Origin of the sequence: Mongoliitalea lutea (assembly GCF_014652135.1) — a bacterium.
In the GTDB taxonomy this organism is placed as follows: Bacteria; Bacteroidota; Bacteroidia; order Cytophagales; family Cyclobacteriaceae; genus Mongoliitalea; species Mongoliitalea lutea.
Map to the genome: position 1 here is coordinate 57,672 of NZ_BMYF01000020.1, position 41,196 is coordinate 98,867.

32 protein-coding genes and 1 pseudogene (1 of these 33 cut by a window edge) are annotated in these 41,196 nt (G+C 38.9%); 13 read left to right on the forward strand and 20 right to left on the reverse strand.

Features of this window, described 5'->3' with window-relative positions; genetic code table 11:
• Together IE080_RS15225 and IE080_RS15230 are read right to left on the reverse strand one after the other, a co-directional pair.
• On the reverse strand, positions 1-3,360 hold the 5' portion of the coding sequence (locus IE080_RS15225) for a hypothetical protein (RefSeq protein WP_189584509.1). Its footprint begins 351 nt before the window's first position; the window shows 3,360 of its 3,711 coding nt (coding positions 1-3,360); it begins with the start codon at positions 3,358-3,360; the stop codon falls past the left edge of the window.
• Between the two features lie 3 nt (positions 3,361-3,363).
• Positions 3,364-3,999 carry a Cap15 family cyclic dinucleotide receptor domain-containing protein gene (locus IE080_RS15230; protein WP_189584512.1) on the reverse strand — a complete coding sequence of 212 codons (636 nt, stop codon included), beginning with the start codon at positions 3,997-3,999 and terminating at the stop codon, positions 3,364-3,366.
• Positions 4,000-4,231: 232 nt separating this feature from the next.
• Here IE080_RS15230 and recG point away from each other — a divergent pair, with 232 nt between their 5' ends.
• Together recG and IE080_RS15240 are read left to right on the forward strand one after the other, a co-directional pair.
• Positions 4,232-6,325, forward strand: coding sequence for an ATP-dependent DNA helicase RecG (gene recG, locus IE080_RS15235; RefSeq protein WP_189584515.1), 2,094 nt, complete (start codon positions 4,232-4,234; stop codon positions 6,323-6,325).
• Between the two features lie 219 nt (positions 6,326-6,544).
• Complete coding sequence (locus IE080_RS15240) at positions 6,545-7,468, forward strand: sterol desaturase family protein (protein ID WP_189584518.1); 924 nt, start codon at positions 6,545-6,547, stop codon at positions 7,466-7,468.
• Positions 7,469-7,470: 2 nt separating this feature from the next.
• On the opposite strand, the gene mtgA is transcribed toward IE080_RS15240, so the two are convergent.
• Both mtgA and IE080_RS15250 read right to left on the reverse strand, forming a co-directional pair.
• Positions 7,471-8,166: a monofunctional biosynthetic peptidoglycan transglycosylase gene (gene mtgA / locus IE080_RS15245; protein ID WP_189584520.1), complete on the reverse strand. Its 696-nt coding sequence runs from the start codon at positions 8,164-8,166 to the stop codon at positions 7,471-7,473.
• Positions 8,166-8,987 (reverse strand): class I SAM-dependent methyltransferase, encoded by an 822-nt coding sequence (locus IE080_RS15250; RefSeq protein WP_189584522.1) that lies wholly within the window; start codon positions 8,985-8,987, stop codon positions 8,166-8,168. The genes mtgA and IE080_RS15250 overlap by 1 nt, the downstream gene beginning before the upstream one ends.
• A 96-nt stretch (positions 8,988-9,083) precedes the next feature.
• Here IE080_RS15250 and IE080_RS15255 point away from each other — a divergent pair, with 96 nt between their 5' ends.
• The 3 genes from IE080_RS15255 to IE080_RS15265 are packed head-to-tail and all read left to right on the forward strand — an operon-like array spanning position 9,084 to position 10,615.
• The gene (locus IE080_RS15255) at positions 9,084-9,551 is read left to right on the forward strand and encodes a MaoC family dehydratase (RefSeq protein ID WP_189584524.1); all 468 of its coding nucleotides are present in this window, start codon (positions 9,084-9,086) and stop codon (positions 9,549-9,551) included.
• Between the two features lie 3 nt (positions 9,552-9,554).
• Positions 9,555-10,022: a pyrophosphohydrolase domain-containing protein gene (locus tag IE080_RS15260; protein ID WP_189584526.1), complete on the forward strand. Its 468-nt coding sequence runs from the start codon at positions 9,555-9,557 to the stop codon at positions 10,020-10,022.
• An 8-nt stretch (positions 10,023-10,030) separates the two neighbouring features.
• Positions 10,031-10,615 (forward strand): DJ-1/PfpI family protein, encoded by a 585-nt coding sequence (locus tag IE080_RS15265; protein WP_189584528.1) that lies wholly within the window; start codon positions 10,031-10,033, stop codon positions 10,613-10,615.
• Positions 10,616-10,624: 9 nt separating this feature from the next.
• Here the strand turns inward: IE080_RS15265 and IE080_RS15270 are convergent, their stop codons facing one another.
• Genes IE080_RS15270 through IE080_RS15280 form a run of 3 tightly spaced genes read right to left on the reverse strand, consistent with a single transcriptional unit; the run spans position 10,625 to position 14,178 of the window.
• On the reverse strand, positions 10,625-11,779 hold the full coding sequence (locus IE080_RS15270; protein ID WP_189584530.1) for a lycopene cyclase family protein: 1,155 nt from the start codon (positions 11,777-11,779) through the stop codon (positions 10,625-10,627).
• A 12-nt stretch (positions 11,780-11,791) separates the two neighbouring features.
• Complete coding sequence (locus IE080_RS15275) at positions 11,792-12,484, reverse strand: response regulator transcription factor (protein ID WP_189584532.1); 693 nt, start codon at positions 12,482-12,484, stop codon at positions 11,792-11,794.
• On the reverse strand, positions 12,481-14,178 hold the full coding sequence (locus tag IE080_RS15280) for a sensor histidine kinase (protein WP_189584535.1): 1,698 nt from the start codon (positions 14,176-14,178) through the stop codon (positions 12,481-12,483). Before IE080_RS15280 ends, IE080_RS15275 begins: the two co-directional genes overlap by 4 nt.
• 154 nt (positions 14,179-14,332) lie before the next feature.
• On the opposite strand from IE080_RS15280, the gene lysA reads away from it, so the two are divergent.
• The 5 genes from lysA (at position 14,333) to IE080_RS15305 (ending at position 21,735) form a co-directional block, all read left to right on the forward strand.
• Positions 14,333-15,565 carry a diaminopimelate decarboxylase gene (lysA, locus tag IE080_RS15285; protein ID WP_189584538.1) on the forward strand — a complete coding sequence of 411 codons (1,233 nt, stop codon included), beginning with the start codon at positions 14,333-14,335 and terminating at the stop codon, positions 15,563-15,565.
• A gap of 258 nt (positions 15,566-15,823) precedes the next feature.
• Positions 15,824-16,882 carry a PorP/SprF family type IX secretion system membrane protein gene (locus tag IE080_RS15290; RefSeq protein ID WP_189584541.1) on the forward strand — a complete coding sequence of 353 codons (1,059 nt, stop codon included), beginning with the start codon at positions 15,824-15,826 and terminating at the stop codon, positions 16,880-16,882.
• A 325-nt stretch (positions 16,883-17,207) separates the two neighbouring features.
• Positions 17,208-19,064 (forward strand): T9SS type B sorting domain-containing protein, encoded by a 1,857-nt coding sequence (locus IE080_RS15295; RefSeq protein ID WP_189584544.1) that lies wholly within the window; start codon positions 17,208-17,210, stop codon positions 19,062-19,064.
• A 4-nt stretch (positions 19,065-19,068) separates the two neighbouring features.
• Positions 19,069-20,097, forward strand: a complete 1,029-nt coding sequence (locus IE080_RS15300; RefSeq protein ID WP_189584547.1) for a PorP/SprF family type IX secretion system membrane protein — start codon at positions 19,069-19,071, stop codon at positions 20,095-20,097.
• 108 nt (positions 20,098-20,205) lie between these two features.
• Positions 20,206-21,735: a cryptochrome/photolyase family protein gene (locus IE080_RS15305; protein WP_189584550.1), complete on the forward strand. Its 1,530-nt coding sequence runs from the start codon at positions 20,206-20,208 to the stop codon at positions 21,733-21,735.
• Between the two features lie 27 nt (positions 21,736-21,762).
• On the opposite strand, the gene IE080_RS15310 is transcribed toward IE080_RS15305, so the two are convergent.
• Complete coding sequence (locus IE080_RS15310) at positions 21,763-22,860, reverse strand: DmpA family aminopeptidase (RefSeq protein ID WP_229800674.1); 1,098 nt, start codon at positions 22,858-22,860, stop codon at positions 21,763-21,765.
• Between the two features lie 51 nt (positions 22,861-22,911).
• Complete coding sequence (locus IE080_RS15315; RefSeq protein ID WP_229800675.1) at positions 22,912-24,345, reverse strand: aldehyde dehydrogenase family protein; 1,434 nt, start codon at positions 24,343-24,345, stop codon at positions 22,912-22,914.
• Positions 24,346-24,772: 427 nt separating this feature from the next.
• Here IE080_RS15315 and IE080_RS15320 point away from each other — a divergent pair, with 427 nt between their 5' ends.
• Positions 24,773-25,747, forward strand: coding sequence for a PorP/SprF family type IX secretion system membrane protein (locus IE080_RS15320; RefSeq protein WP_189584556.1), 975 nt, complete (start codon positions 24,773-24,775; stop codon positions 25,745-25,747).
• 2 nt (positions 25,748-25,749) lie between these two features.
• Positions 25,750-28,125 carry an OmpA family protein gene (locus tag IE080_RS15325; protein ID WP_229800676.1) on the forward strand — a complete coding sequence of 792 codons (2,376 nt, stop codon included), beginning with the start codon at positions 25,750-25,752 and terminating at the stop codon, positions 28,123-28,125.
• Positions 28,126-28,263: 138 nt separating this feature from the next.
• Here the strand turns inward: IE080_RS15325 and IE080_RS19650 are convergent, their stop codons facing one another.
• The 11 genes and pseudogenes from IE080_RS19650 to IE080_RS19690 form a co-directional block, all read right to left on the reverse strand.
• Positions 28,264-28,398, reverse strand: coding sequence for a hypothetical protein (locus tag IE080_RS19650; protein WP_262893062.1), 135 nt, complete (start codon positions 28,396-28,398; stop codon positions 28,264-28,266).
• A gap of 69 nt (positions 28,399-28,467) precedes the next feature.
• Complete coding sequence (locus tag IE080_RS15330) at positions 28,468-28,884, reverse strand: S41 family peptidase (protein WP_189584558.1); 417 nt, start codon at positions 28,882-28,884, stop codon at positions 28,468-28,470.
• 181 nt (positions 28,885-29,065) lie between these two features.
• Positions 29,066-30,220, reverse strand: a complete 1,155-nt coding sequence (locus IE080_RS15335; protein ID WP_189584561.1) for a hypothetical protein — start codon at positions 30,218-30,220, stop codon at positions 29,066-29,068.
• A gap of 619 nt (positions 30,221-30,839) precedes the next feature.
• Positions 30,840-31,499 (reverse strand): hypothetical protein, encoded by a 660-nt coding sequence (locus IE080_RS15340; RefSeq protein WP_189584564.1) that lies wholly within the window; start codon positions 31,497-31,499, stop codon positions 30,840-30,842.
• Positions 31,499-32,416 (reverse strand): DUF5655 domain-containing protein, encoded by a 918-nt coding sequence (locus tag IE080_RS15345; RefSeq protein WP_189584567.1) that lies wholly within the window; start codon positions 32,414-32,416, stop codon positions 31,499-31,501. The genes IE080_RS15340 and IE080_RS15345 overlap by 1 nt, the downstream gene beginning before the upstream one ends.
• A 731-nt stretch (positions 32,417-33,147) precedes the next feature.
• Positions 33,148-34,779 carry a type I restriction-modification system subunit M gene (locus IE080_RS15350; protein WP_189584569.1) on the reverse strand — a complete coding sequence of 544 codons (1,632 nt, stop codon included), beginning with the start codon at positions 34,777-34,779 and terminating at the stop codon, positions 33,148-33,150.
• On the reverse strand, positions 34,780-35,592 hold the full coding sequence (locus tag IE080_RS15355) for a KilA-N domain-containing protein (protein WP_189584572.1): 813 nt from the start codon (positions 35,590-35,592) through the stop codon (positions 34,780-34,782). It abuts the gene before it with no gap.
• A 155-nt stretch (positions 35,593-35,747) separates the two neighbouring features.
• Entirely contained in the window at positions 35,748-37,121 is a 1,374-nt protein-coding gene (locus IE080_RS15360; RefSeq protein WP_189584575.1) for a restriction endonuclease subunit S, read from the reverse strand.
• 125 nt (positions 37,122-37,246) lie between these two features.
• A pseudogene (locus tag IE080_RS15365) lies at positions 37,247-37,606 on the reverse strand (GxxExxY protein); the annotation flags it as partial.
• A 34-nt stretch (positions 37,607-37,640) separates the two neighbouring features.
• Positions 37,641-40,634, reverse strand: a complete 2,994-nt coding sequence (locus IE080_RS15370; protein WP_229800678.1) for a type I restriction endonuclease subunit R — start codon at positions 40,632-40,634, stop codon at positions 37,641-37,643.
• Positions 40,635-40,736: 102 nt separating this feature from the next.
• Positions 40,737-40,835: a hypothetical protein gene (locus IE080_RS19690; protein WP_308428177.1), complete on the reverse strand. Its 99-nt coding sequence runs from the start codon at positions 40,833-40,835 to the stop codon at positions 40,737-40,739.
• Positions 40,836-40,876: 41 nt separating this feature from the next.
• Between IE080_RS19690 and IE080_RS15380 the strand changes: the two genes are divergently transcribed.
• A complete protein-coding gene (locus IE080_RS15380) occupies positions 40,877-41,089 on the forward strand; it encodes a hypothetical protein (RefSeq protein WP_189584600.1) in 213 nt (70 codons plus the stop codon).
• Positions 41,090-41,196 lie beyond the last annotated feature (107 nt).

Here is a 41,196-nt window from a genome sequence, read left to right on the forward strand (position 1 = left end):
ATCAGATTGTTGCTCAATGCTAAACCGATGCTTCCAAATAAAATATTCTTCCATTGCCATGATGCAAAAAGTAAAGCGTCCTTGTTGGGTTATCAAGTGATTGTGGAGCAGGCTGAAATGTGAAAGTGTGATTGCTCTATTTCGTTTGTAAGCATTTTCCATATCTCTAAGCTGCATAACTTTTTCCTCATTTGTCTTAACTTTTGATAAATAAACTGGTAAGTTTTTTAGCAAGCTATATTGTCTAAGCGACTTGTCAAAATATTGGATTTGAGCAAATTTCTCTAAATCTTTGAACGGAACAATTACTTGGTAACTACCTATTTTTTCATTACCATGTCTATCCAACCATTTAGCATTTTTTACTGGTATTGAAACGTCTTGAACCAAAAGTGTAGCCAAATTATTATAGGATTTTGCTCGCAATGCTTTATCATCCGTAAAATATCTCAAAGCCACCTCATAGAGCAGACAATCCTCCAAATGGTTTTTCCATAGTTTTTTCCTTAAAACAAAGACAAGTTTTTGTTGTTTTTTTTCTAATTTTTTGAAATTCTGATTATCAACTTCTATCCCATAAAATGTATTAAAGAGATATCTTGAATTTCTAGTAAGAGGTCTGATTATTTTACCGTTTTTCTTTAAAACTACTCCTCTATTTTCAGCAAACGCTATAAAATGTGACAAATTGATGTGAATATTCCCTACCTCCATCATTTTCGAATAATTCGCCAAACTGTAGCTGTTTGTTTTAGTATATTCCGTATTGCTCTTCAACCATCTCTCATAAAGTCCTATGGTTTCGTTGAACACATCATTGATACTTGCGTATTTGTTCGAATGGTCAGTAGCAAATATCTTATTCAATTCGGGATTTTGTAAAACACCTTTAGATTCCAATAAAATTCCAAGTTGCTTTTTATATTGAGGCACTTCGTCCATGGCAAACAACCACTTAGAAAAATCATTGTATTCGTCTCTAGTAATGTTCAAACTTTTATGGTGTCCTATTTCATGGGATCTGTTTTTTTGACTGGGCTTTTCAAGAATAGCCTTGGCTTGTTTGTTCGTCTCATATTGTTCTCTGAAAAACATGAGTTGCCAAGCTTTAAAAATAAATTTGAGTTTGAACTGTTTCCCTTTGTTCTTTTTTAAAAATAGGTCTTTTCTATTCTCTTTTGTAGCTTGTTCCAATTGAGCATCGAAAATAGCTTGAGCATTTTTGGCATCCTCCAATATTTTTTCAAGACTGGTTAGTTCTTCGAGCGTTCTTTTTTCGGGTGGGCAATGTTGGTGGATTAAGCGCCTAGGAAGTATTTTCTTAAATGCTTTTTTCTCAATAGCCGAAATACTACCGCCTTGACTGAGTTGTATTTTTGCATTATCCAACTTTATTTCTTTTTCCTGCTGAAAAGCAAGAAGCAGCTCCTTACCCTTGTTTTCTGCGTTTTCTAAAGTTAAAGCATGTTCAAGTAAATAGTTGAGCAAATCACGCTGGATACAGAAAGCGCTACCACGCTCATAATCAAGCCCATTTATTTTCACAAAAATGGCATTATTTTGTACAACAAAAGGTGTATCCCAATCTGGGTATTTTTTCAAATGCTGTTTATAAGTTGTAAAGTGCACCAACTTACCATTATGGTAAAGCAATTTTTCAAATTCCTTATTACTGAGTTCTTCTTCTTTTCGCTTTAATGCATCTAATTCCTGTTCAGTATAATAGTTTTCGTACATTTTAAATTCCGCATCCTCCCCAAAATAATTGACCTCGGCTAAATAACGAGCAGCAAAATCCATAAAGCGGTCATTATTTCGACCGTTAGAAATGAAAAGCAAATTGTTTTCCAGACGTTCTTTTAGTTTTATTGTGCTTTTATGAGTAATGGAACTGAGATTTTCTTTTTCCTTCTCAAAATCCTGAACTTTACTTTTTATCTGATTTTTAGATCTTTGTAACTTACTTTTCTTATTGTATTCTTTCTTCTTTTCAATTTGTATGTTTATATCATCCAGTTGCCTTTTGTTGGATAAATATTCAGGGGATTTTTCAATGACTAATTTGAAGTCATCTTCAAATTCATTTGAAGCTAATTTAAAATTTGGGTTAAAATAGTTCTTGGCATATTTAACAAAGTCTTCCGAAATCGTAATTTTCTGTTTATCGTAATCACTCTTACCCAGTTTATGACTAAAATGATTTTCAATATCCAATATATATGTGTTTTCTATTTCTCTTTCGAGAATAAAAGTTCTTAAATCATGAATGTAATATATGTCTGTCATTAAATCCTGATTCCAATTGACAGGGAACTTAGAAAGATATTGAACCATATCTCTAAATTTCACTAAACCATTATTTTCACTATCAATATCTTGGCTTTTGAATTTTTTGGCAAAGAATCTGAATACTTCTAATTTTGGGGAATCTTCTTTACCATTTTTCTTATACCCCTTAAGTTTCGGAATTAAATAATTGGCCTCGTTCGCATATAAAAACATAGACATCAAAAACAAACATCCTTCGAAAGACAAATACTCACCAGCGCGAATGTCCAAAACCTTATGCGTATGGTTATTCGCTGAATCATCGCCTCCAGGATTCAGATGCCATTCTATATCGTCCTCAACATTGTTATAAAGTATCCAATTTATCCAATCCTCTTTTGTGGTCAAATGGGTTTCCAAATATTTTTTACAGGCTCTCTTATAGTCTTTATTACCTTTCCATTTTTCCTCCTTTTGGGTAAATAACGTCTGATAAAAACTTTCTTTCAAAAATTTAATAATCTCATTATCCAGCTGCTCTAAAATGGATTTCAAGAGCTCATCTTTTTGTTCATTTGATAAAAAATCAACATTCTTTAGAGCTTTGATTTTGCCGTACTTCTTTGAAAAAATTCCATTAATTAATGCCAATTCAAAACTTTCTTCAAGAAAATCAATTATATTTTTTTCAATATTCTCTTTTCTAATCAATTCAAATTCATGTATAAAGTGGGCATTAATGTTCCTTATTTGATCAAGTAAAATATAGAGTTTGTTACCTGTGACTTTCATATTACAATCAACAAATCCAAATCGAAAAGCCGACGATTGTAGTTTTAAAAATTTAGTTGGAATGGTGCTTTTTTCATCTTCTTCCAACTGATAATCAAAAATGCGTTTAACATCAATGTTTTTAAACGCATGACCAACAGCAAAATAATGAAGATTAGGCTGCTGCTCTTGCCCCTCTACAAACTTTGCTCTGAAATTATTAATGGACTTTTCGCCTACTGCCGAAAAAATTCCCTTGTTGCCAAAGATGGAAGAAAAGTTCTCTTCTACCTTTTTTTGGTTGCTGTAATCTTCGCTCATCACCTATACTTTTTTCAAAGATAATTTCCCATGACTCGATCTTTCTGAGTTGTCATTAAAATAGTTCCCTATCAATGTTTTATCCTTTGGGTTCAAATATAACATTGCAACACCATCATGTTTGTTAAGGCCGTATTTTTCGTGTTCTTCATGAAAATAGTTACCCGTATTATTATAGCGAAAAGAAATAAGATATTCGTTATTTTCTTTGGCTTCTATATCATGTGATAAACTTTCAAAACTTGAGCTTTCAACTTCCTTTGATTCAAGCTCAAATACTTTCCCTTTAACATAAAATCCGTTCAGATTCTGACTTACTTCTAAGCATATGGTTTTTTTAATGAATGGTTTTTTAGGATCATAATCTTCTCGGAAGCTACTTTGTAGCTCTCCTTCATATCGACCAGAAATAAAAGGAATATTTAAGAGACCATAGAATGGCTTCCAACTACATTTCTTATTCCAGATGTAAAACAGAAAACTTATTAATCCTGATGCTGTAGAAATGTACACAATAACTTCTTTTAAACTATCAGTTTGAAAAAAGTTAACCTTTATTGCAATGATAATTGCAATTATTGCACAAACTATGGCAAAAAGGATTCTAGGTGGATAATATTTCAATGTAAAAATTCTCATTTTGCTATGGATTATTTTCTTTAATTTAAATTGAATTACATACTCTTAAACTCTTGACACTTCAGATTATAATTTAGAAAGTTTTTTAGAGTAAAAACTATAATTCATAAGATGAAATTGAAATAGAAAACGACATATACAATTTACTATGAAAGACTAGATATTCCAATCCTTCACTCACTAATTTCAGGGCTTTTTTTTATTTTGCCACTTCAATCCACTCTAACGCTCCTTGTCCAGTTTTTTCGATACCAAAATAGAATACCTCAAGGGTGTAGGCCCGCAAAAAGGCGCCTTAATCAATAAGGAGCTGAACCTGTTTACCTATGGGGAATTTTTGCAGCATTACCCTTTTCGATACGAGGACCGCACGCAGTTTTACAAAATCAAAGATGTACACGAAGACTTGGAAAACGTCCAAGTCATCGCTCAAATCCGTCACGTGGAAACTATTGGAGATGGACGTAAAAAACGATTGGTGGCTTACGTGTACGATGATACGGGGGAATTGGAACTTACCTGGTTTAAAGGCATTCAGTGGGTGGTTCGGAAACTCGTCAAAGGAATTCCCTTGGTATTTTTTGGAAAGCCCAACCGCTACGGAAGAAAAATCAGCATTGCTCATCCTGAAATCGAGCCATTGACCCAGACGGCAGAGGAACGGAGCTTTTTTCAACCAGTGTATTCCACTACTGAAAAACTGAAAGCAAAATTCCTAGACTCCAAAGGTATCTCCAAAATCATGGAGGGACTGATTCCATTGGCCTATCCACAGATCCATGAGAGCTTGCCTCAAAGTGTATTGGAACGCTTCAATCTGATGGCAAAAAATGATGCTATCCGACAAATTCACTTTCCTACAAGCGTAGATTTGCTCAAAAGGGCACGCTTCCGTTTAAAATTTGAGGAGTTTTTCTTCGTACAATTACGATTGCTTCATCTGAAACTTTCCCGAACAGAAAAATCCCAAGGTCAAATTCTCAACCAAACTGACCTGTTGACAAAATTTTACAAGGAGCATTTACCTTTTGAGTTGACGGAAGCACAGAAGCGGGTAGTGCGGGAATCCTTTGCAGACATGAAGTCAGGCAAACAGATGAACCGATTAATCCAAGGAGATGTGGGTTCAGGCAAAACCATGGTGGCATTTATCTGCATTTTGATTGCTATTAGTTCGGGGGCACAAGCCTGCCTGATGGCTCCTACTGAAATCCTGGCCAATCAACACTATGAAGGATTGAAAGACTATGCGGAGACCATGGGGCTGAACATTGCCTTATTAACAGGTTCCACCAAAAAATCTGCCCGCAAAGTCATCCACGAAATGCTGCTATCGGGTGACCTCCACATCATCATCGGTACCCATGCACTTCTAGAAGATATTGTGCAATTCAAAAACTTAGGATTGGCCATTGTGGACGAGCAGCACCGATTTGGGGTAGCGCAACGGGCGAAATTGTGGGCCAAAAATGAGCGGTATATTCCTCATGTATTGGTGATGACTGCCACACCTATCCCACGGACGCTTGCCATGACGCTCTATGGAGATTTGGATATTTCTGTAATTGATGAGTTACCCGCAGGGCGCAAACCAATTCAAACGGTGCACCGATACGATAAAGATCGCTTGAAAGTATTTGGCTTTATCCGAAAGCAAGTTCTCGAAGGCAGGCAAGTATATATTGTGTATCCCTTGATCGAGGAGTCCGAAACCATGGATTTGAAAAATCTCATGGATGGCTATGAAAGCATTTGCCGGGCATTTCCGGAATTTCCCGTGTCTATAGTTCATGGAGATATGAAACCTGCGGATAAGGACTTTGAAATGCAACGGTTCATCAAGGCAGAAACCAAAATTATGGTGGCAACTACCGTTATTGAAGTGGGTGTAAATGTGCCGAATGCATCGGTGATGGTGATTGAAAATGCAGAGCGTTTTGGACTATCACAATTGCATCAATTGAGAGGGCGGGTCGGAAGAGGGGCGGAGCAATCCTATTGTATCCTGATGAGTAAATACGAACTCAGCAAGGACAGTCGCATCCGATTGGAAACCATGGTTCGTACAAATGATGGTTTTGAAATCGCAGATGTAGATTTAAAACTCCGAGGACCGGGAGACTTGATGGGTACGCAACAAAGTGGGGTAGCAGATTTGCTAATTGCTGACCTCAGCAAGGACGCCCCCATATTGACAATGGCAAGAGATGCTGCCAGCATACTGATTACCGAAGATCCAAATTTAACTCAACCGCAGCATGCGATGGTACTCCGACAAGTCCGTGCTCAGAAAAAGCATGCGGTCAATTGGAGCCGTATAAGCTAATCTTTTCTTCAGCTACATAAAGCTCACTCACTATATTTCCGCATCAAGAAAGTGGTTATTTTCCAAGCAATTGCAACGCTTTCTGAAATATTTCCAATATACTTTCATCAAATGAACCATTGATAAACTTTACAAGGTGCATCCATCAAAAAACATTTGCTTATTGGTCTAATTATGAGTAATTTATAGAATATTCACAGTCACCTGTACTTTAAGTTTATGTCCAAAGAAAAACTCACAGTTGAGCAAATTTTAAGTTTAGATCTTCCAAATATCATCTTGTACGCTGCACCCATCTTGATTGGCCTCGTTGCATTAGAATGGTTCTTGTCCTACAAACAGAAAAAAGACTATTACGACAGTAAAGATACCATCGCTGCAACTTTTATTGGTTTGGTCAATGTAGGCATGAGTGCTGGAATCAAAGTTTTAACCTTTGGGATTATCTTGTTTTTTTACAATTTGGTCCCTTGGGCGATTCCACATACCTGGTGGGCCTATGTACTTTGTTTCATTTGGATAGATTTTTGGAGATATTGGGCGCACAGAATAGCACACGAGAATCGATTTTGGTGGGCCACCCATGTCACCCATCACAATTCAGAGAAATACAACTGGTCTGTTGCGTTTCGACTCAGTTGGACTCAGCATATCAAAATAGTGTTTTTCATACCTGTAGTGTTGGTAGGCTTTGACCCCATCATTTTCTTTATCTGTCATCAAATAGCAGTATTGTATCAATTTTGGATACACACGGAATACATCCAAAAATTGCCAGCAGTAATCGAATATGTATTTACTACTCCTTCGCATCATCGGGTCCATCATGGGAGCAATAAAAAGTATTTGGACAAGAATTATGGATCCACATTTATGATTTGGGACCGAATGTTTGGAACGTTTATACCTGAAGCGGAAAGACCTACTTATGGTTTGACTACCAACGTCCATTCTTACAATCCAATTACCTTAAATTTTCATGAATGGAGCGATATCATCAAAGATGTAAGAAATGCCAAATCTTTCAAAGAGGCATATACCTTGGTCATGGCAAAACCCAGTGAATTGGCATCTATAAAAGAGCGATTCGATAAGATCAATAAGTTGGCAACGAAAAGTTTTAAAAAAGCAAAAGCTATCTAAAACTAACTCCCCATTCCCACAGGATTTAGATTATTCATTTGCCTCATAATCCACTCTTTTCTTCCTATGATATAAGGGGTAGGTCTAGCAGGGGTCCAACGACGGGGATTGGGTAACACCGCTGCTATCAGGGCTGCTTCACTTTTACTCAGCTTTTCTGCGGGCTTTTTGAAATTTGCCTGAGCTGCTGCTTCAATGCCATAAATCCCCTCGCCCATTTCAATTACATTGAGATACACTTCCATGATGCGCTCCTTGCCCCAAATAACCTCAATCAGGAAGGTAAAGTAGGCCTCAAGCCCTTTTCTCACTAGATTTCTTCCAGGCCATAAAAACACATTCTTCGCAGTCTGTTGGGAAATAGTGCTGGCACCTTTTATACGCTTCCCCTTTTTATTGTTTTCCCAAGCTTTCTCCATGGCTTCAAAATCAAAACCCTTATGATCCATAAACTTTTGATCTTCGGCTGCAACCACCGCTTGAGGCACATGTTTGGAGATTTTTTCCAAAGAAACCCAGTCCTTATATAAACGCATCTCTTTTGCCGGATCCTTCGCTTGCTCGTACAGGCGAATCAGCATCAATGGCGTGATGGGAACCATTATGAACTTATAAATGATCACCAGTCCTATAGTAAGACCGAAAAACCACAAGGTGATTTTCAGCAAGAGACGAAAAATGAATTTGAGAATTTTCATCACACCGTAGCAGAAGCTTGTATAAAACTGTAATAAAAGACTGAATCTTCGCTTGCTTTCAATTGCTCTAAACCCTCCTGCATTGCCAAGACATCTTCAGCTTTAAGCACACCTGCATCAATCAATAAAGGTGCTCCACTGCTCATCAGGTTTTTCCAATACTCAAAAACCCGATCTTTCTGTATTGGGTCTCTACGATCCAAGTGAAATCCATCTGCTCGCAACTGAATGTTTTTGTAGCCTGCTTGATCCAAAAGATTTCCTAGCTGTGCCCCTACATGTGGATTACCACCAAGAGAAATTTGAAACTCATTATATACTTTCCAATAGTGCATCACAGCAGGGATCAAAGGATAAGTATAAAAACTGGCATTGAAAACTTCAGTAATAGATACTAGAGCTCCTGCTTTGAGGAAAGGCTTCATAGAAGTCAACACCTTCAAAGGCTCTTCCACATGTTCCAATACCCAACAGATAAATGCTCCATCATATTGCTGGGGTAAATCCAAGTCTTGGGCATCCTGCTGAATGAACCTCACCTTATCTGACCCCACACCCAAACGCTGCATATTCCATTCAGCTTTTTGGATTTGTTTGGCCTCATACTCTACTCCTGTGATCTGCAAATGAGGGAATCTTCTGAACAAAACCTCTGTCTGTGCCCCTACGCCACTGCCGATTTCCAATATATGAGTGACCGAAGAAAAATCCAATGCATCATAAATTGGTTTTTCAATCACCAAAGCCTGCTCCCGTAGCCGCTCCTGCTCTACTTCCTGATACCCATGAATATAGCGTTTCTCCGCTGATGTGTGTTCCATACACCTACTATTTATGCAAAGAAAGTCACTTTATTCGATGGATTTAAAATTTTGGATTTTTTTCTACCTTTAAGCTTTCATCAAAACCGTAAACATATGAGTCAGCTCACCATAGGCAGCTTCGAAGACTTCGAAAAATATATTGGCCAAGAATTGGGTGTATCCGAATACCACGCCATTAGTCAGCAGCAAATCAATCTTTTTGCAGATGCAACCTTAGATCATCAGTGGATCCATACGGACCCCGAAAGAGCCAAAACAGAGGGATCATTTGGCAATACTATTGCGCATGGATACCTCACGCTTTCGCTCGTACCTTACCTTTGGGAGCAGATCGTACAGGTAGAAAACCTCAAAATGATGGTAAACTATGGCATCGAAAACCTTCGATTTGCACAGGCTGTATTGGTCAATGATCGGGTAAGACTGAATGCCAACTTGAAAAATGTAGCAAATCTTCGCGGGACAATCAAAGCAGAAGTCAATGTTAAATTGGAAATTGAAGGTCAGAAAAAACCTTCATTTACAGGTACCTTGGTTTTTCTTTACCACTTCAATAGCTAAGCCATGGAAGATCCAAAAAGTTTAACCTCCGTAGCGGCCTTCCATCAGACATTCAAGCACCCCATTCTTCCAAGCCCACAAGTTCCTGATGAAAATCGCTGCGAGCTCAGAGTGTCCTTGCTTGCGGAGGAACTCAAAGAGCTTCAAGAAGGAATAGCAAACAAGGATATTGTTGAAATTGCGGATGCTTTATGCGACTTACAATATGTACTTTCGGGAGCAATCTTAGAGTTTGGCTTAGCAGAAAAATTCAAGACACTCTTCGATGAAGTGCAGCGCTCCAACATGAGCAAAGCCTGTAAATCCGTTGAGGAAGCAGAGGCTACAGTAGCTCATTATCAGCAAATGGGAACGGATTGTTTTTACGAACAAGCAGGGGATTTGTATTTGGTGTACAGAACAGGGGATAGAAAAACCCTCAAATCAGTACAATACTCACCTGCTGACTTGGAACGCATCATCAACTCCTAAAACAAGCTATGCAAGCCAAACTACAACTGGGATTACTCGCATTTCCAGACATGGAAGTGCTGGATTTTGCGGGCCCTTTTGAGGTATTCTCCGTTGCCAATCAGCTATCAGACTACAGCCTACTCGATATCCGTGTGATTGGATTGGATAAAAACCTCGTCACTGCTAAAAACGGGTTAAAAATAATGCCTGATTGTAGCTTGGATGCTATTGCTAAGCTCGATATTTTGATCATTCCCGGCGGGGATGGGAGTAAAGCACTGCTGACTCATGAAGCTGGCATGACATGGATTGATTCAATTATTCCACAAGCCCAAATCGTAGCTACTGTTTGTTCAGGTGCACGTATTCTTGCTCAATTAGGTTACCTCCGCAACCAAACATTCACCACCCATGCATCTGTATTTGAAGATGTACTATCCATAGAGCCTACAGCTCAGGCTTTAAAGGATGCACGCTTTGTAGATCATGGAAAAATCATGACTGCGGCAGGAGTTGCAGGAGGGATAGATTTGTCACTGCATATGGTAGAAAAACTGTTTGGAACTACGTTGAAGGAGGAAACGGAACGATATATGGAATATCCAAGTTAACGCTACCCATCAATCCCATAATACCTTCATACCTGACACAATAAAGGGCACTTGAGGGACTGCATTTCTAATGGCAAACTCTTCCCAAAAGCCGCTTTCGTTGGCCAAAAAGGCGAGAATCCTCTCAGGATCTACTTTTTTGAAGAGATGAGAAAAAATCTGTTCTCCACTGAGCCGCTTACTCATCAAGACTTCCAATAAGGTCATATCATACCAAAGGAACATATGATCCCTCCAATTCATGGCTACTAACGGTGATTTACCATGGGCCAATTGTTCGGCCATTTGGGAAACATGTTTTTGGACAAATTGAAAAGTGTAGCCTGTACTTGGCTTGGTATGACCTCCCGCGGTCCCAATATTGATGATTCGTTTTTGAGTCCCAATACTGGCCTGGAACTTTGCCTTGGACATTGGAATTACCCCAAATTCTTGATGCGTGATCTCATAATGATGGATACCCAACTTATCTTCAATGTATGACTCCAAGGCTTGGACATACTCACGTTCCTCAAGAACTCTTGGAGAAAAAAGCGTGTACTCAACCAAAGCCTCGGTGGAACTCGTGGGCAGCATATACATAAAGGTAGCTCCATGATGTTGGGAAAGCGTAAAATCCATCAGCGTAGCCACTTTTTCATTGAACACAGGAGTATCCGTCTTGATAAACCATCCCATAAAATGCTGTAGCAAGGTGTTCTCCTCGTTCATGGGAGGATTAAACAAGGAGGTGGAATTAAATACATACTCCCCCTGATAAGTTGTCTTATCCGTGCGTACACTTGCCCCGTTAATTTCCTCTTGGATGGATTGAATCTGCTCTTCCACAAAAACCACATTGGCGTATTTTTGGGCAAGACTGAGGACTTTTGCATAAAAATCTCCTGATTGGATCATTTTATACTTGTACTCTTTCATGCGGAATTCTTTGGAAACTTGAGGGGAAAAGAACTGCAAGGTGTCCCAAGCATGGCAAACCAGAGATTCAAAAGGTCCTGCATCTTTTTCCCAAAAGCACCAAGTACGATCGTTGAGATTCTTCTTTGCACTGTCGATTACCAAGATGTTTTTTTGCTTCAAAGAATCCTTGGTGAGTAAAGCATGCAATAAACTCAATCCCGCCAATCCGGATCCTGCGATGATGTAATCGTATTTCAGTGTCATTCAGTAGAAGAATTATTCGGTGACTACCATTTTAAAACCCTCCCCATGAATGGTAATGATCTGTACTTTTGGATCCTCTTTTAAAATCTTTCGGATCTTGCTCAGGTATACATCCATGCTGCGGGCATTAAAATAAGAGTCATCACCCCAAATTTGTTTCAATGCATGGCTTCTATTGACAATTTTATTCATCTCCGAGGCCAATAATCGGATCAACTCATTCTCTTTGGAGGTAAGTTTGTGCTTACCCGTAGGGCTGTTGATATACTGTTCATCGTAGTGAAGTTCAAAATCTCCGAACTGGTACACCTTAAGCGCCTCTGTTTCCTCAGATTTTTTGGTTCTGCGCAAAATCGCTGCAATCCGTAGTAAGAGTTCTTCCATGCTGAAGGGCTTGGTGATATAATCATCTGCACCGATTTTAAGCCCTTCAATGATATCTTCCTTCAGGTTTTTGGCTGTCAGATAAATAATCGGAAGATCCGGCTGGACGATTTTGATTTCTTTTCCAAGCGTAAATCCGTCTTTTTTAGGCATCATGATGTCCAAAATAGCCAAATCATATTTATCCTTTTTAAACTTGGACCAACCTTCCTCTCCATCTCTGCAAAGGGTTGTTTCGTATCCCTTCATCGTGAGGTATTCCTGCAAGATATCGCCCAAATTTGGGTCATCTTCCACTACTAATAATCTTGATTTGCTCATGCTTGTTTGGGTAGTTTAATAGTAAATGTACTTCCTTTTCCTAAATCACTGCTAACAGTCACCTGACCTTGATGGGCCTCCACCATGGTTTTTACATAGGCAAGACCTAGGCCAAAACCTTTGACATCGTGAATATTTCCTGTTGGAACACGGTAAAATTTTTCAAAAATCTTTTTTACAGCCTCTTTACTCATACCTACCCCATTATCTTTTACACTTACACACAGCATGTTTCCTTCCTCCCACAATTTAATTAAAATGGTGGGGTTGGTAGGTGTGTACTTGAGAGCATTGTCGAGCAGGTTGTTGATGATATGGGCAATATGAAAAGCATCCCCCTTCATCAGGGAGTCTGCAGCAGAATTTTCCAAGGTGATTTTCCCTCCCTTATTTTCCACCTGCAAAGAAAACTGGGATTTGATTTTTTTAACAATCTCCAACAGGTCTATCTCCTCTAGTTTTAGTTTCAACTCCTCTTTATCGAGAGTAGCAGCCTGCAGTACTTTTTCTACCTGTGTTCCTAAGCGCTTGTTTTCGTCTTTGATAATATTCAGGTAACGTTTTCTAAAGGAATCCTGACTCGCAAACGCAGGGTCTTGAAGAGCCTCCACAGCCAAACTCACCGTAGCGATAGGAGTTTTAAACTCATGCGTCATGTTGTTGATGAAATCATTTTTGATTTCTGACAACTTTTTCTGCATGATAATGACACGGATTGCATACACAAAACAGAAAATTACAATCCCCAAGAATAACAAGGAGCTAATTAAAGGTATCCAAATCTGCTGCAAGATATAGCGACGTTTTTCAGGGAAATTGACAATCAAAAAATTATCCTTTCCTAAGATATCTGCCGGGAACAACTTGGCTTGAATCCCATTGGTCACCAATCCCACGGTATCCAGAATTTTCGTTAATGGAATCAAATCTTTGGCATCTTCCACAATAGCCAATTCAAACCGCTGTTCAATCCCACGTTCATTCAATTGATTTCTGAAAAGCTGACGTACCTGAGCAGTATCTAGCCTGCTAAGAATTTTTTTTTGACCTTCCAATAATTCTGCCCAAGCCTGGTTCATGGCTTCAATCTTCATGTTGGCTCGGCGAATTTTTTCCAAGGCATCCGCAATATTGTATTCGGTCACTACTTCTTGCCCCCGTCTTCTGGAAAAGGCTGTTTCTGTTTGATCTAGATATTGCAGCTGACGTTCTTTTTCTTGAAGCAAAATCTCCATTTCATCCGGCGTAAACATAGACGAAGCAATTTCAGGGGTCAAATAGAGGAAGAATTGTTCCAAGTCACTCAATACGTTAATTTCTAAACCTCGTGATTGGATGATTCTCCGGAATCGCTGACTGACATTGGGAATATTCAATTGCATCATTGAATCCCTGACCGATGGACGCCTAGGTTGCATAGGACGGGTTCGGATTTGGATATCAATGGGCTCGATTTTTTGGAATAAAAACTCCTGTAAATTAGGGTCTTTGGCTAGGTAACTTAAAAAAATCTCGCTCGTCTCCCCTTTCTCTAATTGATTGACTGTACTGAACAATGATTGATACACATTTTGCTCAAAGCGCTCTTCATTGATCTTGAATGCATTTCTCACCCAATAGTATTGAAAACCTATCAGCCCAATACTGGCTAAGGTCATCATCACGATGATTACATTCATTTGAAACTTTGACATACAACAAATTTAAAGGGATTCGTTTGGTAATGAATTTACTTAACAAAATTTAACCCAAGCATGATTCCCGAGCACTTGAATGGCAATCAATTTACCATATCCTTCCCATTTTTTCAGCGGATAACTGTATCTTTGAAGCTCAAATTACCATTCCATGCAAATCAAAGATAATTTCTATCATATTCAAGGCATTCCGTTGACTTCTCTGGTGGAAGAGTTTGGCTCTCCTCTATATGTGTATGATGCAGATAAAATCGTCAGTCAGGTTAATTTATTGAAGCAAGCCTTCGCTACTGTAGACCTTCGCATCAAATATGCAACGAAAGCCCTTTCCAATATCAATATTCTGAAATTATTGAGAAAAGCAGGTACAGGGGCAGATGCTGTATCCATAGAAGAGGTTTTGCTTTGCCTGCATGCGGGATTTGAACCCAAAGAAATTATGTACACCCCCAACAGTGTGGGCTTCGAAGAAATTCAGCAGGCAGTGGACTTGGGGGTCATGATCAATATTGACAGTATTCCCATGCTGGAACACTTTGGTACGTATTATGGCAACCAAGTTCCTGTATGCATTCGCTTGAATCCACATATTCTAGCAGGAGGCAATGCCAAAATATCCGTAGGTCATATCGACAGCAAATTTGGTATCTCCATTTTGCAGCTGAAGCATATTTTGAAAGTAGTAGAAGCCTATGACCTAAATGTTGCGGGACTACATGTACACACAGGTTCGGATATTCTAGATGCGGAGGTATTCTTAAAAGGAGCGGAAATCCTGTTTGATGCCGCACGTGAGTTTAAAGACCTTCAATTCCTGGACTTTGGAGGAGGCTTCAAGGTTGCTTACAAGCCGGGTGATATTGCTACTGATATTTTAGATGTCGGCACGAAAGTGTCCAAAGCCTTTCAAGAGTTCTGTGAAACTTATGGAAGACAATTGGAAATTTGGTTTGAACCGGGGAAATTCTTGGTATCGGAGTCAGGTGTATTGTTGACAAAAGTCAATTTGATCAAATCTACCCCAGCCTCTACATTTATCGGTGTAGACACAGGACTGAATCACTTAATCAGGCCGATGATGTACGATGCTTATCACAGTGTTGTCAACATCTCCCGATTGGAAGGACCTGAGCGCGTATACACGATCGTAGGCTATATTTGTGAAACAGATACCATTGCGGCAGACCGTAAATTGAAAGAAGTGCAAGAAGGAGACATCATCGCTATCAAAAATGCGGGTGCTTATGGATTCTCTATGGCTTCCAATTATAATTCCCGACTGAAACCAGCGGAAGTTTTGATCATCGACGGCAAAGCCAAATTAATCCGGGCCCGCGAGACCTTTGATGATATCTTAAGGCATCAGATAGATCTAGGTATTTAATTAGCAAAGTTTGAAACTAACCACTTTAAGATTGGCATAAATTATGTTTTCTATTAATTAACAAAAATTTAAGTCGGGAAACATGGCTAGAATTCAAAAACCCCTTATATTCACGACATAATGTATATCTTGATACCTAAGTATCTGGATATTATAGACTCATAAAAGTAACCCTCGCCCTGGTAACTATTTATTGGACCAAATTATACAGCAGATAATGGTGTGAAATAAATTCATATCATTGAGGTAGAGGATTGTATGTTAAGCAAATACCTAAATAAAGTTTTAATTATATTCTTTGGATTGTTGTACTCGATGAGCCTTAAAGGCCAAGACGTACAGTTTTCACAATTCTATGCCGCTCCTCTTTTTTTAAATCCAGCACTGACTGGTTCAACAGAATTAACAAGGATTGGTGTAAATTATCGGAATCAATGGCCCGGTCTTAATCATTCATTCAATTCTTATTCTGCTTATATTGATCATTTTTCTTATGATTTAAATAGTGGGATTGGGTTAATTGTCAATGGAAATCAGGAAAGTCTCGCTCAGCTTTCTACCAATGAGATCGGTGTATTGTACAGCTATAAATTGAAAATTTCAAGTGAGATAGATTGGAGACTTGGTGGGCAAGCGAGCTTTGTAAGTAGAAATGCTTACTTTGGTGGCTTACTTTTTGGTTCTATGATTGACATAGGCTCTGGTTTTACTGGAACTGATCCAACTGATGCACTTTCTGCAGCTGGTATTTTTGCAACGGATTTTCAGCACCGATACATGAGTTACAGTTTTGGAACACTTTTTACCAGTCGCAACATGTGGTTTGGAGCATCGGCTCATCATGTTAATGAGCCTAATGTCTCTTTTGTAGATGATGGAATTAGCAAATTACCGATGCGACTTTCATTACATGGAGGTGTGAGACTCAATATTGGTTATGGTAACACACGTGATCCTTACACTAATTCTTATACAGAGAGATCTATTGGTTTCGCCTTTAATTACAAGCAACAAGACCCTTTCAATCAACTGGATATAGGTACGCAGTTATTTCTCGACCCATTGGTAATTGGCGTTTGGTATAGAGGACTCCCCACCAAATATGCTTTGCCAAATAATGAAGCTGTCATTGCTGTAATAGGCGTAGCTCTGGGAAATGGTGTGGATATTGGCTATAGTTTTGATTTCACAGTATCACAGCTTAATTTAAGAAATAGTGGTGGTGCGCACGAATTTTCTATGAGATATACATTTCTCTGGGGAGATCCTAAAAGTAGAAATCAGCGAGCACGCAGAATACCTTGCTTTCAGTATTAATTTTTTTTAAAAGGCATTTTTTTTAAAAATTATTACAAATACAATAAAAAGCCTAAGCACTTCAATAAATTGCAGTATGTGAATTTTTAAAGAAAAATTGAACATTTAGGTGATATTTTTTCGAAAAAATTAAACCTTCTTTCACTAGTAAATGTCATAAAACTTTTATAATTTTTAGTAAACAACAAACAAATAGCAATTTCATTTTGTTATTTACAAAAAACAAAATATAATATTCTAAAAAACAACATTCGAAATTTTAACCTTGAAATACATAATTAGTGTTATTAACTAAGTGATTGAACTAGGCTAAAACCAACAAAACATGAAGGCGCTCATCTTAAAATTTTCTCTAGTTTTGGGGTTGGTGATCTGCCTACTTTGTTTGAGCAAAAATTGTATAGCTCAAAACCACAACTCTAACGGAAACCCAATCAAAGAATTTGTTTTAGGACAAAGACTAGAAAGTCATCCTTCAAATTCTAAAATTCATGTGTCCATTTCTGGCAAATTGGCTCTTTGCTCTCATCAAGAAAGAGGTCATATACTTTTGGATGTAAAAGGTGGGACTCCTCCTTATAGATTTTTATGGAATAATAACGAAACAGTTCAAAACAGGTACAATTTATTTGCTGGAACCTATACTGTCACAATTACAGATAATGAGGGCAATTTTGTAAGAGAAAGAATCATCATTCAACCTCCCTTTCCATTTATTGTTGATTTGATAGAGAGAAACGACGCAAACTGTGCTAATGGCACTGTTGGCTCAGCAAAAATCAATGTAAGATTTGGGAGGGGTGAACCATATCGAGTAAAGTGGAGTCATGGCTTAGAAAATAGTATGGAAGCTAAAAACCTTCATCCAGGCTCATATCAAGTAAGTATTTATGATATATATAATTGTGAAGTCACAATTTCATTTGCTATTAATGGTGATGATGAAGGAATAAATGTAAGGGAAAAAGTAGAACAGCCTTCATGTGATAATGGTCAAATGGGTGCTATCAGCCTAGATGTAAGCGGTGGAAAAGCTCCTTACACATTTTTATGGTCCAACGGCAGTACAGCAAGAGAATTAAAACAGCTTGAACCAGGAAGTTATGTGGTCTTAGTAAGAGATGCTGCAGGATGTAGATACGAAAAGGAATTTGAAATCAACGGTGGAGAAATACTTGCCATTGAACCTATGAGTATTCTGGATAATCTTTGCGCCCAATCTCAAGACGGCGCAATCGAGGTGACTATCTCTGGAGGAAAAGCTCCTTATCAGGTTCTCTGGAGTAATGGAAAAAATACCCCTTCTATTCAAAATTTAGAAGCAGGCACTTATACTATTGAAACTACGGATGCGGAAGGTTGCACAGTCAGCAGGTCATTTGAAATTAAAGCTCCTCCAACCTTAGAAGCAAGAATAGCATCCACTGTGGAGATGAACTGTGAAACAGGAAATGCTTTAGGTCATGCTTGGGTGGTGATTGAAGGTGGAGTTACACCTTATACCATTCACTGGTTCAATGATAACTCCTCAAATCAAGAAATTTCATTCACCCAGACAGAGGATTTACAAGTACAGATTACCGATGCCAATGGATGTATTGTAAATGCTCGGACTAAGGTAGAACTTCCATACTATGGTGAATTGGGAAGGGTAGACTTCGAATATAGAAAACTAGAAATTAGTTCAAAAGATGAAGTGTTTGTTTCAGAACCACTTCAGTTTATCAGCCTTATCTCAAATGACTTCATTACTTGGGAGTGGGAGTTTGGTGATGGTACAAAGAGTACTGAAAAAGATCCGATCCATATCTTCACGCAAGCTGGAAAATATCAAGTTACATTGAGAGCCTACGATATCTATGGGTGTGTAGCAGAACAAGTTCACGCCGTTTTAGTAGTTAAAGCCAAAGAATGGATTACCATTCCAAGCGCTTTCACTCCCAATGGAGATGGTTTGAATGATTTTTTCATGCCGAAAGCAGAAGGCTTTGCAAACTTTGAAATGAGCATTTTCAATAACTGGGGAGAGGAGCTCTTCGCTTCTTCTAGGATAGAATCCGGTTGGGATGGTACCCACAGGGGTAGATTGTTGCCAAGAGGCAATTATATGTACAGAATATCGATGACCATGCTTAGCGGCGAAGTCATCCATAAATCAGGTTCTTTCACTCTTATCCGTTAAGGCCATGAAAAAGATATTCGTAATTATTGCCCTCATGATGCTAGGAATTTCTGTGAAAGGCCAAGATATACAGTTCTCCCAGTTTTATGCAGCACCGATTTTCTTAAACCCTGCTTTTGCAGGAAGTTCTGAAATGACACGGTTTGGAGTCAACTACAGAAATCAATTCCCTGGAATGGACCATTCATTGAATGCCTATTCTACATACTTAGATCATTATTCTTTCAGCTTAAATAGTGGCTTCGGCATTATCGCTAATGGCGTAACCGAGACCATGTCCAACTTAAGAACCAGCGAAATTGGTGCAGTATATAGCTATAGGTTGCAATTGGGATTTAATAGCTTCCTTCGCTTCGGAGGTCAGGCAAGCTTTGTGAGCAGAGATGCTGATTTCAGTAGTGTTATCTTCGGAAGCATGATCGACCCATTGACAGGGGAAGCCGGTTTGCCATCTGGAGAAAACTTAGGGTTGGATGTCAACCATCGCTATTTAGACTATCACTTTGGGATGTTGTACACCAATGAAATGGCATGGTTGGGAGTTTCTGCCCATCACATCACACAACCAAACATCTCTTTTGTGGATGATCAGATTGCAAAGTGGCCAATCAAATACTCCGTACATGGAGGAATCAGCTTCGATTTGGGAAGTGGAATGAGCAGAAATTACATGAATAATGTAGAAAATAAAAAATTATTGGTACTTGCCTTTAACTACAAGCACCAAGATCCATTTAACCAATTAGACTTGGGAACCCAGTTAGTACTTCAGCCACTTACCTTAGGGGTATGGTACCGAGGTCTCCCAACACCTGGCCTTAATCGACCCAACACAGAGTCCCTTATCGGTGTAGTAGGCATCTCTCTTGGCAATGGCCTTGACATCGGATACAGCTACGATTACACCTTAACCAAACTAGGCATAGCCAATACCAGCGGAGCGCATGAAGTTTCCATGAGATTCTCCTTCTTAGCAGGAAGTACCCAAAACGCAGCAGGCAGAAAATCTAGTATGCCTTGCTTCCGATACTAGAGTTTAGTCCCTATGAATACAAAAGCCTCTAGAGCCACAGGTTAGAGAGGCTTTTTCTTTTTTCAAACATTCTGCAAACTTTTTGATTTTACTAACAAAGAAATTCCAATGGCCCAAACACTTCGACTAATCCTAGGAGATCAGCTCAATAGTCAACATTCTTGGTTTCAACAAGTACAACCCCATGTAACCTATGTAATCATGGAAATGCGGCAGGAAACGGATTATGTCAAGCACCATATTCAAAAGATCATCGGTTTCTTTGTAGCTATGAGAGCTTTTGCAGAGCAGCTGAGAAATCAGGGACATAACGTTATCTACTATGAACTCGATCATGAGGATAACAACCAATCGCTGGAGTTGAACCTACAACAGCTGATTGCTAAACATGGCATTGAACGCTTCGAATATCAGCTTCCCGATGAGTATCGCTTGGATGAGCAATTGAAAAATTTCTGCGAACAGTTGAGCATTCCTTCTCAAGCATACGATACCGAACACTTTTTGACTACCCGTACTTTTTTAAATGAGTTTTTTCATGGGAAGAAAACCTACTTAATGGAATCTTTCTATCGGGAGATGCGGAAAAAATACGCTATCCTCATGGATGGGAAAGAACCTTTGACTGGCAAATGGAACTATGACCATGACAACCGAAATAAACTGAAAGATCCCCTATTGATCCAAGAACCAAAAACCCATACCCGTGATGTACGTGAAATCCTGTCCCTCTTGGAAGGCTCGAGAACTTCTTGGATAGGGACTGTCAATCCTCAAAAATTTGATTGGCCCTGTACACGGGAGGAAGGATTGGAGGTATTAGAATATTTCTGCAAGCAACTGTTACCACATTTTGGTCAGTATCAGGACGCTATGTACACCGGGCATGCCTTCTTATTCCATAGCAGATTAAGTTTTGCCATGAATTCAAAGCTGATTAGCCCATTAGAAGTCGTCAGTGCCGTAGAAAAATACTGGTATGCCCATCAGGATAAAGTTGACATTGCCCAAGTAGAAGGTTTTATCCGTCAGATCATCGGTTGGAGGGAGTATATGCGAGGCATCTACTGGGCTAAAATGCCTGAATATGCTGAACTCAATTTCTTTGGACATGACAGAAAGCTTCCCGAGTGGTTTTGGACAGGTAAAACTTCCATGAACTGTCTCAAGCATGCCATCGGGCAATCCTTGGAACATGCCTATGCCCATCATATTCAACGATTGATGGTGACTGGGAATTTTATGCTCTTAGCAGGAATAGACCCCGATGATGTAGACGCCTGGTACTTGGGCATCTATATAGATGCCATCGAGTGGGTAGAGATTACCAATACCCGAGGCATGAGTCAGTTTGCAGATGGAGGTATTGTCGGTACAAAGCCCTATGTATCTTCTGCCAATTATATCGATAAGATGAGCAATTATTGCGATTCCTGTAAGTACGACAAAAAGAAAAAGACAGGAGTAAATGCCTGTCCATTCAATAGTCTCTATTGGGATTTTTACCACCGTAATGAGGATAAGCTGGCCAAAAACCCAAGAATAGGCATGATGTACCGCACTTGGAGTAAAATGAACAATCGGCAAGAAATCTTGAATCAGGCAAAAACCTACCTGGAAAATATTGACAAACTATAAGCAATTATAGGGTTAGCTATTCAAGCTTTAGAGAGTTTTTAGCTTTCCATAGCCTTTCATGATTTCCAATACTTGGGCCTTTGGAAGGGATTCCACTTTCCGCCCATCTTTTCCTATCATCGTTTCTGCGGCAAAAAGAGAATTGATGATTGCCTCCTCCGTTGCTTCTATGACGGCTAGAAATAAAGCACTCATGTGGTCATTTGGCAATAAGTTAGGAGAATAGAACTCCCCTCTTTTGGTATCGTGTGGAACCAAGTTTTTGGCATGGGTAGCAAAAGCAATCACATAATCGCCGGAACCATTGGATGCGATGCCTCCAGTTTTTCCCAAACCCAACATAGCTCGGGAAGCCAAGCGCTTGAGATTGCGTTCACCCAAAGGGGCATCTGTTGCCACCACTATCATGCATGAACCATCCGCAGATTCCAATTGGTTTTTGAAAACATACTGTCCCAGTTCCTCTCCAATGGGAACTCCATCGATTTGCAATACCCCTCCAAAGTTACTCTGCACCAATACCCCGACGGTATAGCCCCCCAAAGAAGCTGGAAGCACTCTAGAGGAAGTCCCAATCCCTCCTTTGAATCCAAAACAAACAGTCCCTGTTCCTGCCCCCACACTTCCTTCCTCAACAGGACCAAAAGATGCGCGCTCAATGGCTTGTATCACATCCTCCTTCCTGACATGCATACCTTTGATATCGTTTAGAAAACCATCATTGGTTTCTCCGACCAAAGCATTGACAGATTGTACCTGTTCATTGCCTGCTTGCAGAAGCGTATACGACACTACTCCTTCTATCCCAGCTGCTACACTTAGGGTATTGGTCAAAATGATCGGACTTTCCAAGTTCCCCAATTCTTCTACCTGCGTACTACCAGCCAACTTTCCGAAGCCATTTCCAACATGGATGGCCGCCGGTGTCTTTTGTTGAAAAAGATTACCCATATGAGGTAAAATTGCCGTCACCCCTGTGCGAATAGATGTCCCCTCAACCTTGGTAACCTGCCCAACAGAAACGCCTTTCACATCCGTGATGGCATTGAGAGGGCCTGTGGGCATAACACCTATAGCTATCCCATGTTTTCGGGCAGCGGATTGGGTAAAAGCATGATTAGCCATAAAAGAGAGACTGCAAACAAGAATAAGTTTTCTAATTGACCTCATAAGGAATTAAAACCATTTGAGAAGAGATTCTACTACTTTTTTGGCCACTGCTCCATAAGGAGGATAAAGAGGTTTGGAAGCAGTGAGGCCTATGCGCTGTTTCATCACTGCTTTTTCATTGCTAAAAGCAAGAAAACCATAATACCCATGGGCCTTTCCTATCCCACTATTATTGACACCTCCAAAGGGCAATTCCGTCTGAAGAAAGTGCAGCACGCAATCATTAGCCACAGCCCCACCGGAAGAAGTATGGGCAATCACCTGTTTATTAAAGTCATCTGACTTGGAAAAACTGTACAAAGCCAATGGTTTGGGGTGCTTATTAATGTAATCAACAGCTTCGTCAAGGGCCTGATACTCCATGATAGGTAAAATTGGGCCAAAGATTTCTTCCTGCATAAGTTCCATTTCCTCGGTCACCCCAGAAATAATCGTAGGTTCAAAATAGTTTTCTGCCACATCGATAACTCCTCCAGACTCAATCACTGCACCTTTGTCTACAGCATCCTGAAGCATGGAAGATAATCTGTTCAGGTGTTTGGTATTGACGATACGAGCATAATCCGGAGAAGCCTGAACACCCTTGCCCGCAGGATTATACATGACTTCAATAGTGGATTTCAAGGCATCGATTAGTTCTTTTTTGGCAGAAGCATGCACAAGTACATAATCAGGTGCAATACAGGTCTGTCCACAATTGACAAATTTTCCCCAAACAAGCTTGGAGGCCGCATCTTTGAAATCCACCCGCTGATCAATGACCGCAGGAGACTTACCTCCCAATTCAAGCGTCACCGAACTTAAATGCTCAGCTGCCGCCCTCATGATAATTTTTCCAACGGCAGGACTTCCGGTGAAAAAAATATGGTCAAAAGGTTTTTGAAGGAGCAATTGGGCTGCCTCCACTTCTCCTTCTACTACTGCTACTACTTGTTCATCAAACACTTCTGCCACCAGGCGCCTCAATAAAGCAGAGGTATGTGGGGTCATTTCCGAAGGTTTGATAATCGCCGTATTTCCAGCCGCAAGGGCAGAAACGAGAGGACCCAGCGCCAAATTAAATGGATAATTCCAAGGAGAAATGATCAGACATACACCTTTTGGCTCATAATGAACATAAGAAGTGCTGCCCAACATGGTAAGCGGAGTAGGTACCTTCTTAGGTTTCATCCAAGAAGACAGGTGCTTGATCGTGTGATTGATTTCACTTGTGACCACAAAAATCTCACTGATATCAATTTCTGTATATGGTTTTTTAAAATCTGCATGAATGGCTTTCCGGATATCCTCTTGATGGGTCATAATCCATTCCAATAGTCTTTTTAGTAAATTGATTCTTGCCGTGGCCGGACTCTTTCGCAACTTGACCGCATGAGCTTGCTGCAAGTCAAAAAGTCTATCGATGGTATGTTGGGTCTCTGAAATTGTGTGAATAGTCATAGGTGATAAATTTATGTTCAAGTTATCAATTTTATTCTATCCCTCAGAGGCATAGCCAAAAAATTACACTGCACAGAAACCTTCCAGAACTTTTGTCGTTAGTTTACCATCACCTAAAATAAAAATTTTATGCAGTGGAGTTTGGAAAGGATAATTCCCAAAGAGATTTTGGGAGAAAGTCACAAAATGCGAGTAATAAAAGAATACATCAAAAAAATTAAAAAAGAACATAGAAAAAAAGTTTAGAAGAGGCGAAAAGCCTCTTTTTTTTGTTTAAATGGGATGTTTTTTAATTTTAAAATACACTTAAAAGCATTTTATAATATTAAAAATGAATTACAGATAATTTTTTTATTGGAATTTATTTGAAATGAAAAACATTTTAGTGTATTTTTACTGCGGATTTAAATATTTCAAATATCAATACATGAAAAATAATTTTGGACCTCTACTAATTATTTTGATAACTGCATTCTTGGCACCATCGAAATCTTGGTCACAACAGCTACCCCAATTCAGCCAATATATTTTTAATGGGTTACACATTAATCCTGCATATGCGGGCTATAGAAATGAGGGCTATATTCAGAGTACCTTCCGAAATCAGTGGGTAAATTTCCCTGGTGCTCCGCGTACGTTCACTATAACCGCAGATCTAAGTGCCAATGAAGGTTTAATGGGCTTTGGATTTTCCTTATTAAGTGATCACATTGGCCCTACAAGCACTTCAACAGGTATGCTGACCTACAGCTACCGCATACAAACAGGCAAAGAAAGCTTCCTTGGGCTTGGTATAAGTGCAGGAGCAAGTCAATACATGATCGATGGAAGCAAACTGAATCCTTTAGAAATGATGGATCCAAATCTCCCTTTGGGTACACAAACCATATTTACTCCTAACATGAATTCAGGACTATTTTTTCACAACAGCACTTTTTACGCAGGTATAAGTGCATTCAATATGATAGGTAAGCGAGCGCTTGAACGTGAGGATATTGCACTTGCATTTCATGATTTCCATTACTATCTAACTGCTGGTGCATTGTTATCAATAAGTGACAAAGTGGAATTCAAACCTAGTTTCCTTATCAAGGAAGTGAAAGGAGCACCAACTAGTTATGATATAAACGGAATGTTTTTATTTTTAGAACGTCTATGGTTGGGCGCAAGTTACCGATCAAATACCAGAATGTGGAAAGATAACTTAGAGGGAAATCTGAACAACAGAACAGCGATTGCATTTATTGCGGAGGTATTTGCCACCGAAAATTTGAGGATAGGCTACGCTTATGATACTAATCTAAATACTCTTCAGAATTACAGAAACAACTCACATGAATTCTCCGTGGGCTACTACCTGACTCCAAGAAATGTAAAACTTAAAAACCCAAGATGGTTCTGATGATGGAAATCACGAAAAGATATTTGAAATTTTTGGTAGTAGTGTTTCTGATCCTGTATTCAGCAGCTACAGAAGCACAACGGCCTCTTATCCGTTTTGCAGACAAACAGTTTGAACTTGAAAACTACGCCCATGCAGGTCAGGTATATGAGGAAGCTTATACCAAAAAAGAGAGCTACGCAACAGCCCGAAAACTTGCCATCACCTATCAAGTTCTCCGAGATTATGATAAAACTTTTGAGTGGTGGGGAAAAACGATAGCGTACAACGAATCCACCAAAGACGATTTTTACATGTACTTAATAGCTGCCATGCAGGCAGGAGAAGCCGAAGATCTCAATGCTTTCATGATATCAGGGGGATTCAGTACTTTCGACTTTCCAGGATTCAACTTAGAGACTTTGGAAAAACTTTATAGCGAACGTAAAAATGTCAAGCTTGTACAAGCAGAGGGTATCAATAGCTCCGGTTCAGATTTCGGTACATCCAAATGGGAAGATAAACATTATTTTTCAAGTGATCGAGGAGATTTAAGCTCTTCTAAGCGAAAAGCAATACGTTTGGATGCCAAAAACAATATTTTCTCTCAAGAAAAAAGCAATTTTAACGAGCGAGAATATTACAAGCTATATGTTAAAGACGGAAAAGAAGAGGTTAAACTTCTTTTATCAGACCTTCAAGGAGTCCAACACGTATCAGACGCTCATATATATGCTAACGGTACAAAGATTATGTACACAGCTTTCATAGGCCAAACGAAAGTTAAAGGTAGTAGAAAAAAAAGCATGGATATGAATAACTATCCTGGAATTTTTTACGGAAATCTAGACACCGATGGCAATATCAGTGACTCCAAACCTTTTCCTCATAACAACATGCTAACATATGGCGTCATGAACGGCTTCTATGATGCAGAAACAAAGAGGCTATATTTCACTTCCAATATGGAAGGAGGATTTGGCGGATACGATATTTACTTTGTGGATTATGACGGAAAGGAAAATTTTGGTAGCCCAATCAACCTTGGCAGTAGCATCAACACTGTAGAAAATGAAAGCCACCCTTCCTTGATGGGAGATTGGTTTTACTTTAGTTCTAGGGGTCATGATGGACTTGGCGGTATGGATATTTTCAGAGCTCCTCATAGCAATGGCGTCATAGGAAGTCCCGAAAATATGGGAGTACCATTTAATAGTCCAAGAGATGACTTTGCATATATCGAATTTGCAGATGGTAAGCGTTACCTTTCTTCAGATAGACAAGGAGGGATAGGTTTGGATGATATCTATCTGATAGAAGACTTGCATAAACGTATGATCGCACGTGTGATCGACTGTGATGGCAACATCATTGCTGAGGAATTTAATGCAGATATTAAGGAGAAAAATGGCAAAATAGTGGCCACTAAACGAGGTGCTACCGGAGAGCTTTTAGCAGACCTTGAACCAGGAAAAGAATTTGGATTGGTGATCAGCAAAAAAGGATACTTCAGCGTCACAGACCGTACCCTGAGCACGATCAATATGAAAGAGGAAAAGCTGGAGCGTGAGTACAGGTTGGCGGCCATTCCCTACCAGATGCCGGTATATGTGGACATCGTCTATTACGACCTGGACAGATCCAAGATCAGAAGGGACGCAGAAGAGGCATTAAACAAAATTGCAGAACTGATGAACAGATACAGCTTCTTGGATCTATTGGTGGGTAGCCATACAGACTCAAGGGCAAGCAATTCCTATAATCAGACGCTGAGCCAGAGACGTGCAGATGCGGTGCGGGAATACCTAGCTAATTATAATATAGGCCCTGAACGGATCAGGCTTGAATGGTACGGAGAGGAGCAGCTGACTAATGACTGTGGAAATGGGGTACCCTGTCCGGAGCCGGCACATCAGCTGAACAGAAGAAGTGAACTGGTACTTGAAGCCTTCCCTGACAGGGACAAGCAGTACGAGATGCCGAAGGAACTGATGGGAAAAGATATCTGCGATGCATCAGACCTGCTTGAGGCCATGCAGGCGGAATTACATAATCTTCCAACCATTTACTTTGACTTTGATAAGAGTACACTAAGATCAGTACATAGAAAAGAACTAGAACGCACAGCTATTATGCTTAAACGCATGTCCAACCTGCAATTGTACATTTCTGGCCACACGGATCAGCGGGGCAGCGAGGAGTACAACAAAGGGCTGAGCGAGCGCAGGGCGGCAGTGGTGATGGATTACCTGGTCAACAGGGGAGTGGAAGCTGCCAGAATGCAGTACGAATGGTTCGGCAAGACCCAGCCAATCAACGATTGCGGAGCCATTCCGTGCACGGAAGCCATGCACCAGTTAAACAGAAGAACAGAGCTCAGATTGGGTGGAATGAAATAGAAGGTATTTATAGGGACTAAAAAATATTTACTTAGAGACTAAATTATAGTTAAAGTCAATGCTACTAAGCATTGGTTTTTTTCTTTATTTACTGGGTATAGTTGCCTGTTGGTAGAAAATACAGGACTAAAGCTATGTCTAAATTCTAATACTTGTGGCACCATTTCCCAAGCCATCAACTTCTTGAAATGGAATATTTCTTAGTGATCCCCAATCTACCAAAAAGACAAGTTTCGGTACAGGCCATGTGTTATCTGGTAATTCTTCTATCATGATGCTAACGTTTTTATTTTATATAAGACGGGGGCATGGACCACAGATACTCGGTTTTTTTGCACTCTTTCAGTTATCTATATAATTTCGGAAAATATAATTTACAGGATCCACTTCTAAGTTAAGAAATTCATCTGGCTCAACCGATTTCATGCCCTCTTCTTTTTTATTAGCTAAATTATAAACCGAAGAAATTTGATACGTCAGCTTAGAATTAGGCAAAGCAAAATGAGCCAAAGCAAAACCATTGAAAGAGTATAAATTACCCGTTGCTTGTCCAATTACCTGACCCATATTGTAAAACTTAAACATTTCAGCGAAGATTGATCCTGCCGAAAAGGTGTTATGGTCTGTAATCAAATATACATTTCTATTGATATCAACCAACCTGATGGATTCATCTTCTGATGGGTCAGACAATGAAGCTAAATAAGCAATCGTGACTATCAGTACCGCAATTAAAATCCATCTAATTTTCTTGTTCATTGCAAACTTTATATTTCTGATGTTCTAATGGCAGTTCTGTTAAAGTAATGGAGGAAGGCGGTTTGCGGATATGACATGTTGCAAACTTCGGAGCACTTCACTGTCAACCAAGCATAACTTGTCCCGCCAAAGCGGGAAAGCTTGACTTAACCACTGAACCGCCACTTTTGGGTAGGTGCTGTTAGTGGCTGGCATTCTTTCTTTCGGTTAGGTTTTCAATATATTTTACTACTCCGTCTCTGTATGCTGTCACTTGTCTTTTTCCGAAAAATGTTTTGTATCTTTTTAATATTTCGTTGTTATTGTCCGTTCTTTCCTTTAATACTTTCCCAGTTTTTTCGTCCTTTTCATCTCTCATTACGACTTCAATTTGTGTGTCGTGTGGAATCATTCTTGAAAGTAGTTGTCGCAGTTCATAATCTGCTTGAGGTAAAGAATAACCAATGAAAACAATTTTGCTTGCTTCTGAAAGTTCAACTCCAGAATTTTGCCAAATTAATTTAATTTGAAAGTTGTTTAAGTCTTTCAAAAATGTTGGCATAATTAAGTTGCTTCGTAATGCTGTCGAAATGGTTCTAGTTTCCTTAAAATTTTTACTACAATGACTACAATATTTGTCTTTATAAATTCCGTATTCAGCAATTTTATCGTAAAACGCAACATAAAGTCTTTGACACTTTGGACAATTAAGCCAATTCATCGAGCCGTGAATTTTTAAAAGTTTAACATTGTATTTTCCTTTTCCAAGAGCCCAAAGTCCTGGTTTGATTGTGTCGTCATCGTGAAGTGAACTGATGTAACAACAATAATCAACCACACCATTATGGTTGTCAACTTCTATAGCTCTCTTAATTGAATTGTCTAACAGAATGTCCCAATTTGTGGATATCACAGCTAAAGGGTCGTGTTTCTTGTCCTTCATTCTTGGTTGCATATTTTCAACTAAGAACTTTGCGAATTTGTCAATGTATTGTTTTTGTGATGTCGAGTTTTCTAGTTTTTCTTTGATGGCTATAATAATCAAAGAATAAATTTTTTCTCGTAATTCAACTAATTTTTTATTATCAAGTGAACGAAAAGAAACTCCGTCTATGATACATCTGTCTATTGGTGTAAAAACATCTTCTAATGCTATGCTTTTGAAGTCAGCCTTGTCAATGTATAGTTCGTTCTCCAAAAACTTCTCAAAGTCGTCAAGATATCCTTTAATGGTTTTGTCTTTAGTCCCAAAGTTTTTCTTTTTTAGGTTTAGGATTTCTTCAACAATTTCAGATTGAATTGGTGCTTTCGCTGGTTTTGAAAATCCTGCTCCTAATATGTAAACTGTCTTATTCATTTTGTCGTTGATTTCTCGTTGTTATGTCGGTTTATATGCTTGCCACTAACTTACTTATATGTCTGAAAAACCCACCCATATATACCCTACGGAAGCTTGCTAAGTCTGATTTTTCAGCCGTATTTTCAACTCCCTAAACCTACTAAATACCCTCCAACGAAAAAATACCCTGATCAGGGTATGTATGAGGCTTTTTTCACCTAGGTAAATGACTCATTCCTTTATCTCATAACAACATACGCCATGTTTTGAAGATTGTCAGTAAGGTCATGCTGTGGTCCCGGTGACGAATGATCTATTTTACTTATGGATAGTGATCGTATTTTACTCCGTGCTTTCCGATGGAATTATTACCTTAAAGCAACCCATAAATAATCATATTAAAGTGGTCAAGATCATCGGATTGATTGGTTAAGATGGTTTGGGCACAGCATTCGTTTAATTCCCATAGCTAAACCAGCTCTGAACAGCGCTACACTTCTGTCAACGGATTGCGTGTATGAGAAGTAGCGGATTAAGAAGCACTTCACTATCAGTTTGGCACTAACTTTTGTTAAAATCACTGACCTTTGATTTACCTCTGAACCCGCTATTTTTCATACACGCTGTTAGCCCATCGTTATTTTTTCTTTTTTGATACGAATCCTATTAAAATCATAAAAATTAAGTGTATTCCTGCATTCAGCCAATAATTATTTGTTGGGTTTCCATTAATTATAGGAATTAAAAATGCTATGTAAGTTATAAACGAAATTATCCCAACCCAAACAACATTTAAAGCAAGCCACCCAAAAGCTGTATTTTTATCAAACTTTTGACCTGGGAATAAAGGTAAAAAAATCAAAATTGGGAATACAAGCAATAAGAAGTAATTTGAGCTAATTACCATCCAAGTTGTTGAAACATTTTTTTTACTTGGTGTTTGAGCTTTATTCTCTGTGAGTTTTTCAATTTTACTTGGCTCAATAAATTTATTATCGGAAATAATCAGTTTCTTTTTTATTTGTTGCGTGTAATGCTTTTTATTGAAAATCTCAACCTCTAAATTGGTTAAGTCCATCATTTTCAAAGAGTCTTGGGAATAATTGCGTTTTAATGACTGTATTCTCTCAAGCTGTGTAATCCTTTGATTATTTGACCAATAGTAAGTGAAGTCAAATACATAGTCAACTATAAAAAACATACCAATTATAACAAAGAAAAGTGCAGTCTTGGAACCAAAAGACCTTGACTTGTCCAAGAAAAAACCTATTAAACTGTTTGCTCCTATCCAATCCATTACCTTTTATTCTTTTTCAATGACTGTTTTATCAGGCTTAAAATATATTCCAATTCTTCGTCTGTCCGCATAATAATTTCATAGTCTCCATTTCCCCAATGTCCGACAGAGGAAACGTCTCTTGCAATCTCTTTCGGGTCGTCAAGGTCTCCTTGTTGCATATTCAGCCATATTTTCAAAGCATTTTTTTGAATATGAATGTCTACCACGTTTGAGCCTGATACAAAAGCAATATATTTTTTCTTCGGTTTGAGTTCTAATTCGTCAAGATTTAGAATGGCGCTTTTTAAGGTCTCGTAAAGCTCTTTTGTTTCTTCTGTTCCTTTTTCTATATGCTCTTCTTCTGTATAGACCTTAATTTCCTTAGTCACTTTTTCAATCGCTTCATCTTGTCGACTGATTGTCTTGACACTTTCCTGAGCCCCCGAAGTCTTTATTTGGTTGTAATTAACTGTTTGATTGTCATATCGTTTGATTTCCCAAAGTTCAATTGGTAAGTCCTTGAAATTTATCGCTTCTTTTTGATAAGTCGTAAATGAGGGTGAAATGAAAATCACTCTCGATTGCGACCAATCAACATCATTTCGCTTTAGAGTCTCTTTTGAATTTTCGTTGTATTCAAGAATGAAGTCCGCTTTGTTGTTAAGCATTAGCGATAAATAAGCGTATCCTTGGTCAATTACGCTAAAGTTTTTGTCCCGTTTGTATTCGATAATCACAAAAGTTCCTGCGTCATTGTCAAAAGCTAAAGTGTCGATACGAAAATTATTTAGGCTGAATTCCGATTTCACAAAGTCAAGTCCGAAAATTGATTTCAAGTTTTTTTCTGTAAGCGATTGAATGTCTTTTTCGAGTTTAAAAGGTTGCTCCTTTATGTTCTCAAGTCGCTCGTTATTTTCTATTTTAAATAGTGCCATTTATCTTGTAGTGTCGTTTTTCATAATGTGGGCTATCTTACTTATATGTCTGAAAAACCCACCCATATACACCCTACGGAAGCTTGCTAAGTCTGATTTTTCAGCCGTATTTTCAACTCCCTAAACCTACTAAATACCCTCCAACGAAAAAATACCCTGATCAGGGTATTTATTTAGTTTTTTTAAATAGTTAAATGGCTCATTCCTTTATCTCATAACAACATACGTCATGTTTTGAAGATTGTCAGTAAGGCCATGCTATGGTCCCGGTGACGAATGATCTGTTTTACTTATGGATAGTGATCGTTTTTTGTTCCATGCTTTCCGATGGAAGTTCTACCCTAAAGCAATCCCTAATTGATCAAAATAGAGTGGTCAAGATTATCGGATTGATTGGTTAAGATGGTTCGGGCACACCATTCGTTTAATCCCCGTAGCTAAACCACCTCTCAACCCCGAGAAGTCCAAATAGCAATTGGGATCAACAGGGGCTAATTCCGAAATTCGGCTACGCTCCACTTCGATTTAGCCCTTATATGTTAGCGGTTCGGTGTTCTTCTATCGTCTTGTTGGTCGGTTGTGCGTTGACTTTGCAAGCTCTTTGACAAAGCTTTGGTTGGAGCTGTGGCTCGTGGGTCATTGGTCCCGAAAGCATTCGGGATGCTTGCAATTGCGCAGCAATCACGAATACCATTGAAAATTATTATTCAATGAGTAAATAGCGTGGGCTTTTAAATGGGTTTTAATCCCAACTCTTCCAAAAACTTATTGTGTTTGTCAGTGTTTGTTTTGATGGTTTCGTTGATTGAAGTTAGTTTGTTGTTTACTTCTTTCAAGTCAATTTGTACTTCATCTTCCGTAGTACTTACATACCTTGAAATATTCAGGTTGTAACCGTTCTTTTCGATTTCTTCCATTGAAACTCTCCGAGCATATTTTTCAATCTTTTCCGGGCGGTGTTGGTAGGTTTCAACAATTTTCTGAATGTCGTTTGGCTCGTCTTCTTCGCCTTCTCTGAGTGTGTTTTGTCGTTTGCCTTTTTCGTAATGCTCACTGGCATTGATAAACAAAACATCATCTTGCTTTTTGCATTTTTTCAATACCAAAATACAAACGGGAATGCCTGTAGAGTAGAACAAGTTAGAAGGCAAACCAATTACGGTATCAATATGATTGTCCTTTAACAATTTGGTTCTGATGCGTTCTTCTGCTCCTCCACGGAATAAAACCCCATGTGGTAAAATGATGGCCATTGTCCCTTCTTTACCCAAAAAGTGAAAACCGTGCAACAGAAAAGCAAAGTCGGCTGCTGATTTGGGTGCTAAACCATAACTCTTGAAACGGAAATCTTCTGCCAAGGTATCGTTTGGTTCCCAACGCAAACTAAAAGGTGGATTCGCTACTATGGCATCAAACTCTATTTTTTTGCTTGGGTTCATTTCGTTGAGTTCATCCCATTGATTCTCTAGGGTATCTCCGTGGAATATCTCAAACTCGGTGTCTTTCATTCCGTGCAAGAGCATATTCATTCGGGCAAGATTGTAGGTGGTGATGTTTTTTTCTTGTCCGTAAATTTTACCTACACTTCCGCCACTGTCTTTGATTCGCTTTCTTACATTGAGCAGTAACGAACCCGAACCACAGGCAAAATCCAATACTTTGTTCAGCTTGTTCTTTTTGCCACTGGTGGGGTCTTGACTGTCTAAAGTAACGATTTCAGAAAGTATGGTAGATATTTGTTGTGGTGTATAAAATTCCCCTGCTTTTTTGCCCGAACCTGCTGCAAACTGACCAATCAAATATTCATAGGCATCTCCAAGGGTATCAGAATCAGTTGAAAAATCAGCAATGCCTTCGGCAATTTTCTGGATGATGGTGCAGAGCTTTTTGTTTCGCTCAGTGTTGTTTTTGCCAAGTTTTTCTGAATTCAAATTGATTTCGGAAAACAAGCCTTGAAAAGCACTGTCAAAGGATTCGTCTTGTATGTATTTAAACGCTTTTTCTAAGGTCACCAACAAATCAGGATTTTGGGTACGTGCCATTTCGCTGATGTTGCTCCACAAGTAATCGGGCTTGATAACATAATGCACCTTTCTACGCATCTGCTGTTCATACTCAGGCACATCAGGCTCATTCACCACATACCATTCGGCTAAAGGAGTGCGCTTGTCATCATCGTCTAATACCGGATAATCCCCGCCCAATTCTTTTTTTGCTGCTTCTTCATAATTGTGCGACAAATACCTCAGGAACAGAAACGAAAGCATATAATCACGGAAATCATCTGCATTCATTGCTCCTCTTAAATCGTCTGCAATATTCCAAAGGGTTTTACCTAATTGTTGTTGGTCTTTTAAAGTCATCTATTTTAATAATTTTCTGTTTTCAATATCAATCAGCACCTTCATTTGTTGGATGGCAATGGTGTTGAGTTTTATAAGTCTATCTTTCTGTGAAATCTTTTCCTGAATAAAAACTGCATTCAGATTTTCCATATTTGCCAAACAAATCAGTTCGTTGATGTTGGCATAATCACGCATATTGCCTTTTAAATCAGGATTAGCTTCTCGCCATTGTTTGGCAGTTTTTCCAAATAATGCCACATTCAACACATCTGCTTCCGTAGCGTAAACTATGGCAGTTTGGGCTGGTGTAAGTTCTTCAGGAATTAAATTTTGCTTAATGGCATCTGTATGAATATGGTAATTGAGTTTTGCCAATTCACGCTTGGCAGACCAACCCAATTGCTTTTGCTCTTCTTCTTTTAGCCTTTGGAATTCGTTGATTAGATAAATTTGAAACTCCGGACTTAGCCACATTGCAAAATGAAAAGCAATATCCTTATGAGCATACGTACCGCCATATCGTCCTGCTTTTACCAATAACCCCATGGCTTTTGTCCTTTCCACCCATTGCCCAACCGACATAATAAATCTGTTAACACCCGCCTCTTGTTCAATTACCCCGAATTCGGGGTAATTGAAAGTTGGATTGTTTAATTTTTCCCAAATACCAATATACTCAAGTGTGTTTTTATTGGTAATCCATTTGCCTATTAATCCACTGCCTTCCTTAAATCCGGCAGTCATATCCGTGAGTGATAGAAAATCTATGTCGTTTTGGGCCAAAACAGCAATAGAGGTTCCTTTTACATATATGTTCTTGCTTTTTGCCATCTATTCACTTTACTTTTCTAAACCCCTCGAATTCGATGGGTTTAAAGTGGTTAATTTCGACCATTTTACCCATTGTCTGGACCACTGATTTGTAGGATTTTAGGATTACCTTGATTTTTTTATTTCTCATCACATTCATCATTTCATCACAAAAATCACAGTTCAGACATTCTCGGAAACAAACCCTGCATCAAACCCTTTTTATGCAATTGCAATTGCTCAATTTTCTCCGCCTGTGCCGCAATAAGGGCATCTAAGGACGAAAGACAAGAAGCAATTTTTTGTTGTTCTTGAATGGTTGGTAATAAAATAGTTGTAGATGCCAATGTTTCTTGACCGACATTAAATCTTGTACTACCACCTGCTTTTGATGAAATGCTATTTCTAATTTCTCTTGTTTTTAACAGAGCATTTAAAAATGCAGGTTCATAATCACCTATTTTCTTTCCTCTAATAACAAATCCGCCAAAAGTTGCCGTGTTATCTTTATCGAGATAAACATTTGCAGTTCCTACTTCTTCTTGGGTTTCGGAACTTCTTTGAAATAAAATATCACCAAAAGTTACAGAATTCTTTTGCAAAGTGCTCTCATCAATATCTACACTTCCAATGATATTTTCATAGATTATAAATTCATTGTTCAGAATATCTAAAACATTAATGAACTTAATTCCTTTACCATACTGCTCCCTTGCTGCATTAATTCCATTCTTAAATTCTAATATCTCCCCCAACTTCTTCTCCACCCACTCCCCATCATTCTCAAACTCCTTAAACCGATACTTAGGTACATTGTCTGAATTATGATTTTTAGGATTTGATGATTGTAGGATTTTTTTATTGCCTTTTTCAATCCTATCATCCTTTAATCTATCAAATCCTAATTCTGACGGTTGAGGAAAAAGGTTTTGCATCAAGCCTTTTTTGTGGTCTTTGAGTAATTCCAACTTTTGGCTGTGGGCGGCTATCACTTCATCTAAAGACGAAAGACAGGATGCGATTTTTTGTTGTTCGGGTAAAGTTGTGTGATACAATTTTGAATTGTAAACAATATCGCTACTGATATTTTGAACAATACCACCTGCTGAAAGCTTTTTATACTGATTTTGCATAAAATCGGAATTCAGCAATTGTAATAAAAAAGGTTTGTTAAAGTTGTTCTCATATTTACGAAGTACAAACCATCCATCATAAATACATCCTTCTATTGCCAATTGATAAGTTTTACCAAAACTCATTGAATTAGCTAAAATCAATTCACCTTTTTCAACTTTTCTTGATTTTTCAGCACCCTTTAAAGTGATTTTTTCTTCAACTTGATATAGGACCGAGTTTACTGCATTTTTAGTGTCCCCAATCTTTATCCAATTAACTCCAGATTCATCTTGTGTCAAGTAATCCTGAATTGGTCTTGGCGAACTTCCTCTGTCAAGTTTAATAAACTTTGAAAATTCTTTTAAATCCCATTCCACCTCATTTTCAAACTCAGGGAATCTCAACTCTGGTATCATTTTCATATCCTTACTCATTTGTCTGAATTGGGATTTTTAGGATTGGATGATTGTAGGATTTTTTCTTTGGATGAAATCCTATCATCCTTTAATCTATTCAATCCTAATTCTGACTTGTATTGTTTGTTTTCGGGGTGATTGACATTATAAACCCTCTTAAATTCTAAACTTTTTGCACCAAAATTGATGAGTAGTCCTATTGGCAGTTTATAAGCTTGACAGTAGTTCATAGCTTGAGCCAAGTGAACATCCTCTAATTTTATCAATGCTTTAAGTTCCACCATAATATTTTCTTCTACAAAAAAGTCCACTCTTCGTGTGCCAATGTCATAACCATCATAAAAGATTGTCATTTCCATTTCTCGCTGGAACCCTAAATCTTGCTTTTGCATTTCTATCGCCAATGCTCTTTGGTAAATGACTTCTTGGAATCCATTACCCAAGGTGCTATGAACTTTCATAGCACATCCAATAATCTTATGTGTCAACTCTTCGTATTTCATAATCCTATCATCCTTTAATCTTACAAATCATAATTCAGACATCATAAGCGGCCAATCCACTAATTTCCCTATCCCCTGCCAATTTCTTTAATTGGGGTACTAAGTCTTCCATCAATGCCAATTCTTTTACCCTGCGTTCCTTCCAACTCAATTCCAAAGGTGCTAACAGGTCGGTGAGTTTTTCCCCGTCAAAAATCATTCGGCTTAGTATGTTTTCTACAAAGGCTTTCAGGTCTGCGGTTTGCAAGCCGTGTTTGTGGGCAATGGCAGCCAATTCCTTTTCGTTTTTCTCTACCACAAAAGTTTCGTATCCCTTGCGAAGCGTTTCCACATCTTGTCCGCTGTTCCAATCCAAGCTGTTGATGTATTCGGTTAAATCTTCCTGCTCATCCATCAGGTTGGCATTGGCACTCAGCAAGCTAATGACCTGTGCTTTGGTCATCTTTTGCTTGGCAGGCTTTTGTTGCGTACTGTCAGCAATCAAACTCATGATGTAGTCATAATCAATCACGGCAGAAGCAAACAGCACAAATTCAAAATCCAATTGCTGAATGTCGGGCGGTGCTTGGTCGCCTTCTTTTTGCTGTATTTCCCGCAATTGCTTGGCGGTTTCTATATACGAACTGCGGAACTCCAACAACTTTTCTGTTGGCAAAATCGCTTCAATCTGGGCTTGTTGGGTTTCGTCAATGTCTGTGTATTGGTCTAATTGCGTTTTAAGGCGTTGTACTTCCTTAAAGTTCTTTACAAAAGCAATGCGGGCAGCATCTCCTTTCAGGTTATACACTTCCTGCGGTTCGCTTGCCAAATTATGCTCCTCCATAAAGATGCCCAATTTCTCCACGGCTTCTTTGTACTTGTCAATCACCACTGGTGCAGGGTCCACCAACCAAATTTCTTTGGCTCGACCGTTATCTTCACCCGAGAACAAGGCAATGGCGGTATTTACAGCTTCTTGCTGCGAACGGAAATCGAGAATATTACCGTAAGGTTTGGTATCGTTCAGCACTCGGTTGGTGCGCGAAAACGCCTGAATCAGTCCGTGGTATTTCAGGTTTTTGTCTACATACAAGGTGTTCAGGTATTTGCTGTCAAACCCTGTGAGTAACATATCTACCACTATGGTAACGTCTATTTTATTTTTGTGTGGATAATCCTTATTGCTGTATTTCTGGTCTTTGATGCGTCTTTGCACATCTTGGTAATACAAATCAAATTCGTTGATACTGTGGTTGCTGCCAAACTGTTTATTGTAATCGTCAATAATCAGTTTGAGAGCTGCTTTTTTCTCTTCGGGATTATGTTTGTTGTCCTCTTTTTCCTGCACCAAATCCTCTTGAATTTGCTGAATGTCTTTGTTGCCTTCGGCAGGTGGAGAAAACACGCAAGCGATATTCAAAGGCTCATAATTTGGGTCTTCGGCTTGTCGCTGTTTCTGAATTTCCTTGAAAAGCTGATAGTATTCAATGGCATTGTTAATAGAAGCTGTCGCTAACACTGCATTGAAACGCCTTGAATTGGTAGCGGCATTGTGTTTGCCCAAAATGGCTTCTACTACTGCTTGTTGAGCTATCCCTGCCTTGCCGGCAAGCAGCTGTTCGCCTGATTTCGCTTGATGTGTTCCTTTGCCTTTAAAATAGTCAATGTGAAATTTCAGTACATTTCTATCGTCAATGGCGTGGGTAATGGTATATGCATGCAAACACTTTTGGAAAATGTCTTCCGTGGTTTTGTAAGATGCTTCTTCGCCTTCTCTAATTTGATAGGTAGCATTTTCGCTGAAAATGGGCGTACCCGTAAATCCAAACAATTGCGCATTGGGGAAAAACTCTTTTATCGCTTTGTGATTTTCACCAAATTGCGAACGGTGGCATTCGTCAAAAATAAAAACCATTCGCTTGTTACGAAGTGGCTCTAATCGTTCTTTGTAGTTCTTTTTGTTTGTGCCATCCAAGGCCAATCCCAATTTTTGAATGGTAGTCACAATTACCTTGTCGGCATAGTCCGTAGAAAGTAAACGCCTTACCAACGTTTCGGTGTTGGTGTTTTCCTCCACACTGCCTTCCTGAAATTTATTGAACTCCTCACGGGTTTGTCGGTCAAGGTCTTTACGATCAACCACAAACAAACATTTTTCAATGTCATTATTGCTTTTTAGTAAAGTGGAAGCCTTGAAAGAAGTCAAAGTTTTACCGCTTCCTGTGGTATGCCAAATGTAGCCGTTTCCTCTGTTTTGCTGAATGCAGTCCACTATTGCCTTAACTGCATACACTTGGTAAGGTCGCATCACGAGTAATTTCTGTTCGCTCTCCACCAACACCATATACTTGCTGATCATTTCACCAAGCGTGCACTTGGTCAGAAATTTCTCCGTAAAATCATACAGTCTGTTGATTTTCTTATTGTCGATATCTGCCAATTCATACACAGGCAAAAACTGTTCATCTGCATTGAAAGCAAAATGTTGGTTCTTGTTGTTGGCGAAATAAAGCGTTCTATTGGCATTGCTCACAACGAACAACTGCATAAAACACAACAGTGAATTTCCGTAACCATTGCCCGGCTCGTTTTTGTAATCCACAATTTGCTGCATTGCCTTTCTATGTGAAATATCTCCCTTTTTAAGTTCGATTTGTACCACAGGCAAGCCATTAATCAGCAAAATAATGTCGTAGCGTTGATGGCTGTTTTCGGTATTAATGCGTAGTTGATTGATGACTTCAAAGTCATTCTTGCACCAATCTTTGTTGTTCACCAAAGTATAATGCAATGGCGTTCCGTCCTCACGTTGGAAGTATTGCCGTTCACGCAACAATTTAGAAGCCGCAAAAACATCAGGATTGATGATTTCTTCTCTCAGTCTCAGAAACTCATTGTCTGATAAGCGAACGCGGTTAAGAACTTCAAACTTTGTTCTGAAGTTTTGTTCAAGTGATTTTCTATCGACAATATCAGAGCGATAGATATATTTTAGCTCCGTGAGTTGCTTAATGAGTGCTTCTTCTATTTGATTCTCTTTAGCCATCATTCTTCTTTCATGTGTATTTGTTTATTTCCAATGGTCACATGGAATTCACATAATCCTTTTATTCAATCCCTGACGGGATTAAATAGAATAAAAGGATTATGTTCATTTCAATAAATCTTTGGCGTTAACGTCCAAAATTTTTGCAATGCGGTACAAATCCTCCATACTCGGTTGTCTCACATTTCGGGCATACTCGTTTATCGTGTTTTAACTCTTGTCCAACTTTTTAGCAAGCCAAGTCTGTGAAATACCTTTTTCTTTCAGAACTTCTTTCATTCGGTTCATTGAAGCCTAATTTATTTTTAACACGTCAAGATAGTAAAAATACACAGTCCAATAGTGTAGAGGTTCATGGTCTTATCGTGGATTGGCAGGGGCAAGGTCTTTTGGTCTTTGAGCCTTGGCTTTTAGCGTTGGAAAACCCAAATGTGCTTGACCGAGCGTTGGGTTTTTAGACTTCTGACTAACGTAAACAAAATCCCTCAATTTGAGCTGATTTCGAGGCCTAAATCCTTATTTGTCAGACCGAATTTATCGATTTGTTTTTTTATTCTCTTAACTA

Coding starts and splice junctions, on each gene's coding strand:
- IE080_RS15300 (WP_189584547.1), top strand. CDS start 19,069: ATGAAAAAGATATTCGTAATTATTGCCCTCATGATGCTAGGAATTTCT.
- mtgA (WP_189584520.1), bottom strand. CDS start 8,166: ATGAAAATTCTCAAATTCATTTTTCGTCTCTTGCTGAAAATCACCTTG.
- IE080_RS15260 (WP_189584526.1), top strand. CDS start 9,555: ATGGAAGATCCAAAAAGTTTAACCTCCGTAGCGGCCTTCCATCAGACA.
- IE080_RS15305 (WP_189584550.1), top strand. CDS start 20,206: ATGGCCCAAACACTTCGACTAATCCTAGGAGATCAGCTCAATAGTCAA.
- IE080_RS19650 (WP_262893062.1), bottom strand. CDS start 28,398: ATGATAGAAGAATTACCAGATAACACATGGCCTGTACCGAAACTTGTC.
- IE080_RS15230 (WP_189584512.1), bottom strand. CDS start 3,999: ATGAGAATTTTTACATTGAAATATTATCCACCTAGAATCCTTTTTGCC.
- IE080_RS15340 (WP_189584564.1), bottom strand. CDS start 31,499: ATGGATTGGATAGGAGCAAACAGTTTAATAGGTTTTTTCTTGGACAAG.
- IE080_RS15330 (WP_189584558.1), bottom strand. CDS start 28,884: ATGAACAAGAAAATTAGATGGATTTTAATTGCGGTACTGATAGTCACG.
- IE080_RS15315 (WP_229800675.1), bottom strand. CDS start 24,345: ATGACTATTCACACAATTTCAGAGACCCAACATACCATCGATAGACTT.
- IE080_RS15275 (WP_189584532.1), bottom strand. CDS start 12,484: ATGAGCAAATCAAGATTATTAGTAGTGGAAGATGACCCAAATTTGGGC.
- IE080_RS15310 (WP_229800674.1), bottom strand. CDS start 22,860: ATGGCTAATCATGCTTTTACCCAATCCGCTGCCCGAAAACATGGGATA.
- IE080_RS15325 (WP_229800676.1), top strand. CDS start 25,750: ATGGAAATCACGAAAAGATATTTGAAATTTTTGGTAGTAGTGTTTCTG.
- IE080_RS15345 (WP_189584567.1), bottom strand. CDS start 32,416: ATGGCACTATTTAAAATAGAAAATAACGAGCGACTTGAGAACATAAAG.
- IE080_RS15290 (WP_189584541.1), top strand. CDS start 15,824: ATGTTAAGCAAATACCTAAATAAAGTTTTAATTATATTCTTTGGATTG.
- IE080_RS15265 (WP_189584528.1), top strand. CDS start 10,031: ATGCAAGCCAAACTACAACTGGGATTACTCGCATTTCCAGACATGGAA.
- IE080_RS15370 (WP_229800678.1), bottom strand. CDS start 40,634: ATGATGGCTAAAGAGAATCAAATAGAAGAAGCACTCATTAAGCAACTC.
- lysA (WP_189584538.1), top strand. CDS start 14,333: ATGCAAATCAAAGATAATTTCTATCATATTCAAGGCATTCCGTTGACT.
- IE080_RS15335 (WP_189584561.1), bottom strand. CDS start 30,220: ATGAATAAGACAGTTTACATATTAGGAGCAGGATTTTCAAAACCAGCG.
- IE080_RS15295 (WP_189584544.1), top strand. CDS start 17,208: ATGAAGGCGCTCATCTTAAAATTTTCTCTAGTTTTGGGGTTGGTGATC.
- IE080_RS15360 (WP_189584575.1), bottom strand. CDS start 37,121: ATGAGTAAGGATATGAAAATGATACCAGAGTTGAGATTCCCTGAGTTT.
- IE080_RS15280 (WP_189584535.1), bottom strand. CDS start 14,178: ATGTCAAAGTTTCAAATGAATGTAATCATCGTGATGATGACCTTAGCC.
- IE080_RS15355 (WP_189584572.1), bottom strand. CDS start 35,592: ATGGCAAAAAGCAAGAACATATATGTAAAAGGAACCTCTATTGCTGTT.
- IE080_RS15255 (WP_189584524.1), top strand. CDS start 9,084: ATGAGTCAGCTCACCATAGGCAGCTTCGAAGACTTCGAAAAATATATT.
- IE080_RS15250 (WP_189584522.1), bottom strand. CDS start 8,987: ATGGAACACACATCAGCGGAGAAACGCTATATTCATGGGTATCAGGAA.
- IE080_RS15270 (WP_189584530.1), bottom strand. CDS start 11,779: ATGACACTGAAATACGATTACATCATCGCAGGATCCGGATTGGCGGGA.
- IE080_RS15320 (WP_189584556.1), top strand. CDS start 24,773: ATGAAAAATAATTTTGGACCTCTACTAATTATTTTGATAACTGCATTC.
- IE080_RS15350 (WP_189584569.1), bottom strand. CDS start 34,779: ATGACTTTAAAAGACCAACAACAATTAGGTAAAACCCTTTGGAATATT.
- IE080_RS15240 (WP_189584518.1), top strand. CDS start 6,545: ATGTCCAAAGAAAAACTCACAGTTGAGCAAATTTTAAGTTTAGATCTT.